The organism is Poseidonocella pacifica, assembly GCF_900111875.1.
Classification (GTDB): Bacteria; Pseudomonadota; Alphaproteobacteria; order Rhodobacterales; family Rhodobacteraceae; genus Poseidonocella; species Poseidonocella pacifica.
Window position 1 is genome coordinate 793,454 of the sequence record NZ_FOJU01000001.1, and the last position, 55,422, is coordinate 848,875.

The 55,422-nt window shown below is 60.4% G+C and carries 55 protein-coding genes and 2 pseudogenes (1 of these 57 running past the window's edge); 18 read left to right on the plus strand and 39 right to left on the minus strand.

Annotation, left to right across the window (positions count from 1 at the left end; genetic code table 11):
• Both BM234_RS03795 and BM234_RS03800 read right to left on the minus strand, forming a co-directional pair.
• Positions 1 to 902, minus strand: the 5' portion of a protein-coding gene (locus tag BM234_RS03795; RefSeq protein WP_092060743.1) for a trimethylamine methyltransferase family protein. Its footprint begins 637 nt before the window's first position; the window shows 902 of its 1,539 coding nt (coding positions 1-902); its start codon is at positions 900 to 902; its stop codon lies beyond the left edge, outside the window.
• 181 nt (positions 903 to 1,083) lie between these two features.
• Positions 1,084 to 1,569, minus strand: coding sequence for a YciE/YciF ferroxidase family protein (locus BM234_RS03800; protein WP_092060745.1), 486 nt, complete (start codon positions 1,567 to 1,569; stop codon positions 1,084 to 1,086).
• A 134-nt stretch (positions 1,570 to 1,703) separates the two neighbouring features.
• Here BM234_RS03800 and guaA point away from each other — a divergent pair, with 134 nt between their 5' ends.
• Entirely contained in the window at positions 1,704 to 3,263 is a 1,560-nt protein-coding gene (gene guaA, locus BM234_RS03805; protein WP_092060747.1) for a glutamine-hydrolyzing GMP synthase, read from the plus strand.
• A gap of 70 nt (positions 3,264 to 3,333) precedes the next feature.
• Here guaA and xylB read toward each other — a convergent pair whose 3' ends face one another.
• From xylB to BM234_RS03845, 8 genes are all read right to left on the minus strand, one after another.
• Positions 3,334 to 4,785, minus strand: coding sequence for a xylulokinase (gene xylB / locus BM234_RS03810; RefSeq protein ID WP_092060749.1), 1,452 nt, complete (start codon positions 4,783 to 4,785; stop codon positions 3,334 to 3,336).
• 176 nt (positions 4,786 to 4,961) lie between these two features.
• Positions 4,962 to 5,660 (minus strand): HAD family hydrolase, encoded by a 699-nt coding sequence (locus tag BM234_RS03815; RefSeq protein ID WP_092060751.1) that lies wholly within the window; start codon positions 5,658 to 5,660, stop codon positions 4,962 to 4,964.
• Positions 5,660 to 6,721, minus strand: coding sequence for an ABC transporter ATP-binding protein (locus tag BM234_RS03820; protein ID WP_092060753.1), 1,062 nt, complete (start codon positions 6,719 to 6,721; stop codon positions 5,660 to 5,662). The genes BM234_RS03815 and BM234_RS03820 overlap by 1 nt, the downstream gene beginning before the upstream one ends.
• 10 nt (positions 6,722 to 6,731) lie before the next feature.
• Positions 6,732 to 7,784 (minus strand): NAD(P)-dependent alcohol dehydrogenase, encoded by a 1,053-nt coding sequence (locus tag BM234_RS03825; protein WP_092060754.1) that lies wholly within the window; start codon positions 7,782 to 7,784, stop codon positions 6,732 to 6,734.
• 3 nt (positions 7,785 to 7,787) lie between these two features.
• Entirely contained in the window at positions 7,788 to 8,039 is a 252-nt protein-coding gene (locus BM234_RS03830; RefSeq protein ID WP_092060756.1) for a DUF2160 family membrane protein, read from the minus strand.
• Between the two features lie 4 nt (positions 8,040 to 8,043).
• On the minus strand, positions 8,044 to 8,880 hold the full coding sequence (locus tag BM234_RS03835) for a carbohydrate ABC transporter permease (protein ID WP_092060758.1): 837 nt from the start codon (positions 8,878 to 8,880) through the stop codon (positions 8,044 to 8,046).
• Positions 8,881 to 8,884: 4 nt separating this feature from the next.
• The gene (locus BM234_RS03840; RefSeq protein ID WP_092060760.1) at positions 8,885 to 9,760 is read right to left on the minus strand and encodes a carbohydrate ABC transporter permease; all 876 of its coding nucleotides are present in this window, start codon (positions 9,758 to 9,760) and stop codon (positions 8,885 to 8,887) included.
• A 137-nt stretch (positions 9,761 to 9,897) separates the two neighbouring features.
• Complete coding sequence (locus BM234_RS03845; protein WP_092060762.1) at positions 9,898 to 11,334, minus strand: extracellular solute-binding protein; 1,437 nt, start codon at positions 11,332 to 11,334, stop codon at positions 9,898 to 9,900.
• A 216-nt stretch (positions 11,335 to 11,550) separates the two neighbouring features.
• Here BM234_RS03845 and BM234_RS03850 point away from each other — a divergent pair, with 216 nt between their 5' ends.
• The 4 genes from BM234_RS03850 (at position 11,551) to BM234_RS03865 (ending at position 15,024) form a co-directional block, all read left to right on the plus strand.
• Entirely contained in the window at positions 11,551 to 12,531 is a 981-nt protein-coding gene (locus BM234_RS03850) for a sugar-binding transcriptional regulator (RefSeq protein WP_092060764.1), read from the plus strand.
• Between the two features lie 138 nt (positions 12,532 to 12,669).
• Entirely contained in the window at positions 12,670 to 13,428 is a 759-nt protein-coding gene (locus BM234_RS03855) for an SDR family NAD(P)-dependent oxidoreductase (RefSeq protein WP_092060766.1), read from the plus strand.
• A 73-nt stretch (positions 13,429 to 13,501) separates the two neighbouring features.
• Positions 13,502 to 14,230, plus strand: coding sequence for an SDR family oxidoreductase (locus BM234_RS03860; RefSeq protein ID WP_092060768.1), 729 nt, complete (start codon positions 13,502 to 13,504; stop codon positions 14,228 to 14,230).
• A 59-nt stretch (positions 14,231 to 14,289) separates the two neighbouring features.
• Positions 14,290 to 15,024 carry a glutamine amidotransferase gene (locus BM234_RS03865; RefSeq protein WP_092060770.1) on the plus strand — a complete coding sequence of 245 codons (735 nt, stop codon included), beginning with the start codon at positions 14,290 to 14,292 and terminating at the stop codon, positions 15,022 to 15,024.
• Here the strand turns inward: BM234_RS03865 and BM234_RS03870 are convergent.
• The 3 genes from BM234_RS03870 to cysS all read right to left on the minus strand — a co-directional run bounded on the left by BM234_RS03870 (position 15,021) and on the right by cysS (position 19,070).
• On the minus strand, positions 15,021 to 15,785 hold the full coding sequence (locus tag BM234_RS03870) for a squalene/phytoene synthase family protein (protein ID WP_092060772.1): 765 nt from the start codon (positions 15,783 to 15,785) through the stop codon (positions 15,021 to 15,023). The two genes, BM234_RS03865 and BM234_RS03870, sit on opposite strands and share 4 nt — an antisense overlap.
• Positions 15,782 to 17,425, minus strand: coding sequence for a citramalate synthase (gene cimA / locus BM234_RS03875; protein WP_092060774.1), 1,644 nt, complete (start codon positions 17,423 to 17,425; stop codon positions 15,782 to 15,784). Before cimA ends, BM234_RS03870 begins: the two co-directional genes overlap by 4 nt.
• A gap of 193 nt (positions 17,426 to 17,618) precedes the next feature.
• Positions 17,619 to 19,070 carry a cysteine--tRNA ligase gene (gene cysS / locus BM234_RS03880; protein ID WP_092061358.1) on the minus strand — a complete coding sequence of 484 codons (1,452 nt, stop codon included), beginning with the start codon at positions 19,068 to 19,070 and terminating at the stop codon, positions 17,619 to 17,621.
• Between the two features lie 224 nt (positions 19,071 to 19,294).
• Between cysS and BM234_RS03885 the strand changes: the two genes are divergently transcribed.
• Positions 19,295 to 20,461, plus strand: a complete 1,167-nt coding sequence (locus tag BM234_RS03885; protein ID WP_245752479.1) for an MFS transporter — start codon at positions 19,295 to 19,297, stop codon at positions 20,459 to 20,461.
• Here the strand turns inward: BM234_RS03885 and BM234_RS03890 are convergent.
• On the minus strand, positions 20,419 to 21,063 hold the full coding sequence (locus BM234_RS03890; protein ID WP_092060776.1) for a sulfotransferase family 2 domain-containing protein: 645 nt from the start codon (positions 21,061 to 21,063) through the stop codon (positions 20,419 to 20,421). The two genes, BM234_RS03885 and BM234_RS03890, sit on opposite strands and share 43 nt — an antisense overlap.
• A gap of 115 nt (positions 21,064 to 21,178) precedes the next feature.
• Positions 21,179 to 22,345, minus strand: a complete 1,167-nt coding sequence (locus BM234_RS03895) for an alpha-hydroxy acid oxidase (RefSeq protein ID WP_092060778.1) — start codon at positions 22,343 to 22,345, stop codon at positions 21,179 to 21,181.
• A gap of 123 nt (positions 22,346 to 22,468) precedes the next feature.
• On the opposite strand from BM234_RS03895, the gene BM234_RS03900 reads away from it, so the two are divergent.
• Positions 22,469 to 24,748, plus strand: a complete 2,280-nt coding sequence (locus tag BM234_RS03900; protein WP_092060780.1) for an NADP-dependent malic enzyme — start codon at positions 22,469 to 22,471, stop codon at positions 24,746 to 24,748.
• A gap of 56 nt (positions 24,749 to 24,804) precedes the next feature.
• On the opposite strand, the gene BM234_RS03905 is transcribed toward BM234_RS03900, so the two are convergent.
• Positions 24,805 to 26,322: a pentapeptide repeat-containing protein gene (locus tag BM234_RS03905; protein ID WP_092060782.1), complete on the minus strand. Its 1,518-nt coding sequence runs from the start codon at positions 26,320 to 26,322 to the stop codon at positions 24,805 to 24,807.
• A 157-nt stretch (positions 26,323 to 26,479) separates the two neighbouring features.
• Here BM234_RS03905 and BM234_RS03910 point away from each other — a divergent pair, with 157 nt between their 5' ends.
• Together BM234_RS03910 and BM234_RS03915 are read left to right on the plus strand one after the other, a co-directional pair.
• The gene (locus BM234_RS03910) at positions 26,480 to 28,378 is read left to right on the plus strand and encodes a propionyl-CoA synthetase (RefSeq protein ID WP_092060784.1); all 1,899 of its coding nucleotides are present in this window, start codon (positions 26,480 to 26,482) and stop codon (positions 28,376 to 28,378) included.
• 114 nt (positions 28,379 to 28,492) lie between these two features.
• Positions 28,493 to 30,334 (plus strand): putative bifunctional diguanylate cyclase/phosphodiesterase, encoded by a 1,842-nt coding sequence (locus tag BM234_RS03915; protein WP_092060786.1) that lies wholly within the window; start codon positions 28,493 to 28,495, stop codon positions 30,332 to 30,334.
• Positions 30,335 to 30,360: 26 nt separating this feature from the next.
• On the opposite strand, the gene BM234_RS03920 is transcribed toward BM234_RS03915, so the two are convergent.
• Positions 30,361 to 31,116 (minus strand): NAD kinase, encoded by a 756-nt coding sequence (locus tag BM234_RS03920; RefSeq protein ID WP_092061362.1) that lies wholly within the window; start codon positions 31,114 to 31,116, stop codon positions 30,361 to 30,363.
• Between the two features lie 172 nt (positions 31,117 to 31,288).
• Here BM234_RS03920 and glyA point away from each other — a divergent pair, with 172 nt between their 5' ends.
• From glyA to BM234_RS03935, 3 genes are all read left to right on the plus strand, one after another.
• Positions 31,289 to 32,584 carry a serine hydroxymethyltransferase gene (gene glyA, locus BM234_RS03925; RefSeq protein ID WP_092060788.1) on the plus strand — a complete coding sequence of 432 codons (1,296 nt, stop codon included), beginning with the start codon at positions 31,289 to 31,291 and terminating at the stop codon, positions 32,582 to 32,584.
• Between the two features lie 171 nt (positions 32,585 to 32,755).
• Positions 32,756 to 33,100, plus strand: a complete 345-nt coding sequence (locus BM234_RS03930; protein WP_092060790.1) for a hypothetical protein — start codon at positions 32,756 to 32,758, stop codon at positions 33,098 to 33,100.
• 58 nt (positions 33,101 to 33,158) lie between these two features.
• Positions 33,159 to 33,908 (plus strand): alpha/beta fold hydrolase, encoded by a 750-nt coding sequence (locus BM234_RS03935; protein ID WP_092060792.1) that lies wholly within the window; start codon positions 33,159 to 33,161, stop codon positions 33,906 to 33,908.
• On the opposite strand, the gene BM234_RS17420 is transcribed toward BM234_RS03935, so the two are convergent.
• Positions 33,898 to 34,041: a hypothetical protein gene (locus BM234_RS17420; protein WP_175501189.1), complete on the minus strand. Its 144-nt coding sequence runs from the start codon at positions 34,039 to 34,041 to the stop codon at positions 33,898 to 33,900. The two genes, BM234_RS03935 and BM234_RS17420, sit on opposite strands and share 11 nt — an antisense overlap.
• A 47-nt stretch (positions 34,042 to 34,088) precedes the next feature.
• On the opposite strand from BM234_RS17420, the gene BM234_RS03940 reads away from it, so the two are divergent.
• On the plus strand, positions 34,089 to 34,961 hold the full coding sequence (locus BM234_RS03940) for a GNAT family N-acetyltransferase (protein ID WP_092060793.1): 873 nt from the start codon (positions 34,089 to 34,091) through the stop codon (positions 34,959 to 34,961).
• Here the strand turns inward: BM234_RS03940 and BM234_RS03945 are convergent.
• From BM234_RS03945 to BM234_RS03955, 3 genes are all read right to left on the minus strand, one after another.
• Positions 34,949 to 35,674, minus strand: a complete 726-nt coding sequence (locus tag BM234_RS03945; RefSeq protein ID WP_092060796.1) for a hypothetical protein — start codon at positions 35,672 to 35,674, stop codon at positions 34,949 to 34,951. The two genes, BM234_RS03940 and BM234_RS03945, sit on opposite strands and share 13 nt — an antisense overlap.
• Positions 35,675 to 35,849: 175 nt before the next feature.
• Positions 35,850 to 36,395 (minus strand): peptidylprolyl isomerase, encoded by a 546-nt coding sequence (locus BM234_RS03950; RefSeq protein WP_092060797.1) that lies wholly within the window; start codon positions 36,393 to 36,395, stop codon positions 35,850 to 35,852.
• Positions 36,388 to 36,894: a peptidylprolyl isomerase gene (locus tag BM234_RS03955; protein ID WP_092060799.1), complete on the minus strand. Its 507-nt coding sequence runs from the start codon at positions 36,892 to 36,894 to the stop codon at positions 36,388 to 36,390. The genes BM234_RS03950 and BM234_RS03955 overlap by 8 nt, the downstream gene beginning before the upstream one ends.
• 122 nt (positions 36,895 to 37,016) lie before the next feature.
• On the opposite strand from BM234_RS03955, the gene BM234_RS03960 reads away from it, so the two are divergent.
• The 3 genes from BM234_RS03960 (at position 37,017) to BM234_RS03970 (ending at position 39,710) form a co-directional block, all read left to right on the plus strand.
• A complete protein-coding gene (locus tag BM234_RS03960) occupies positions 37,017 to 38,207 on the plus strand; it encodes a phosphoglycerate kinase (protein WP_092060801.1) in 1,191 nt (396 codons plus the stop codon).
• A gap of 143 nt (positions 38,208 to 38,350) precedes the next feature.
• Positions 38,351 to 39,280: a class I fructose-bisphosphate aldolase gene (locus BM234_RS03965; protein WP_092060802.1), complete on the plus strand. Its 930-nt coding sequence runs from the start codon at positions 38,351 to 38,353 to the stop codon at positions 39,278 to 39,280.
• A gap of 127 nt (positions 39,281 to 39,407) precedes the next feature.
• Positions 39,408 to 39,710, plus strand: coding sequence for an FtsB family cell division protein (locus BM234_RS03970; RefSeq protein ID WP_425439218.1), 303 nt, complete (start codon positions 39,408 to 39,410; stop codon positions 39,708 to 39,710).
• A gap of 24 nt (positions 39,711 to 39,734) precedes the next feature.
• Here BM234_RS03970 and cysE read toward each other — a convergent pair whose 3' ends face one another.
• On the minus strand, positions 39,735 to 40,547 hold the full coding sequence (gene cysE, locus BM234_RS03975) for a serine O-acetyltransferase (protein WP_092060804.1): 813 nt from the start codon (positions 40,545 to 40,547) through the stop codon (positions 39,735 to 39,737).
• 178 nt (positions 40,548 to 40,725) lie between these two features.
• Positions 40,726 to 40,989 carry a hypothetical protein gene (locus BM234_RS03980; RefSeq protein WP_092060806.1) on the minus strand — a complete coding sequence of 88 codons (264 nt, stop codon included), beginning with the start codon at positions 40,987 to 40,989 and terminating at the stop codon, positions 40,726 to 40,728.
• A gap of 100 nt (positions 40,990 to 41,089) precedes the next feature.
• On the opposite strand from BM234_RS03980, the pseudogene BM234_RS03985 reads away from it, so the two are divergent.
• A pseudogene (locus BM234_RS03985) lies at positions 41,090 to 42,022 on the plus strand (IS5 family transposase).
• Positions 42,023 to 42,077: 55 nt separating this feature from the next.
• On the opposite strand, the pseudogene BM234_RS03990 reads toward BM234_RS03985, so the two are convergent.
• The 14 genes and pseudogenes from BM234_RS03990 to BM234_RS04055 form a co-directional block, all read right to left on the minus strand.
• Positions 42,078 to 42,500, minus strand: a pseudogene (locus BM234_RS03990) (phage distal tail protein, Rcc01695 family); the annotation flags it as partial.
• Between the two features lie 37 nt (positions 42,501 to 42,537).
• Positions 42,538 to 43,200, minus strand: a complete 663-nt coding sequence (locus BM234_RS03995) for a phage tail tape measure protein (protein ID WP_092060810.1) — start codon at positions 43,198 to 43,200, stop codon at positions 42,538 to 42,540.
• Positions 43,193 to 43,396 carry a rcc01693 family protein gene (locus BM234_RS04000; protein ID WP_092060811.1) on the minus strand — a complete coding sequence of 68 codons (204 nt, stop codon included), beginning with the start codon at positions 43,394 to 43,396 and terminating at the stop codon, positions 43,193 to 43,195. The genes BM234_RS03995 and BM234_RS04000 overlap by 8 nt, the downstream gene beginning before the upstream one ends.
• A complete protein-coding gene (locus BM234_RS04005) occupies positions 43,393 to 43,713 on the minus strand; it encodes a gene transfer agent family protein (protein ID WP_092060813.1) in 321 nt (106 codons plus the stop codon). Before BM234_RS04005 ends, BM234_RS04000 begins: the two co-directional genes overlap by 4 nt.
• Complete coding sequence (locus BM234_RS04010) at positions 43,713 to 44,126, minus strand: phage major tail protein, TP901-1 family (RefSeq protein ID WP_092060815.1); 414 nt, start codon at positions 44,124 to 44,126, stop codon at positions 43,713 to 43,715. The genes BM234_RS04005 and BM234_RS04010 overlap by 1 nt, the downstream gene beginning before the upstream one ends.
• Positions 44,127 to 44,150: 24 nt before the next feature.
• Entirely contained in the window at positions 44,151 to 44,561 is a 411-nt protein-coding gene (locus tag BM234_RS04015) for a DUF3168 domain-containing protein (protein WP_092060817.1), read from the minus strand.
• On the minus strand, positions 44,558 to 44,896 hold the full coding sequence (locus BM234_RS04020; protein WP_092060819.1) for a head-tail adaptor protein: 339 nt from the start codon (positions 44,894 to 44,896) through the stop codon (positions 44,558 to 44,560). The genes BM234_RS04015 and BM234_RS04020 overlap by 4 nt, the downstream gene beginning before the upstream one ends.
• Positions 44,893 to 45,495 carry a head-tail connector protein gene (locus tag BM234_RS04025; RefSeq protein ID WP_092060821.1) on the minus strand — a complete coding sequence of 201 codons (603 nt, stop codon included), beginning with the start codon at positions 45,493 to 45,495 and terminating at the stop codon, positions 44,893 to 44,895. The genes BM234_RS04020 and BM234_RS04025 overlap by 4 nt, the downstream gene beginning before the upstream one ends.
• Before the next feature lie 154 nt (positions 45,496 to 45,649).
• Positions 45,650 to 46,816 (minus strand): phage major capsid protein, encoded by a 1,167-nt coding sequence (locus BM234_RS04030; protein ID WP_092060823.1) that lies wholly within the window; start codon positions 46,814 to 46,816, stop codon positions 45,650 to 45,652.
• A 31-nt stretch (positions 46,817 to 46,847) separates the two neighbouring features.
• A complete protein-coding gene (locus tag BM234_RS04035; RefSeq protein WP_092060825.1) occupies positions 46,848 to 47,399 on the minus strand; it encodes an HK97 family phage prohead protease in 552 nt (183 codons plus the stop codon).
• A gap of 17 nt (positions 47,400 to 47,416) precedes the next feature.
• Positions 47,417 to 47,647 carry a GTA head formation protein, RCAP_rcc01685 family gene (locus BM234_RS04040; protein ID WP_092060827.1) on the minus strand — a complete coding sequence of 77 codons (231 nt, stop codon included), beginning with the start codon at positions 47,645 to 47,647 and terminating at the stop codon, positions 47,417 to 47,419.
• Positions 47,637 to 48,824: a phage portal protein gene (locus BM234_RS04045; RefSeq protein WP_092060829.1), complete on the minus strand. Its 1,188-nt coding sequence runs from the start codon at positions 48,822 to 48,824 to the stop codon at positions 47,637 to 47,639. The genes BM234_RS04040 and BM234_RS04045 overlap by 11 nt, the downstream gene beginning before the upstream one ends.
• A 113-nt stretch (positions 48,825 to 48,937) precedes the next feature.
• On the minus strand, positions 48,938 to 50,314 hold the full coding sequence (locus BM234_RS04050; RefSeq protein WP_092060830.1) for a DNA-packaging protein: 1,377 nt from the start codon (positions 50,312 to 50,314) through the stop codon (positions 48,938 to 48,940).
• On the minus strand, positions 50,226 to 50,564 hold the full coding sequence (locus BM234_RS04055) for a hypothetical protein (RefSeq protein WP_092060832.1): 339 nt from the start codon (positions 50,562 to 50,564) through the stop codon (positions 50,226 to 50,228). Before BM234_RS04055 ends, BM234_RS04050 begins: the two co-directional genes overlap by 89 nt.
• Before the next feature lie 639 nt (positions 50,565 to 51,203).
• On the opposite strand from BM234_RS04055, the gene BM234_RS04060 reads away from it, so the two are divergent.
• A complete protein-coding gene (locus BM234_RS04060) occupies positions 51,204 to 51,542 on the plus strand; it encodes a hypothetical protein (protein ID WP_092060834.1) in 339 nt (112 codons plus the stop codon).
• Between the two features lie 75 nt (positions 51,543 to 51,617).
• Here BM234_RS04060 and lon read toward each other — a convergent pair whose 3' ends face one another.
• Both lon and BM234_RS04070 read right to left on the minus strand, forming a co-directional pair.
• On the minus strand, positions 51,618 to 54,026 hold the full coding sequence (gene lon, locus BM234_RS04065) for an endopeptidase La (RefSeq protein WP_092061366.1): 2,409 nt from the start codon (positions 54,024 to 54,026) through the stop codon (positions 51,618 to 51,620).
• A gap of 283 nt (positions 54,027 to 54,309) precedes the next feature.
• Positions 54,310 to 55,404 carry an alkene reductase gene (locus tag BM234_RS04070; protein WP_092060836.1) on the minus strand — a complete coding sequence of 365 codons (1,095 nt, stop codon included), beginning with the start codon at positions 55,402 to 55,404 and terminating at the stop codon, positions 54,310 to 54,312.
• Positions 55,405 to 55,422: the final 18 nt, after the last annotated feature.

Sequence of the window (55,422 nt, forward strand, 5' to 3'; positions counted from 1 at the left end):
ATAACCGGGGCGCCGGGGCGCACGAGTTGGGAATATGCGATTCCTGCCAAAACCTCGGCATAGACTTGTGTCAGCGTGCCCGCGACCGAAACGGGCGCCATGGCCCCGCCCACGATGAACGGCGAGATGATGCAAGCCTGATTGTTTGCGCAATAGACCTCAAGCGCCCCCATCATCACGTCGTCGAAAGTCAGCGGAGAGTTGATGTTGATGAGCGAGGTCATGACCGTATTGGCCTGCACGAACTCCTCACCGAACAGCACCTTGCACATGTCGACGGAGTCCTGCGCCCGCGCCGGGTCGGTGACGGAGCCCATGAAGGGCTTGTCAGACAGGGTCATATGCGCATGCAGCATGTCGATGTGACGCTTGGATACGGGAACGTCGGTCGGTTCGCACAACGTGCCGCCGGAATGGTGAAGCCATTTGGACATATAGCCAAGCTTCACGAAATTTCGGAAATCGTCGATCGTGGCATAGCGGCGACCATTCGCGTCTCTGACAAACGGCGGGCCATAAACCGGGGCCAAGACGAGATTGCGCCCGCCCATCTCGACATTCCGGGCAGGGTTACGGGCATGTTGGGTGAATGTCGCGGGGGCCGTTTCACACAGTTTGCGCGCCAATCCCCGAGGAATCCGCACACGCTCGCCATCTATATCGGCACCGGCGTTGCGCCAGCGATCCAGCGCGCCGGGGTTGTTGACGAAGTTCACGCCGATTTCCGCGAGGATCGTCTCGGCATTGGTTTCAATGATTTCGAGCGCTTCTTCGGAGAGGATATCGAAGTTCGGAATGTTTCGTTCGATATAACGTGCGGTCTCTACGGAAACAGCGGTCCGTTCCGCCCGACGAGCAGCACCACCGCCGCCCCGTGATCGCCTGCGCGCGCCCTCTGTCATGCCCCGAATCCTCATGCTTGCCCGGCGCGTCGGTGCATCGGGATCTCTTGAGATATCTCTATCGGAGGGAATGCGGGGCAGATGCCCAAATCCGGCGCTTGGCGGGGAAAAACGACGCAAAGTCTGTCGCAACAGGGTCGCGAGCCCGCGCGATCTCTAGAACGCGGGCCCGCGAGGTCCGTCAGGCAGCGGCCTTCTGGTTCAGTTTCTCTTCTGCAAGAGAGGTCAACGTCTTGTCAGCATTGTATTCCTGATCAAGGTTGGCCTGTAGAAGCTTGGCAACTTCATCGTATCCCAGCGTCTTCGCCCAGGAGACCATGGTGCCATAGCGCGTGATCTCATAATGCTCGACAGCTTGTGCCGCGGCGATCATCCCGGCATCGAGTGCCTGAGGATCTTTCGCCTCCTCCATGATTTCCTCACCCTCTTCGAGGATGCCATCAATAGCTTCGCAGGTAACGCCGCGCGCCCGCAGGCCAAGCACGTCAAAGGCTTTGTGCAGGTTCTCGATCTGCTCTTCGGTTTCACCCTGATGGTGCTCAAAGGCATCGCGAAGGTCGTCGGAAGAAGCCTTGCGCGCCATCTTGGGCAGGGTCCGCAGGACCTTCTTCTCGGCATAATAGATGTCACGCAGGAAGTGCGTGAAGAGGCTTTCCAGCGTCTGCATCGTGTACTCCTTTCACTTGATAACGGGATGGCTTCTGCCATCTGCACACCCAACACGCATGGGGAGGGAGGAGTTCCTGCTCTCGCGTGTCAAATTCGTTGCGTAGGCGGAGACTTGCGCGTAATCCCCCGGGCATGACTCATGAACGCCTTCTCATCATCGATTTCGGAAGCCAGGTAACGCAGCTGATCGCGCGCCGCCTGCGCGAGCTCAACGTCTACTGCGAGATTCATCCCTATCAGAATGTGACCGACGCATTCCTCAAGGATTTCGCACCCAAGGCTGTGATCTTCTCGGGCGGGCCAGATTCCGTCACCCGTGAGGGCAGCCCCAGACCGCCGCGTTCGGTCTATACGCTCGGCGTGCCGATCCTCGGGATTTGCTATGGCCAACAGGTCATGATGCAGGATCTTGGCGGTCGGGTCGTCGGTGGCGAGGGCACTTCGGAATTCGGCCGCGCCTGGGTTACACCGGATGAACAGCGGATCGACCTTCTCAACGGCTGGTTCATGGACGGCTCAGGCCGGGAACAGGTCTGGATGAGCCACGGAGATCATGTTTCCGACATCGCGCCGGGCTTTGCCGTCTATGCGACGTCCCCTGGGGCGCCCTTTGCCATCACCGCCGATCTGGAGCGGCGTTTCTATGCGGTGCAATTCCATCCCGAAGTGCACCACACGCCCAATGGCAAGACGCTCTATGAAAACTTCGTTCGCGATGCGGGGTTTAACGGCGACTGGACGATGGGCGCCTATCGCGAGGAAGCCATTCGCCTGATCCGGGAGCAGGTCGGGGATCGCAGGGTCATCTGCGGACTTTCAGGCGGGGTCGATAGCTCGGTCGCGGCAGTTCTTATTCATGAGGCGATCGGCGATCAACTCACATGCGTCTTTGTCGATCATGGTTTGCTGCGGCTCAATGAAGCCGAAGAAGTCGTGGCCATGTTCCGCGACAACTACAACATTCCGCTGATCCACGCCGACGAATCAAAGCTGTTCCTAGGCGAGCTCGACGGCGTCTCCGACCCAGAAACCAAGCGCAAGATTATTGGCCGGCTCTTCATCGACGTATTTCAGAAGCACGCGAATGAGATCGACGGCGCCGAATTCCTCGCTCAGGGCACGCTCTATCCGGACGTGATCGAATCGGTTTCCTTCTCCGGGGGGCCGTCCGTCACCATCAAGTCGCACCACAATGTGGGCGGACTGCCGGAAAAGATGGGCCTGAAACTGGTTGAGCCGCTGCGCGAACTCTTCAAGGACGAAGTGCGCGCCTTGGGCCGTGAGCTTGGGCTGCCCGACAGTTTCATCGGCCGGCACCCTTTCCCCGGCCCCGGCCTCGCCATTCGTTGCCCCGGCGAGATCACACGCGAAAAGCTGGAAATCCTGCGCAAGGCCGACGCGGTGTATATCGACCAGATCCGCAAGCACGGTTTGTATGATGAAATCTGGCAAGCGTTTGTCGCCATTCTTCCCGTGCGCACCGTGGGCGTCATGGGTGATGGACGGACCTATGATTTCGCTTGCGCGCTCCGGGCGGTGACATCCGTCGATGGGATGACGGCGGATTACTATCCGTTCAGCCATGATTTCCTCGGTGAAACCGCGACCCGCATCATCAATGAGGTCAAGGGCATCAACCGGGTCACCTATGATGTAACGTCCAAGCCTCCGGGCACGATCGAATGGGAATGATAACGGCGGAGCGTTCCCGCTCCACCTGCTCGTCCCCCAAACCAATCTTTTGGTGCCGGGAAGACAGCCCCTACTGGATCGATTTCAATCCCGGGTACGCTTTGCGGAATGCCTGATAGGCCGCTTCGAAAGCGTCGCGCGCCCCCTCTTCCGGCAGGATCGTATCGCGAATTTCGGGGGGTGCTATGACACTCTCAGGTGCCACGCCGCTCGACGCGATCATGCCGAGCCGGGCCGCCCCGAGCGCGGCGCCGAACTCGCCGGAAGCAGGAAGCTGCAGCGGCACCCCGAGCACGGTCGCGATCAACTTCAGCCAGTAGCGCGAGGCGCTTCCGCCCCCGATGGCGATGAGCGTATCCATCCGGGCATCCGTCGCCGCGAGGGCATCGAAACTGTCCCGAAGGCCAAAGGCCACCCCCTCCAGAACGGCGCGCGTCAGATCCTCCTGACTGACCGCTGCGGAAAGACCTGTGAAGCCTCCTCGAATTTCGGCATCGTTATGCGGGGTACGTTCACCCGACAGATAGGGCAGGAACCGCACCTCACCCGGCGGAAGCAGGACATCCCCAAGCGCTGCGGTCAATTCGGACGGTTTTTTGCCAACAATTCGCGCCAGCCAGTTGAGGCTGTCGGTGGCCGAAAGCATGACCCCCATCTGATACCAGCGGCCGGGTATGGCATGGCAAAAGGTATGGACGGCGGTTTCGGGCGCGGGCTGATAGCCGTCGCGCGCCGCAAGCAAAACGCCGGAGGTTCCCAGCGAAACGAACCCCTGCCCTTCGTCCAACGCACCGATCCCGCAAGCCGCCGCCGCATTGTCCCCCGCGCCGCCGGCAACCGTAACAGAGCCCTGCAAACCCCATTTTTGCGCCAGACTTTCCCGCAGCATTCCCGCCGCATCGGACCCTTCCACAAGGCGCGGCATCTGCTCGCGCCGCATGTGGCCAGCCTCTAGCAGATGATCGGACCAAGAGCGCTCTCCCACGTCGAGCCATGACGTTCCTGCGCTGTCCGACATATCGGCGACGAATTCACCGGTAAGGTAGTAATTCACATAAGCCGCCGGCAGCAACACCTTGGATACCTTTGCGAAAACCTCCGGCTCATGGGTTCGGACCCATTCGAGCTTTGGGGCGGTAAATCCGGGGAAAACGATATTTCCCGACAGCCTGCGCACACCTTCGGTGGCGTCCAACTGTGCGGCCTCAGCATGCGAGCGCGAGTCGTTCCAGAGGATACAGGGACGCAGCACCTCTCCGTTTTCATCCAGAAGCGTTGCCCCGTGCATGTGACCCGCCACGCCAATCCCGCGCAGATCGGCAAAAGCGGGGAATTTTTCCCGCATTTCGGATATCGCCGCTTCGAGCGCGGAAATCCAGTCGGCGGGATCCTGTTCCGACCAACCGGGATGTGGATGGTCGGAGTCGTATTGCCGATCCGTCGCGCCGATTGGCGCCCCTTTTTCGTCCACGAGCAATGCACGCAGGCCCGAGGTGCCGATATCGATGCCGAGATAGGTCATTCAGTTGCCTTTCAGATAGTGGCGGAGCACTGCTTCGACGCCATTCTCATAATTCATTCCGTACATCCCGGATCAAGCCGGTCGCGGCTGTTCGGTCGCGGGACCGGAGCCGGGTACGTTGGGGCTAGCACCGCCGCGGCTGGAGGTACAAGCCGCGCACCAGAGGAGTGTGACCGTCATGTGCCGTGTTCCGACTGGGCGACGATGAAATTCTCCACCTCTGCCAGTGTCGCAAACACCGCGCTTGCCCCGGCCTCGCGCAGGATTGCGGCGTGGGTCTCGCGGCGTCCTTCAAGGTGGCTGCCTCCGACGAAGCCGACGGCGGGGATTCCGGCGGCCAGCGCGCCCTTTACCCCGTGCGGTGAATCCTCCAGCACAAAGCTGTTGGCGGCGGAAACCTGCAAACGGTCTAGTGCCAGCAGGAAGAGATCAGGTTCAGGCTTTCCCTTTGCCACCTCCTCCGCGCTACAGGCGGTCCCGTTGAACCACCCCGAGAGCCCAGCGAGGTCGAGCGTGGTTTTCATGCGCCTCAGAGAGCCCCCGGTGGCGACACCCATCCCGAACCCGTTCTGCTCCAGCCCGTTCAGAAGATCCTCCGCCCCCGGAATTTGACGCAGGTCGCTTTGGTATGTCGCCAGAAGGCTGTCTTCGACGCGGCTCACGAAATCATTCGGTACGGGCGCGCCCAAACGGCCCGCGACATAGTCCGAGATGACCGGCATGGCGACCCCGAGGAATCGACTGCCGATTTCCTCCGCCGTGGCATCCGCAATCCCCAGCGTCCTCATTTCGGAGGCGATGGATTCGAGCGACAACGGCTCACTGTCGACGAGACAACCATCCAGATCAAAGATCACAGCTTTGGAACGCACCATCAAATGCGCTGCTCCGACGCGCGGTCAAAGAGGTGGACATCGGCGGGATTGATCACGAACCCAAGCTTGGAGCCAGGGCGCGCGTTGATCCGTTCCTTGACCAGCGCATCGATGAGATCCTTGCCCGCTTTGGCAAAGATCTGCGTCTCCGATCCGGTCGGCTCAACCACCACCACATCCATTTCCACCCCGCCGGGGCCGATCTGAATATGCTCGGGGCGAATGCCATAGGTAATTTCTTGCCCGTCCCGCGCCGTGGTTTCCGGCAGGGGCAGCTTCAGCCCGCTGTCAGACACGAAAACACGGACCCCCTCCTCGGTCGCGATCTTGCCATGCACAAAGTTCATCGACGGCGATCCGATGAAGCCCGCGACAAAGACGTTGTCGGGATTGTCATAAAGATCCAGCGGGCTTCCGATCTGTTCCACGCGCCCATCACGCATCACGACGATCTTGTCGGCCATGGTCATGGCCTCAATCTGATCGTGGGTCACATAGACGATCGTGGTGCCAAGCCGCTGATGCAACTCCTTGATTTCGATCCGCATCGTCACGCGCAACTTGGCGTCGAGGTTGGACAGCGGCTCGTCAAACAGGAATACCTGTGGATCGCGCACGATGGCACGGCCCATTGCGACCCGTTGGCGCTGCCCACCGGAAAGCTCCTTGGGATACCGCTTGAGGTACTTCGTCAGGTCGAGGATATCTGCCGCCTTGGTGACCTTGTCGTCAATTTCCGACTGCGACCGTTTGGCCATCTTGAGCGGAAATCCGATGTTGTCATAGACCGTTTTGTGCGGATAGAGCGCGTAGCTCTGGAACACCATGGCGATGTCGCGCTCTTTGGGAAGCACATCGTTCACCACGCGGTCACCGATTGAGATGGTCCCGTCGCTGATCTCCTCCAACCCCGCCAACATGCGCAGCAGGGTTGACTTGCCACAGCCCGAAGGCCCGACAAGCACGACGAATTCGCCGTCTTCGATGTCGACGCTGACACCATGCATGACCTGCACGGACCCATAGCGTTTGATCACGTTGTCGATTGTTACGTTGGCCATGTCTGTCCCCTTATTGCGGCAATTCGATCTGCATCTTCACATCCGCCGGAGGGGCGGAGGCGGCGATTTCGAAAGCCTGCACACTGTCTGAAAAGTCGAAGGTTCGCGTGATGAGAGGTTTGACGTTGATCGCGCCGGACGACAGCATTCCCACACAGCGCGGAAAGACGTGGGCATAGCGAAAGATGTTCTCCACCCGCGCCTCGCGGATCATCGCGGCGCCCGCGTCGTATTGGATTGGGTCAGGCTGGCCGCCGATCATGACAACGCAGCCACCGGGGCAAAGGGCCTCGAACACGGTTTTCGCAGCGTGCGGACTCCCCGTGGCTTCAAACACGATATCGACGCCCCAACCGTCCGTGTCGCGCTTCACCACGTCGTTGACGTCCTGCGAGGTCACGTTGACCGGGATGATCGCCGGGCTGAGCGCGCCTGCGATTTCCAGCTTTTTCTCTGCCAGATCTGTGACATAGACCTTGGCGCATCCCGCAGCCAACGCCGAAAGCGCGGTCACGAGGCCAATCGGCCCTGCCCCCATCACCAGCGCGTTGTCGCCCGGCTTGACCCTCGCTTTTGTCGCGGCATGGACGCCTACGGCGAGCGGCTCGACCATGGCCGCTTCGGCAAAGCTGACATTGTCGGGCAGTTTGAAGGTAAAGGCCTCGGGGTGCACGCAGGTCGGGCGCAGGATGCCATGCACCGGCGGCGTCGCCCAGAAGCGTACAGCGGGATCGATATTGTACATGCCAAGCTGCGTCGCGCGGCTGTTGGGATCGGGGATGCCCGGCTCCATGCAGACGCGGTCTCCGACCTTGAGCGTGCGCACTTCCGAACCGGTTTCGATCACCGTGCCGGAGGCCTCATGCCCGAGGATCATCGGCTCATTCACGACGAAGGGTCCGATGCGCCCGTGGGTATAGTAATGCACGTCAGAGCCGCAGATCCCCACGGTATGCAGCTTGATGCGCACATCGCGCGGGCCCAGCGTTTCTTCCTCCCGGTCAATGGCGGGGAAGTCGCGCAGGCTGAGTTCGTCTTTCTTTTCAAGGACAAGGGATTGCATGTCTCAGCCTTTCTTGATGATGACGTATGCCAAGGCGGTGGCGATGGCGTTGGAAATCCAGATGCTCAGCCCGAGCGGTTCGACGAACCGGAACCAGAAGAGCGAAAGCGCGATCCAGATCACGACCGAAATGAACAGACGGTCGAACCAGTTGGTCTCGATGGGCAGAAACCCGGATTTCGTGGCGGGCAAGTGCGGGGCCTCTTCCTCTTCGAGGTGGGTGGCGGCCAGAGGTGCGTCGTGTTGATCTGCCATGGTCCTATCCTTTCACCGCGCCGAAGGTCAGGCCGGCAACGATATGTTTCTGCACGAGACCGAAGACGATGAGCGCCGGGATCAGCGTAAAGACCGAGATCGTCGCCATGACGCCCCATTCGGTTCCCGTGGTGGTCACGTATTCCGACAGCCCCGTGGTCAGGGTGCGCGCGTTGAAGTTGGTCAGCGTTGCGGCCAGCAGGTACTCATTCCATGCGAAAACCCACGTCAGGATGAGGGTGACGGCAAGGCCAGGGCGGCAAAGCGGAAAGACCACCTCGGTGATGACCTTCCACGACGATGCCCCATCGACATAGGCCGCCTCGTCCAGTTCCTTGGGGATCCCATCGAGGGTCGGCCGCAAGGTCCAGATCGCAAAGGGCAGGTTGAAGGTGCAGTAGACAAGGATCATGCCGATCCGCGTGTCGAGCAGGTTCCATTCACCCACCGCATAGACTTGGGTCATCAGAAGGAACAGCGGCAGCAGGAACACGGCAGGCGGCGCCATCCGGTTGGTGATGGTCCAGAAGAAAATGCTTTCCTTTCCGCTCATCTTGAAGCGCGAAAGGGCGTAGCAGGCAAAGAACCCAAGGATCGTGCAGAGCACCGCATTGCCGGTGGAGATGATCACCGAATTAAGCATGTAGCTGCGCAGCAGGCGATCCCCCCAGACCTTGGCATAGTTGCCCCAATAGGGATCGGTGAGGATGAGTTCGGGCGTTGAAAAGAGTTGGACGACAGGTTTGACCGAGATGACGAACAACCAGTAGATCGGGAACAGGGTCAGGAAGCTCACGAGGCTCCAGAACACGATGCCGATGATCGGGTTTTGCTTTTTCATGGCCTCAATCCCTCTTGGTACGCGGTGCAAGCATGGTCACGTAAAGCAGCCAGCAGGACACGATTGTCAGGTAAAGCACGATGACCGAGATGGTCGAACCGTAGCCGTAGTTGGTCTTGGGAAAGACCTCCTTGAAGATGTGCACGCCGACGAACCGCGTCGCCGATCCCGGACCGCCCCCCGTCAGCATCCAGACTTCATCGACGGTGCGAAGCGCGTCCATCAGCCGGATAAAGACCGTCGCGACGACGGCGGGCGCGATCATCGGCAAGGTGATGTGCCAAAAGATTTGCCGCTTGCCGGCTCCGTCGATCTGCGCCTGCTCAAACGGATCGGGCGGCAGGGATACGAGCGCGGCAATCAGCGTCAGCGTGACCAGCGGCGTCCAGTGCCAGACATCCATGAGAACGATCGTGGCGAAGGCCGCGGGCGCAGAGGTGCCGATGTTCATCGTGATGCCGAACCATTCGTCGAGGTAATGCGGGATGATCCCAATCGACGGCGTCGTCATCAACTTCCATACCGACCCGACGATGATCGGCGCCATGATCAGCGGAAGCGTGTGAATGGTGCGAAAGATCGCCTTGCCCGGAAAATCGCGCATGAAGGCCTGCGCAAGGATGTAGCCGAGTATCAACTCCGACACGACGGCGAAAAAGACGAACATCACCGTCACGCCGATGGAATGGAGAAAGGCTGGATCAAAGACGATCTGGCGGAAGTTGTCCGCGCCGTTGAAGACCATCTCCGGATTGACCGCGAACGGGTTCCACGAATGGAACGATACGAACACGACGTAAAAGAATGGCAGGACACCAAAGAAGAACAGGATGACCAGTGTCGGAGCCAGCAGGATCCAGCCAAGTCTTTTGGATTGCATGACGCACCTCCCCGATTGTTCGACACCGCAGGGTGACGAACGGGCATGTTTTTCATAAGAGCTTCGAAGGTTCGGTGTGGGCCGCCGCACGGTGATACCCGCGGCGACCCGATATTTCTAACATCGCTTGCGCGAGATTATTCGCGATATCCGAGTTCGGTCAGGGTCGCTTCGGCGGTGGCCGCCATCTGGTCAAGCCCTTCCTGAACACCGAGATTTCCCGTCAGGATCTGATAGAAGATCGGTGCGGTGGCTTCACGGACCTGCGCATGGAACGGATAGGCAGGCGCACCCGCAAAGAGATAGCCCTTGTCCTTGATCAGGTCATAGTAGCCGCCGAGTTCCTTGTTGAACTCCACAACCTTGGGATCGTCATAGGTCGCGGTGTTGGTCACGCGCGGTGCCGCGACGGCCCAGTCTGGCTGTACCTCGTTCTGGCCGATGTACTGTAGGAAAAGCGCGGTGGCTTCCTTGTTCTTCGACGAATGCGGCAAACCAAATGCGCCGCCATCATAGTAGCCGATATAGCCTTCGCCCGCTTCGACTTCTTCCAGAACACCTTCAGCGAGCGGCGGCAGCGCGACACCCACCTTGCCGACGACGAGCGATTTGCTCTCGTCTGCAGCGATCCAGCCCGCGTTCTCACCATAGACCAGACCCTGAGCCACGCGGCCCGCACCGAATGTGGTACCGACTTCTGTCCATGTAGATGCCGGGCTTTCTGGCGGCGCGATATCGCGCATGCTCAGCCACCACTGCATGGCCTCAACCGCTTCGGGGCCATTCATCTCGCCGCCATTGGCGACCGAAGAGCCATAGTTCTCGTCCGCGTTGATCCCCCAGTTATAGACACCGAAAGTCGGCGCGACGGATTCCCAGTATTCGTACCAGGAGGCGACGTGGCCGGTGTGTGCCTGCGCAGTGGTGCCCCACAGATCCATGTCGTTTTCCTCACCGTAGGCGGTGAAGAACTGCGCGATTTCAGCGTAGTCTGCGTGGTTCGTGGCGGGCTCAAGGTCGCGGCCCGTCTTTTCCTTGAAGGCTTCGCGGATCTCGGGATCTTCGAACAGGTCGGTGCGATAGAGATACACCTTCAGAAAGGCTTCCATGGGCACGCCATAGAGGTGGCCTTCGGAATCCTTGAAGTAATCGGCAAAGGTCGTGAAGTTCGACTCGTCATAGGTCGCGGCCTTGAGGTCCGGATTGTCGGCCAGAAGCTGCGTCAGATCGGTCAGAAAATCGCGTGCGAGATAGGAATAGATGATGTCCTGCTCGATATAGGCCATGTCATAGATGCCGGTGCCGGCCTCCATGTCCTTGATCGCCTTGTCGAACATCTGATCCCAGGAGGTGGTTTCGATATCGACGCGGATACCGGTCAACTCCTCGAACTCGGGCGCAAGCACTTCGCGGATATAAAGAGACGGCGGCGACGATTCCGTCACGCCCCGAATGGTCACGCCCTGATACGGCTCGGCGGCGGATTTCCACCACGCCTCGTCGATCTCGGCAAAGGCCGAACTGGCAGCGACCGTCAATGCAAGCGCGGATGCGCTCAGCTTGAATGTGTTCATCAAAGTCTTCCTCCCATGTGTTGGCAGAGGCCCCTCGGGCGGGAACGACTGCATTCCGCAGTGCGATTCGCGCCACCTCCCCGCCACAGGATGCATTTGTATATCTCGTCATGCAACTGTAATTTTCCAAATGTATGGATTGCAAAGCAATTGTAAAACTGCCAGCTTCACAGTGTTCGGCGCTGGCAAGCGCGCCGGATAAAGGGAGGGGCAAGCTTGGCAAGAGAACCGATCGAAGACAGCGACGCCTTCGTCACGGAGGTCTGCTGGCATTACTATGTGAATGAGATGACCCAAGCGGAAATCGCACGCATGCTCGACGTGACGCGCCTGAGGGTGAATCAGGCGATCCAGCGGGCAAAATCACTTGGCTTCGTGAAGGTACATCTTGAATCGCCCTTCCTGCCCCGTATCGAGATGCAGGAAAACCTGAAGTCCGCCTTGGGTCTGCGCCGTGCCGTGGTCAGCCCATCGAACCAGTCGAGCTATGATTATCACCGCTCTGTCGGGGCGGCTCTGGCCGCGTTGTTGACGGAGCGGTTGGCGACCGGTCAGTGGAAATCCTTTGGCGTGTCCTGGGGCCTGACGCTCGATTCCGCCATTCGTAAATTGTCGCGGCAATCCCATCCGGGGCTAGAGGTCGTCTCGATCCTCGGGGGGACGGCAAAGGGGTCCACGCTCAACTCCTTTGGTATCGCATCGGGGTTCGCCAACGTTCTCGGGGCGGAATACTCCGTTCTGACGGCGCCGATCTATCTGTCCGAGGGCATCGACCGGGCCAAATTCCTTTCACAATATGCGCTCAAGGACCACTTCGAGAAATTCGAAACCCTCGATGCCGTGCTGCTGACCTGTTCCAACGTCTCGGAGAAATCCTTTCTGGTGGAGCATGGCTTGCTGAAGGATTTTACCCCCGCCGACCTCATCGCTGCGGGGGCCATCGGCGACGTGCTGGGCCATTTTCTCGACAAGGACGGTCATTCCGTTTCCGCCGATCTGGACAACCGGACCGTGGGGATGCCGCTCGAACAGGTTCTTGGCGTGCCCGAAAAGATCATGGCAGCCGCTGGCCCCCACAAGGTCGAAATCATCAAGGCCGCCTGTCGGCGCGGCTTGGTCGATACCCTTGTGACCGACGACACCACGGCGCGGCTCCTGCTGGAGGCCGACGCCGCCAGCCCGACAACAGCACACTGAGCGGAGACCGCAGATGCGACACCTCCGCCCTATCCCTTCGCCCGGCCCTCGCGGCCTCAGGTCCGATCCACGCGTCCGCCCGGCTGCGTCGATGGCCCGTTAACCCCACGCCGTCTAATCCCTGAAAGGAGACACTCCATGCCGCTTTCCCAATTTCGCCTCGACGGCAAGATCGCCCTCATTACCGGTGGCAACCGGGGCATCGGCCTCGCCACTGCGCAGCTGTTTGCTCTGGCCGGTGCGCGATGCCTGCTCTCCGCGCGTACCGAAACGGACGAATCCCGCGCCCTGACCGAGAGCGGCAAACATGCCTTCCTTGGCGGTGACATCACCGATCCGGCCACCCCCGACAAACTGGTGGAAGAAACGATCGCACGGTTCGGACGTCTCGATATTCTGGTGAACAACGCAGGTGTCGCCGATGGTGGTGATTTTCACGACTTCGACGACGAGCGGCTTGCCCGGATCATCGATACCAACCTGATCGCCCCATTCCGGGTGGCACGGTCCGCCGTAAAGCCGATGTTGGAACAGGGCTCAGGCAGCATCGTCAACATTGGCTCAATCTCGGGCTATGTCGCCAACAAGCCGCAGCTTCAGGTGGCCTACAATTCGTCCAAGGCCGCGATCCATCAGATGACCAGCGTCATGGCGTTCGAATATGCGGCGCGGGGCATACGCGTCAACGCGCTGGCGCCCGGCTATATCCGAACCCGCATGGCCATCGATGGAATGGAAGATCCGGCGATGAGCAAGGTCTGGGCGGAAAACACCCCGATGGGCCGGTTTGGAACGCCCGAGGAAATGGCCAACTGCATCCTCTTCCTGGCCTCTGACGCCGCGTCTTATGTCACGGGATCGACGCTCGTGGCCGATGGCGGATACATCACGCACTGACGGGGCCGATGGCTCAAAACCGTCCCGGCGGCGTACCGCGCGGCCGGGCCCATACCAACAATCGGAGGCCGGAATGGCTGAGACTCTGAATGGAAAAATCGCGGTCGTCACCGGGGCTGCCTCCGGCATCGGGCTGGCTGCCACCGAAGCGTTGCTGTCCAAAGGCGCGAGCGTCGTGATGGTCGACCGCGACGAAGCGGCGCTGAAGGCATGCACCGAACGACTTGGGGCAAAAGCCATTGCACAGGTCACCAACCTGCTCGATCCCGAAAGCTGCAAGGCCATGGTGCCGGACATCCTCGGCAAGGTGGATCACATCGACATCCTGTATTGCAACGCGGGTACGTATATCGGCGGCGATCTGGATGACACGGACCCCGATACCATTGACCGGATGCTCAACCTCAACATCAACGCGGTGATGAAGAACGTCCACGCCGTGATTCCCCATATGAAACAGCGCGGCACCGGCGACATCTGGGTGACCTGCTCCGTTGCCGGCCATGCCGCGATCCCGTGGGAGCCGGTATATTCAGGTTCAAAATGGGCGATGACCTGCTTTGTACAGACGATGCGCCGTCAGCTGCGCGAACATGGTATTCGCGTGGGGCAGGTCTCTCCGGGACCGGTGGTGTCGGCCCTGCTTGCCGATTGGCCGGCGGATCGCTTGCAAAAGGCCAAGGCCAGCGGATCGATTATCGAGCCGACCGAGGTTTCGGATGCGCTGATCTATGCTTTGACGCGGGGGCGCAACGTGACCATCCGCGACATGATCATCCTTCCCACAGCCTTCGATATCTGAGAAACAGGGCCTGCCTTGTCAGTCATTGCAAGCGCATCGAATGACGGATTGACCGACACGTGGGACCACGACCCTTTCTCATCCTTCAGGCCCGAACCGAGGCCGAAGCCGCTGACAACGAATATGAGGCGTTTCTGTCCCGAGGCGGGCTTTCGGATCGGGACAGCCATCGGGTTTGCCTCGACCGGGAGGCATTGCCCGATGGCATCGACCTTGGTGCCTATGCGGGCGTGATCGTGGGCGGCGGTCCGGGCTGTGTGAGCGATCCCGCGCAGAGCAAGGACCCGGTCGAAGCGCGGATGGAGGCGGCGCTTCTTTCCCTGATGCCGCAAATCACGCAAGGGGATATTCCCTTTCTCGGGTGCTGCTACGGGATCGGCCTGCTGGCGCATCACCTCGGAGCGGAAGTGTCCAAGGCGCGCTATGGCGAAGCGGTTGGCCCCGTTCTGTGCGAACAGACCGGTGAAGACGATCCCTTGCTGGCAGGCTTGCCGCCCCGGTTCGAGGCTTTTGTCGGCCACAAGGAAGCGGTGCAGGAATTGCCCCCCGGCTGTGTGCATCTTCTCAGCTCTGCCCCCTGCCCGTTCCAGATGATCCGGTACAAACGCAACGTCTATGCGACGCAGTTTCACCCGGAGGCTGACGGGGAGGTGTTTGCTCTGCGGGTCGATTTGTATCGCGATCGGGGATATTTCGCCCCTGAAGAAGCGGATGCGCTTATGGCACAATGCCGCGCGTCGGAAACCCAGTATGCCCCGGCCATTTTGCGCGCGTTTGTGGATCGCTTTCGTTAAAACCGGCCGGTCGCGGCCTGCATCATGAGCCGCAGCTTGCGGAAGAACGGACTTGGGACCAAAGCGCCGATCTTGGCCCGCTCCGGGGTTTTTGCCGCCTGTTTCAAGATAGCTCCCGCCAAGTAGCCCGGCAGAAGTGCGGCGCGGGATTCCTTGCCGATCTGTCTGCGCGCGGATCGCGCCCGCTCAAGGGCGGCAAGCCCACGTTTGGCGAAGTCTGCTACGCCGCCGGGGCTACCATCCACCATGGGTATGCGCCCCTGTGCCTCAAGCTCCGGCAGGGCGCAAAGCCAATTGGCGACCCCCGACGCAAAGGCGAAGTCGCGTACCGCACCCTCGTCCGCCGCCCCGAGAAGGCGTGCCGAAGTCGCCATCAACCCACCCGCCGTGGCCGAGATATGTGCATCGAGCGCGGCGTCGTCTGCGAAGGCATCGCGGTAGATGTCCCATCGGCGCGCTTCTACCAGTCGCTGCAAAACCGCCGCGCCCTCCGCGTCGAGCACACCGGCCAGCGGCGTGACGACTTCGTGCCGACGGACCTCGCCGCCCTGCGCAATCTCACCCAAGGCATCGTGCCACCATTGCAGCCGCATCTCGGCGATCATCGCCTCTTGGGTCACCCAAGGGGCGCGGGCAACCTCCACGTTGAACGCGTAGAGGGGAAACAAAACCTCGCGCGCGGGCGGCGGTGCGGCCATTGCGGCGACAAAGCGGTCCGGGTCTCCCCGCTGGACGATTTCGGCGCAGGCGGCGACGCTCATTCCCCGGCGAGCGCCCGCTGCGGAATCTGCACACGGTCACGCAGCAGCTTCCAATTGATCGCATCGAGCAGCGCCTCAAAGCTGGCATCCACGATATTGGGTGACACCCCGACCGTGGACCAGCGCGCGCCCTGTGCGTCCTCGCTATCGATGATGACGCGCGTGACCGCCTCCGTGCCGCCTTGGGTGATGCGCACCTTGAAGTCGACAAGACGCATCTCATCGATGGCGGCCTGGTACGGCCCGAGATCCTTGGCGAGCGCCTTGGCCAGCGCGTTGACCGGCCCCCGGTCAGAGCCGGTTTCATCCATGGATTCGCTAACCGACAGGCGCTTTTCACCGCCGATCTTGACGACGACCACAGCCTCCGAAAGGGAAACCATGCGGTTCTCCTTGTTCTTGCGCCGCTCGACCGTCACCTTATAGCGCTTCACTTCGAAGAAGTCGGGCAGCTGTCCAAGCTCGCGCCGCGCCAGCAACTCAAAGCTCGCCTGCGCGGTGTCATAGGAATAGCCTTCGGTCTCCCGCGCCTTCACCACGTCGAGGATCCGGCCAAGCGCGGGATTGCCTTTTTCGACCTGCACATCCATCTCGCGCAGCCGCTCGCGCAGGTTCGATTGCCCCGCTTGGTTGGACATGGGCACGATGCGCGAATTGCCGACCGCAGAGGGATCAACATGCTCGTATGTGCTCGGGTCCTTGATGATCGCGCTGGCGTGCAGGCCGGCTTTGTGTGCGAAGGCCGAGGCCCCAACATAGGGGCTTTGTTTCTGCGGAACCCGGTTGAGAATATCGTCGAGCAACCGCGCCGTGCGTGTCATGCCCTTGAGGGCCGTCATGGAAACGCCCGTCTCATAAAGGCTCGCATAAGGCTCTTTCAGGAGCAGCGTCGGGATCAGCGCGATGAGGTTCGCATTGCCGCAGCGCTCCCCCAACCCGTTGAGCGTGCCCTGCACCTGCCGCACGCCCGCGTCGATGGCGGCGAGGCTGCCCGCAATGGCGTTGTCGGTGTCGTTATGCGTGTGGATGCCAAGTTGCGCACCGGGGATGCCGGCGGCAATCACCTCGCTGACGATCCGCCCGATTTCGACCGGGAGGGTTCCCCCATTCGTGTCGCACAGCACGCTCCAACGCGCGCCCGCATCATGGGCCGCGCGCAGACATTCGAGCGCATAGGCGGGATTGGCCTTATAGCCGTCGAAAAAATGCTCGGCATCGAAAAGCGCCTCGCGCCCCTGCGCCACGATGTGGGCAACGGACTTGGCGATATTCTCGACATTCTCGGGCAGAGTGATCCCAAGCGCCCGCTCCACGTGGAAATCATGGGTCTTGCCGACAAGGCACACGGCGGAAGTGCCCGCATTGAGCACCGCTGCGAGAACGTCGTCATTCTCCGCGCTCATCCCGGCGCGCTTGGTCATGCCAAAGGCCGTGAAGGTGGCGCGCGTCTCAGGGCGGGCCTCAAAAAAGGCGCTGTCCGTCGGGTTCGCCCCGGGCCAGCCGCCCTCGATGTAATCAACCCCAAGCGCATCCAGCGCCTCGGCGATCTCCATCTTGTCGCCGGTGGAAAACTGCACGCCCTGCGTTTGCTGCCCATCGCGAAGGGTGGTGTCGTAGAGGTAGAGGCGGTCTTTGGTCATGTCATTACCTCTTCCTTGGTGACTTGGTACGGGGCGATCAGCCCCGTGCCGCGCCCGACCCTCCCCGCGGGAGGGCGCATTGGCGAAGTTACTCGCCGCCCAGCCGTCGTCCGATGCCTTTGAGATAAACCGAAGACCTCAGGCGCATCAAAGCGCCCACCCAGGGTCAGGCGCGACACTCTTCTCTGAGCGGTCATTTCAACGCCTCCAGTTTGGAGGGAATGAATTCAGCACCCGGTTCGAGCTCTACTTTATCTTTGTAGGCCTTATACTCTACGCCTGCGCTCTTCAGTTGCTTTTGCAAGAAGTCAACGTCCGAAAAATCGCCGGTTTCAATCGCCTTCTGGCGAAGATTGAAAAGGCGATGACCTGTGGCGAACAAAGCTTCTTGTTGTTCCGAAGGAAGAGAACCCGTCCAGGAGACATGGACGATATAGCCATCTCCTGAAGACTCTATTTGCTCTGAGCAGAAGTGAGAGGGGGGAACATTGTCCTTCCTAAAGCCAAAACCCAAAAGCTCCATCGCGTATCTAAGCTCTTCACGCCGGTTCCGATCGCGAGCTAGCTCATGCATCTTGCTAAGAGCGCCATGTGTATCGAGATCGTTCATCAAGTACGGCAACACAGCCCATCGCCCTTGTGCGTCCGGCTCCGCACCATTGGCCAAGTCATACCATTTCCGCAGCGTCGCCTCCGCCTCCCGCGCCTTCTCTGCCGTCCAGTCCATCGGCTTGCGGTAATGCGTCGAGAGAAACACAAAGCGGATCACCTCACCGGGGATGCCTTGTTCCAGAAGATCCCGCACGGTGAAGAAGTTGCCCAAGGACTTGGACATTTTCTTGCCCTCGACCTGCAGCATTTCATTGTGTAGCCAGACCTGCGCAAAGCCGCCTTCGGGGTTCGCACAGCAGCTTTGGGCGATCTCGTTTTCGTGGTGGGGGAACATCAGGTCGTTGCCGCCGCCGTGGATGTCGAATTTCTCCCCGAGGAGTTCGTAGGACATCGCCGAGCATTCGATATGCCACCCCGGTCGCCCCCGGCCCCATGGGCTTTCCCATCCCGGAAGATCGGGAGTCGAAGGTTTCCAAAGAACAAAATCCATCGGGTTGCGCTTGTAGGGGGCAACCTCCACCCGCGCGCCGGCGATCATGTCATCGACCGTGCGCCCGGAGAGGCGACCGTAGGCGGCATAGCTTTCGACGGCAAAGAGAACGTGGCCCTCGGCCTCATAGGCGTGCCCGCCCGCGATCAGCTTTACGATCATCGCCACCATCTGCGGGATATACTGCGTGGCCCGCGGCATCTCCGTCGGCTCCAGCACGCCAAGCGCGGCCATGTCATCGAGATACCATTGCATCGTCTCGGCCGTGATCTCCCCGATTTCCCGCCCGGATTCCTTGGCCCGCGCGTTGATCTTGTCATCCACGTCCGTGAAGTTGCGGACATAGCGCACGTGATCCGCCCCATAGACATGACGCAGCAGCCGGTAGAGCACGTCGAAGACCACCGCAGGCCGTGCATTGCCCAAGTGGGCCCGGTCATAGACGGTCGGCCCGCAGACATACATCCGCACGTTCATGGGGTCGATCGGCTCAAAGACCTCTTTTTTCCGGGTCATGGTGTTGTGCAACTTGATCGTCGTCATCTTGTCCTCGCGCGCGGGCGTCCGCGGCGGGCTTAGCAACTTCGGATCATCGTGGAAACAGAAGAACGGCCCGCCGGATGGGTTCAGGCAGGAATGCAGCAGCAAATGAGGGGCATTGTTCTCATGTCCACAAGCATACTCCGCCAAAGCGCCGGGCCGCAATCGCTGAATTGACATCTTCCCGGCGCTGACCGAAAGCGGGCGCGACACGGGCCCGGAGTGGAATGATGCGACAGGATTTGGCAACCTCCCGCCCGGTGATGGCGGCCTTTGCGGTGATCGGCCTTTACTGGGGGCCGTTCGCGGCCATGGTGCCCGTGCTCAAGGCCCAGATCGGGGCAAGCGATGGCGTCTTTGGCCTGTGCATGCTGGTGGCGTCGGTTGGAGCCTTGGTCGCGATGTGGCTGGCGCCTTTGGCAGAGCGGCTTCTGGGGCGCCGCGCGATGCCCATTCTGGGGGCCTGCGTCGGGATCTCGTTCCTGCTGCCGGGGCTTGCGCATTCGGTGCCGGTCTTTGCGATCTGCATGCTGCTGGCCAGCATGTCGGCGGGATGCCTTGATGTCGTGATGAACGCGCGCCTCTCGACGCTGGAACGCCGCTCTGGCCGGTCGCTCATGAATCTCAACCACGGGGCCTATTCGCTGGTCTATGCCGCGGCGGCGATGACCACGGGCATCGCGCGGGAGTTGGGGATGCACCCGGTCGCGATTTTCGCCTGCTTCGGGATTGTGACGCTGTGGATGATTTCCGAGATGATCCGCCTGCCGGTCGACGTGGCCCCCACGGACGAGGATTCCGCGGACAAGGCGCCGCTTCCGGCCGGGCCGATCTGGCTCGCCGGGTCCATCATTCTGGTGGCTTTCTTCGGTGAGAACGGAACGGAGGGTTGGTCCGCGCTCTATCTCGAACGCAGCCTTGGAACCGGGGCCGCAGGTGGGGCGCTCGGCCCTGCCCTGCTGGGTCTGACCATGGGATTGGGCCGGATCGCGGGACAACTCGTCAGCGCGCGGATTGACGAATACCGCCTGATCCGCTGGGCCGCGCTCATCGCGGCGTCGGGCGCGCTCATTGCCGCCAGCGCGCCCGTGCCCGTCGTTGCCTATATCGGGTTCGCGGCGCTTGGCCTTGGAATTTCTGTAATCGGACCCACCGTTTATGTCATCGTGGGCCGGGATGTCACCGATGCGGCGCGCACCCATGTCATCGCCCGGATTTCTGCCATCGGCTATCTGGGTTTCTTCATCGCGCCGCCGCTCATGGGGTTCCTGTCCGAATGGTCGGGGCTGTCGGCGGCCTTCGGGATCGTGGCGCTGCTTATCCTCGCGGTGCCGGTTGCGCTTCTGCCTGCCTACCGCCGCTTGCGGGATGGGCTTTCGTCGAGATCAAACTGAAGATACCCGGTGCGCGAGACGGACTCATAAAGCTCAAAATCCGCCGCGCGCGCGGCCCGCACCTCTGCCGCCAGCCCCGGATCGCAGGAGATTTCCATCGACGGGCTGAGGTTGCGCCGCCCGATTTCGACCGGCTCACCAAACCGGGCCTCCAGGAAAGCGTGGACCAGATCGCCGCGGTCCGCCGCAAAGAGGTGATGTACCCGGATCGCACCGTCCGGATCGGTCAGGAAGGTATGCTGCCGCCCGATCTTGGCAAAGGCCGGGGGCCGGTCAAGCAGATGCGCGCGCAAAAACGCGTCAAAGCTGTGCCCCTTGGTAGAGTTGGGGTTGCTGGTCGGCAGGAGCGTTCGGTACCGGTACCAGCTTCCGAGTTGGTCCAGCGGCTCCCGTATCATGGCGAGGCGTTCGGGCACCAACTGGTGCGCTTTCTTCAGGTACGGCGCGAGGGAGCGGTCGAATTTCCGGGTGTTGAGATGCTTCACCGCCGGCTTGTTCCGATAGACGATATCGGCCCGTTTGCGCAGTGCGGATTCGTACGCCGTCGTTCCCGTCTTGGGCACGGCAAAAAACACGAGGTTGGCATCGAAAAAGATCAGCATTTCGCAGGGGCCTTACCCCGTGCCAAGACCCCCTGTCCAGCGTCGCCCGCAGCCTCGGGCAGTCCGACGACGCTTGGAAATGGGTTGAGGACGCCACGCGGGGCGCGCCGCGCGATCACGGCTTCCAGCGGCCTCCGAAATCTTCTGGCACATAGAGCACCGAGCGGTCGAGATCTTGAACCCGCTTTCGCCCGCAAAGCGCCATGGAGGTATCGAGTTCCTTGCGGATCACCTCCAGTGCCGTCGTGACCCCCGCCTGCCCCATCGCGCCCAAACCATAGACATAGGCCCGCCCGAGCATGACGCCCTTGGCCCCGAGCGCGAGCGCCTTGAGCACATCTTGCCCGGAACGAATACCGCCATCCATCAGCACTTCGATTTCTGAGCCGACCTCATCAAGCACCCGTGGCAGCATCGCCACGGAAGAAAGCGCCCCGTCAAGCTGTCGCCCGCCATGGTTCGACACCACGATGGCATCCGCCCCGACCTGCATCGCCATGCGCGCGTCCTCCGGCTCCATGATCCCCTTGAGGATCACCTTGCCGCCCCATTTCTCCTTGATCCGAGCGATCTTTCCCCAATCGAGCGACGGGTCGAATTGCTCTGCGGTCCAGGACGACAACGACGAGGGATCGGACACCCCCTTGGCGTGACCGACGATATTGCCAAAGAAGCGCCGCTTCGTCTGGAGCATTTCCAGCCCCCAGCCCACTTTGGTCATCATGTTGGCGATGGATTTCGGCGTCAGCTTGGGCGGGGCCGAGAGGCCGTTTTTCAGGTCCTTGTGCCGCTGTCCGAGGATTTGCAAATCGACCGTGATGACCAGCGCGGAGCAGTTGGCCGCCCGCGCCCGTTCAATCAGGCGGTCCATGAAATCCTCGTCCTTGAGGGTATAAAGCTGAAACCAAAATGGTTTGCTCGTATGCTCCGCGACGTCCTCGATGGAACAGATCGACATCGTGGACAGCGTATAGGGCACGCCGAATTCCGCGGCTGCCTTCGCGGCCTTGATCTCTCCGTCCGCCTGCTGCATTCCGGTCATCCCCACCGGCGCGAGCGCGACCGGCATGGCGACCTTTTCGCCGATGATCTCGGATTGGGTCGATCGCCCGTCCATATCAACCGCGATCCGCTGTCTCAGGCGCAGCTTTTCAAAGTCGGTCACGTTCTCCCGAAAGGTCTGTTCGGTCCAGCTTCCGGATTCGGTGTAATCATAGAACATCTTGGGCACCCGCCGACGGTAGATGCGTTTGAGGTCTTCGATCTCGGTGATGACGGGCATGACAGACTCCCAATTGGTCAACTCGGATTACCAATTCCACGGGGCCGCATCAAGCACGGGGCCTTTCCCCCGCGGAAAATTTTGCTTAACGCTATTCTCAAAAGAGAAAGTGGGAAGGACCAGATGACCGACCAGAGCAACGACGCCGCCCGTCAGGCCGCGCTCGACTATCATGAATTTCCCCGCCCCGGTAAGCTCGAGATCAGAGCGACCAAGCCCATGGCCAATGGGCGGGACCTGTCGCGCGCCTATAGCCCCGGCGTTGCGGAGGCCTGTCTTGAGATCAAGGCGGACCCGACGAACGCGGCGCGCTTCACCGGTCGCGGAAATCTCGTGGCTGTTGTCTCCAACGGAACGGCCGTTCTGGGCCTTGGCGATATCGGCGGTCTCGCCTCCAAACCGGTGATGGAGGGCAAGGCCGTGCTCTTCAAGAAATTCGCCGGAATCAACTGTTTCGACATCGAGCTTAATGAGCGCGACCCCGAAAAACTCGCCGAGATCGTCTGTGCGCTGGAGCCGACGTTTGGTGCCGTGAACCTTGAGGATATCAAGGCGCCGGATTGCTTTATCGTGGAGAAGATCTGCAAGGAGCGGATGAACATTCCCGTCTTCCACGATGACCAACACGGAACAGCGATCGTCGTAGGGGCCGCGGCCAAGAACGCGCTTCATGTCGCGGGCAAGGCCTTTGAGGATATCAAGATCGTCTCAACAGGTGGCGGCGCGGCGGGAATTGCCTGTCTCGACATGCTGATGAAGATGGGCGTCAAACGCGAGAACATCTGGCTCTGCGACGTGCATGGACTTGTCTATGAGGGCCGCGAGCAGGACATGAACCCGCAAAAGGCCGCCTACGCTCAAAAGACCGACAAGCGCACGCTGGGTGAGGTGATCGACGGAGCGGATCTGTTCCTCGGGCTCTCGGGGCCGAACGTGCTCAAGCCCGAAATGGTCGCCAAGATGACCAAGCAACCGATCATCTTTGCCCTCGCAAATCCCCACCCGGAGATCATGCCCGATGCGGCCCGCGCGGTCGCCCCGGATGCGATCATCGCGACGGGGCGGTCCGATTATCCCAATCAAGTCAACAACGTGCTGTGCTTTCCGTTCATCTTCCGCGGCGCGCTGGATGTTGGCGCGCGGGAGATCAACGATGAGATGAAGCTGGCCTGTATCGATGGGTTGGCGGAACTGGCCCGCGCCACATCAAGTGCAGAGGCGGCAGCGGCTTATCACGGCGAGTCGATGAATTTCGGCCCCGACTATCTCATCCCCAAGGCGTTCGATCCCCGTCTGGTGAGCGTGGTGTCAAGCGCGGTTGCGCTTGCCGCCATGAAGAGCGGCGTGGCGGAGCGCCCGATCGAGGATTTCGAAGGCTACCGCGATCGTCTGAACCAATCGGTGTTCAAATCTGCCCTGCTCATGCGTCCCGTCTTTGAGGCGGCCCGCACGGCCTCCCGGCGCATCGTTTTCGCCGAGGGTGAGGATGAACGCGTGCTTCGGGCCGCGCAGGCGATCCTTGAGGAGACGACGGACAACCCCATCCTCATTGGCCGCCCCGAGGTCATTGAAACGCGCTGCGAACGGCTTGGCCTGACCATCCGTCCAGAGCGTGATGTGGATATCGTCAATCCGGAAAATGATCCCCGTTACCGGGATTACTGGACCACATATCACGAACTCATGGCCCGCAGCGGCGTCACCCCCGATCTGGCGCGCGCGATCATGCGCACGAATACAACTGCCATCGGCGCGGTCATGGTTCATCGCGGGGATGCGGACAGCCTGATCTGCGGCACCTTTGGACAGTATCGCTGGCATCTCAAGTATCTACAGGATGTGCTTGGTCGCGACGGGTTGCGCCCGCAGGGTGCGCTTTCGATGATGATCATGGAAGACGGCCCGCTTTTCATCGCCGATACCCATGTCCGGTCCGAGCCAACGCCGGAGCAACTGGCTGAAACGGCGATCGGCGCGGCGCGGCATGTGCGCCGCTTTGGTGTGACCCCCAACATCGCGCTCTGCGCCCATTCCCAATTCGGCAACCTCGATTGCGATACTGGCACCAAGATGCGTCGCGCGATCGAGATACTGGATCAGAAGGGGGTCGATTTCTGCTATGAAGGCGAGATGAACATCGACTCCGCGCTCGACCCGGCGATCCGGGAGCGGATCCTGCCCGGCAATCGGATGAAGGGCGCGGCAAACACGCTGATCTTTGCCCATGCAGATGCGGCCTCCGGGGTGCGCAACATCCTGAAGATGAAGGCAAACGGGCTGGAAATCGGGCCGATCCTGATGGGGATGGGCAACCGGGCGCATATCGTGACACCGTCGATCACGCCGCGCGGCCTGCTCAACATGGCGGCCATCGCGGGCACGCCAGTGTCGATCTACGGCTGATGTCTTATGGTACAGGGCGGCTGGCGTGCCCTGTACCACCCCACCCCCTCAAACCATCAGCACCGCCCACCGGTATGCATCGAGAACCTCCGATGCGCATTCTTGGGGCGCTCTGCATCCTGCGCCGGGTCGATGCCATCGCACCCGTCCGGAACGTTTTCGGCCCCGAAGCGGCAGAGATAGGTTCGGTCCTCCGCCGTCAGCCCCGTTGCCCCCGCAAAATTCGCGCCCCGAACGATCGGGCCAAACTCCCAGGCATTCTCTTCAATCCCCGAAGGATCAAAGGCGTTGCCCCCCACCGGATAGGGCCACGCCTCTGGAATCTGCTCTTTGGCCCGTCCGAACTGCGCACCGGTGAAATCCGCATTGCTCAGGTCGGACCCGTAAAAGATCGTGGTGTTGAGCGTTGCTCCGGCAAAGGAAGCCTCAGCCAACGAAACCGTGTCGAAGGCCACGTAATTCAGCGCCGTAGGCGCGGACGAAACCCTCTGATCGAAGAACTTGCCGAGCGTCGAGGAACTCGACGATCCAATTTCGTCATCGAAGCGGGTGTTCCGCATATTGGTGCCGAGGAAGCGCACGTTTACTAATCGTGCATGGCGGAAATCGGCCGCGGTTGCGGTGCCGTCGATTAGCGAGATGTCGCGCAAATCGCTATACGACAGATCGGCCAGCGCAATATCGCCACGACAGGCACTTAGCGTCTCAAGTGTGATACCCGAGAGCTTGGCCTTGGTCGTGTCCTGATATGAAAAATCGATACCAGTGATTGTGATACCGTCGAGGATCACCGGTTTCTCCAAGAAGGGCCCGGTGGCATAACTCCAGAGAGCGGGGCTGGTGAGTTGCCGGATTGTGGCGGGATCGGCGCCATGGGCCGGGTCCGCCGCGCCGCGGTTGAGCCAGACCAGCTCGCGAATTCCATTGCCGCCGGGGGCAAGGGCAAGCGCATTGACCAAGGCAGAGACGAATTGCCCGGATTCTCGCCGCGCGATGTCCAGACGAACAAGATCCTCGCCCTCTTTCTCAGACACAAGAAGCGCGCTCTTTGCCGGATCATCAAACCCGAGTATGGTGAGTGAATCCCGATCAAGGACCTGACGGAGGGAGAGCAGGTCCGTCTCAGGCGTGATCGATCCTTCCAAGTTTTCCAATGAATTGCGCAGTGTGGTGAGGGCCCGCTGCTCAACCCGTATAGCTTCCTTCAGGTGCGCGGTGAGAAGCGGCACGGATTCCTGCGCCTGTAGCGTGCCGATTGCCAGAGCGGCAGAGGTGCGTCTTTCAGGGTCGGACAGCGCCGGAGCGAATGTCGCAATCGTCTCTCGCAGGTTTTGTTCCAACTCGGTCCGCGCCAGACGGGTTTTCTCATGTTCGGTCAGCAGGAAAGTTATCACCGCGCCGAATAAACCGCCGACTGTCACCACGACGCCGATCATTTTGGTCGCCCGGTCAATATTGAGCCGCGCCCAGAATCCTTTCTTGGGCGTCGGAGCAAGCGAGCGGCGCTTTTCCTCTGCCAACTGGTCAAGCCAGTCTCCGAGGCTCTGCGCAAGGCGGTCTGGAATCTCCGGCATCTTGGGGCACCTGCATGAGGCTCAGATCACTATTCCCCACATCTGACCTTACGGCAAGAAGCGGCGCGACATGGTGGCGCCAACAGTCGTGCGAAACATTCTTGCTCCCGCGCACCCCAATGCGTATTCAAGTTGCAAGACGACAGGGAGAATGCACATGCGCTACGCCGAAGTCTATGAGAGTTGGCAACAGGACCCGGAACGGTTCTGGCTCACTGCGGCGCAGTCAATCGATTGGGATCACGCGCCTAGCCGTACTCTCGATGCCACCCGGGCCCCGCTCTATGACTGGTTCGCGGATGGGCAGGTCAACGGATGTTGGAATGCGGTCGATCGCCATGTCGCGGCAGGTCACGGTGAGCGTGTTGCCATCATCCACGACAGTCCGATCACCGGAACAGTCACCAAGATCACCTACGCGGAATTGCAGCATAAGGTGACCAGACTGGCCGGCGCTCTCTCTGCGCGCGGTGTGGTGAAGGGAGACCGCGTGGTGATCTATATGCCCATGGTGCCGGAGGCGCTTGTGGGTATGCTTGCCTGCGCACGGATCGGGGCCGTGCATTCGGTTGTGTTCGGTGGGTTCGCGGCGCACGAATTGGCCGTGCGTATAGATGACGCGCGACCCAAAGCGGTTCTGGCCGCGAGTTGCGGGATAGAGCCGGGTCGGGTCGTACACTACAAACCGCTCCTCGACTCCGCGATTGAACAAGCCACCCACAAACCTGACATCTGCTTGATCTTTCAGCGAGAGCAGGAGCGTGCGCCGCTGATCCCTGGCCGAGATGAAGATTGGGAAGAGGCCTCAGCCGCAGCGGAGCCGGTTGACTGCCTGCCCGTTGAAGGAAACCATCCGGCCTATATCCTTTATACCTCTGGCACGACCGGCGCTCCGAAGGGGGTCGTGAGGCCCACTGGCGGGCACCTCGTGGCGCTGGACTGGACGATGACCAACATTTACGACGTGGCGCCGGGAGATGTGTTCTGGGCCGCGTCGGATGTCGGCTGGGTCGTGGGGCATTCCTATATCTGTTACGCACCGCTCATTCATGGCTGCACCACGGTGGTCTTTGAGGGCAAGCCCGTGGGAACGCCCGATCCCGGCACCTTCTGGCGGGTTATCGCGGACCATGGCGTCAAGGTGCTGTTCACCGCGCCCACGGCGTTTCGCGCGATCAAGAGAGAAGATCCCGCCGGTGAGTATCTGAAGGCGCACGATATTTCGTCGCTCAAGACACTTTTCCTCGCCGGGGAGCGGGCCGACCCCGACACCGTCCGCTGGGCCGAGACCCTTTTGCAGGTGCCGGTGATAGATCATTGGTGGCAAACCGAGACAGGCTATACCATCGTGGGCAACCCGATGGGGATAGAGCCCCTGCCGGTCAAGACCGGCTCCCCCACGGTTCCGATGCCCGGCTATGAGGTGCACATCCTCGACGACGGAGGGCACGAAGTTCCGGCAGGAACGCTTGGAGCGGTCGCGATCAAGCTCCCCCTGCCCCCGGGCACCGTATCGACGCTCTGGAACGCAGAGGACCGGTTCGTCAAAAGTTACCTGAGCACCTTCCCCGGCTATTACGAGACGGGCGATGCTGGCATGATGGATGAGGATGGATACCTCTATATCATGGCGCGCACCGATGATGTCATAAATGTCGCGGGGCACCGGCTTTCGACGGGAGGCATGGAGGAGGTTCTGGCCGATCATCCCGATGTCGCGGAATGTGCGGTGATCGGCGCGGCGGATGCCCTCAAGGGGCAGGTTCCGGTCGGTTTTGTCTGTCTCACCAAGGGTGTAGACCGACCCCATGACGATATTACCCGCGAATGCGTGGCGCGCGTACGTGACCAGATCGGCCCTGTTGCCGCGTTCAAATGCTGTGTTGTGGTCGACCGTTTGCCCAAAACCCGGTCGGGCAAGATCCTGCGGGCAACCATGGCGCGGCTGGCCGATGGGGAAGGGTTCAAGATGCCCGCGACAATCGACGATCCGGCCATTTTGGATGAGATCAAGACCGCGCTTCAGACACTTGGGCTGGCCGCCGCGAAATCCTAGCCGCCTATCAAACGTGCTTTGCTGAAAACTTCGCCCAAGATCACACGCCGATGAAAGGTTCTGTTAACTTAATCAGCCTTAAGTTGAGGTGAAGCTTAAGGAATTGCGTTGGAAATGGGCTATCCCGTCCCACTGTCTGAGTATGCACGCTTGAAGGTGGTCGAACGCCTTCGTGTCGAGGAAGCCGAGGTCGATCAGGATATTGAGCGGCTTGTCGCACTCGCGGCGCAGGTCGCTGGCCTGCCGATCGGCTTGTTGTCGATCATGCATGCGGACGAACAGCAATTCATCGTGAATCACGGGCTGCCTGAACTGTCCGGCACGCCGCGCGAACATGCATTTTGCAGCTATCCTATCGGAGAGGGCCGCACGCTTCATGTGCCCGATGCCCATGACGATGCCCGCTTTGCGCAGAACCCCCTTGTTGTCGGCGCGCCGCACCTGCGCAGCTATGTCGGCGTTCCGCTTGAGGTTGAGGAGGGTATCCACGCCGGAACGCTGTGCCTTCTTGGTCATGAGGCACATGATGTCGACACTGTGACCCTGGACCGGATCATTACCATCGGTACCGCGATTACCCGCCTGCTGTGCAGTCAACGGGATCGCCGCGAATTGGATGAGGCACACGCCAAACTGGATTTCGAACGGCGCGTGGTTGAGCGGGCGTCCCGCACCTGCGGTCTTACTGGCCTTCTCAACATGACCGCCTTCCGCGAGGAAGGCACGAACATCATCGACGACAGGCAGGAGTCCATGCAACTGGCCCTTGTCGATATCGACGAATTCCGCACGATCAACGAACGGTTCGGGGCCTTCATCGGGGATGAGTTCCTCGCCGCTCTTTCGGAATCTATCCATTCTCTTGGGGCGCGCAATTGCACCGCCGGTCGCGTTGGTGATGACAAATTCGCGCTCTTGCTGAGAACAGTCGATAGCACCGCCGAAGAGATCATCGAACGTCTGCGCGCCAAGTTCTATGAAAGCACGCGGCCTTTGGGCCTGATCGAAATGGGCCGGCTCAGCGTCGGTCTGGCGGGCAGCGAAAACGGAGCGCCCAGTTGGCGGACTCTGCTGTCCAATGCCGAAGTCGCCCTTCATGCGGCAAAATCTCTGGGCCGGGACCGCACCGTTCGGCACGATGAGGCCATCGACCGCGTCTATAATATCAAAGCCTTCCAGAGCGCGTTTACCGAAGCGATCCTGAAGGGGGAAATCGTCCCCTATTTTCAACCGATCATCGGCTTGGAAACACGGCGGATCGAAGGCCTGGAAGTTCTGGTGCGCTGGCATCAGGACGATGGACAGGTGCGCCCCCCCGCGCAGTTCTACAAGGCGTTCAGCGATCGGTTGCTCGCCCCACTATTGACGCGGCGCATCGCTGATGCCGTATGTGATATCCTCCCGGAATGGCGCAGACTGGGGCTCAATCCCGGCAAGATTTGCTTGAACGCTACCGCCGAGGATGTGGCGCATCCCGACCAACTCATGGATATCATGCACGAGCTGGCAGCCGCCGGCCTCAGTCCGTCAGATCTCACTATAGAGGTCACGGAAACCATCGTTATGGACGATCCCGAAGGCGGCATGCGACGCACGCTGCAATCCCTCCGGGACAAGGGCGTCCGTGTCGCGCTGGACGATTTCGGCACAGGTTTCGGCAGCCTGACCCACCTCAGTTCCTGGCCCGTCGATATCCTCAAGATCGACCGACAATTCGTTCGCCGCCTGCCCCGCAGCGAAAAGGACCGCCATATCGTTCGGAGCCTCGTCGATCTCGCTGGACGGTTGGGGCTGGAGACGGTCGCGGAAGGCATCGAGACAGACTGGCAGCGTGATTTCGTGACCGAAACGGGATGCGATTACGGCCAAGGGTTTTTCTATTCGCCCGCGGTTTCAGCCGAGGAAATCAAAGATCTGCTGCTGCGCGAACGCGCCCACGGCCGTCATACCGGCTAAGCCCATCTTCCGGGGATGTCCGGTCGTTAGACGAATTGTTCCTGAATAAGACGTTCTTCCAGCCCGTGGCCCGGATCAAAGAGAATCCGGTGCCGGATCGACGGCTCTGAATGTATTTCGACCGTCTGCACATTCCGTACCGACCGACCATCTGCATCTGCCATAACCGGCCGCTTGTCGGCTTCGTTCACGTCAAAACGCACCGTCGCAGTTTTGGGCAGCAATGCGCCGCGCCACCGCCGCGGACGAAACGCGGCGACAGCCGTAAGCGCCAGCACATCCGCCCCGATCGGCAAGATCGGACCATGGGCGGAGTAGTTGTAGGCTGTTGAACCTGCTGGCGTTGCGAGCAGCGCGCCATCGCAGACCAACTCATCCATCCGAAGGCGTCCATCGACCGTGATCCGGAGCTTGGCAGCTTGAGGGCCTTGCCGCAGCAGCGAGACCTCGTTGATGGCCAGTTCCTCGCGGATCACACCGTCGCGCTGTGTCGCGCGCATCATCAGCGGATTGACGACCTCTTGCTCCGCCATGCTGAGCCGCTCCAGAAGCCCGTCTTCAAGATACTCGTTCATCATGAAACCGACCGTGCCACGGTTCATCCCGTATACCGGGGCATCGATTTCCTGCGTGGCGTGCAACGTCTGGAGCATGAAACCATCGCCGCCAAGGGCGACAATAACGTCCGCCTCATAGACGGGGGCATCGCCATAGCGATCCGCAAGGACATCACGCGATTGCTGCGCGATCTCTACGCTACTGGCCACAAAGGAAATTTTCATCCCGAAATTCGTGCCTTTCCGATCCGCATCAATCCGTTCCGACAGAAACACAAGTTTCCCCCCGGGGCCAGCACTGCGCGCGTCTTTCGGTCGCCTTTTGCTTTCCACGCTTTTCGCTCGCCGGGTCATGCGCTAGGAAATTTCAACAATCACATGGACAGAGGATGCCCCGATGGACGCCCCCACCCGCGACACCGGCTTTTTCACTGAAAGCCTTGAGAGCAGAGACCCCGAGATTTTCGGCGCAATCGAACAGGAGCTGGGCCGCCAGCGCGACGAGATCGAACTGATCGCGAGCGAGAACATCGTCTCGGCGGCGGTGATGGCGGCACAAGGCTCTGTCATGACGAACAAATATGCCGAAGGCTATCCCGGGCGGCGGTATTATGGCGGTTGCCAGTATGTCGATATCGCGGAAAACCTTGCCATCGAGCGGGCGTGCAAGCTGTTCGACTGCGGCTTTGCCAACGTACAGCCCAACTCCGGCAGTCAGGCAAACCAGGGCGTCTTTACCGCACTGTTGCAACCGGGGGACACGATCCTCGGGATGAGCCTCGACGCGGGCGGCCACCTGACCCACGGGGCGCGCCCCAACCAGTCGGGCAAATGGTTCAACGCGGTGCAATATGGTGTGCGGCGGCAGGATAACCTGCTGGATTACGATGAGGTCCAGCGCCTCGCCACCGAGCATCAGCCCAAGCTCATCATCGCGGGCGGCTCGGCGATCCCGCGCCAGATCGACTTTGCCAAGATGCGGGAAATCGCGGATTCCGTGGGGGCCTATCTTCATGTGGACATGGCGCATTTCGCGGGCCTGGTTGCGGCGGGCGAGCATCCTTCGCCCTTCCCCCACGCGCATGTGGCAACCACTACGACCCACAAAACCCTGCGCGGCCCGCGCGGCGGCATGATCCTGACGAACGACGAGGCACTAGCCAAGAAGTTCAACTCGGCGATCTTCCCCGGCATTCAGGGCGGTCCGCTCATGCACGTCATCGCGGCCAAGGCCGTGGCCTTTGGCGAAGCGCTTCGGCCGGAGTTCAAGGATTACATCCGGGCGGTCATCGCCAATGCGCAGGCCCTTTCTGACCAGCTCATCAAAGGCGGTCTCGACACGGTCACACATGGCACCGATACCCATGTGCTGCTGGTCGATCTGCGGCCCAAAGGTGTGAAGGGCAATGCCACCGAAAAGGCGCTTGGCCGCGCGCATATCACCTGCAACAAGAACGGCGTTCCGTTCGATCCCGAAAAGCCCACCGTCACATCCGGCATCCGGCTCGGATCGCCCGCGGGCACGACGCGGGGCTTCGGTGAGGCCGAGTTCCGTCAGATCGCGGATTGGATCGTGGAAGTCGTCGATGGGCTCGCCGCGAATGGCGAAGATGGCAACGCGGAGGTCGAGGAAAAGGTCAAAGCCGAAGTCGCGACGCTGTGTGCCCGTTTCCCGATCTATGGGGATCTGTGATGCTGCATATGCAAGCATCCGTTCGGTGCACGAAGGTATACGATTAACCGTATGAAATAGCTTGCATATCTGCCATGCAGCGAGAGGGGTTTCGCTGCATGGCCTTCCTGTTTATGCTGCAATGCAGAAACACACGGGCTTTGCCCGACGTACGCAATTGCAGGAATCTCCATGATGAAACTCGCCGTTACAGCCGCCCTTCTTTCCCTCGCCACAGCCGCGCAGGCAGAAGACATCCAACTCAACACGCCCATGGCCGCCACAACCATGATCGACGGCCCCGTCGACATGACCGTCTACTTCATGGAGGCGGACGCCGGATTCGATGTGACGGCGCATTACCTTGCGCGCCATGATTCCGCCGAAACCAATCGCCTTCAAATGACCCTCGCCGACGGGGACAGCGTGCACTTCGGTCTGCCCGGACATGCCGGCACGCTCTACACCTTTGCCCGCGACGGCGAGACGGTGAAAGTCAGCCACGCGCGCACGTGGCAGCAGCTTGCACGCAACTGAGTGAACGCAAGGCGCGGGACCTCTGGATTTTCGCGCCGCGCGACGCTACGGCTTGGTCATGCTGAACACGATCCGACATGGCCAGGCCACCGATCTTCCACCACTTGTCATCCTCCACGGGCTGTTCGGGTCCGCACGTAACTGGGGGGTGATAGCCAAACGTCTCTCCGATCAACGTGAGGTGATTGCCGTCGATCTGCGCAATCATGGACAGAGCCCTTGGCGCGATACGCACAGCTATCCCGAAATGGCGGAGGATCTGGCCGAGACCCTTCCGGATGGTCCGGTTGATCTTATCGGTCATTCGATGGGCGGCAAGGCCGCGATGGTCTTTGCCCTACAGCACCCCGACCGCGTCAATCGGTTGCTTGTCGCCGATATCGCACCGGTCTCCTACTCCCACAGCCAGATGCAATTCGTCGATGCGATGCGGGCTGTTGACCTTTCCAAGGTGGAGCGTCGTTCGGATGCGGCCGCGCAATTGGGGGATCTTGGAGTTGAGCCAGCCCTGCAGAGCTTCTTCACGCAATCACTCGATGTGAAGGCGCGTCGATGGTTGCTCAATCTCGACGTTCTTGCCGCAGAGATGCCAAAGGTTCTCGGATTTCCCGAAATTAAAGCACAGTTTGAGCGGCCTGCGTTGTTTCTCTCCGGCGGAATGTCAGACTATGTTCGCCCAGAGCACCGGGAGACGATCCGGGCCCTGTTTCCAGCCGCGCGATTTGCGAAATTGCCCAAGGCCGGGCATTGGCTGCATGCCGAAGAGCCGCGCGCTTTTGAGAAATCCGTCCGGGTTTTCATGGGCTGAACGCCCAGACGATCCCCTGCACCACCAGATAGGCCGGGACCGACAGAAGCAGCGCAACCAGCAGCGCCGCCTGCCATGTCGGGCGCGGTGTGGGCGCAATCTCGCCGAAAATGGGATCAGAGGACCGATTCATCGCGCCTATTAAGGCCGCGTTAAGGTGAAGGTCCGGTTAATCTCGGCATGAAAATCACGCACGCGCCCGCCCCTTCGGCTTCCTTGCTGCCTTTACAGCAACACCCGGCCTATGCGCGCGCGCTGCGTGCCGGGGGGCGCTGCGTCGAAGAGCTTTGCCTGACGAGCGGGACGGCCTCTGGCAGCGCGCTTGCTTTGCGGCGGTCATTCGCCGGTTTCCCTGTGTCTCTTGTGTCGCGCGGTCCGATCCTAGATCGCGGCGCGGAGCAGGCGGACGCGATCGGATCCGTGCGGGGTCATTTGCGTGGCGCTGTCATCTTTTCCCCCGATCACCCCCCCGCCATGCGCGGGCTCGTCCCGTTGATGACGGCGGCACATGTGGCGGAATGGCGGCTTCACTCCAACGCGGCCGATCTGCGCGCGGCGCTGCGCGTGAAATGGCGAAATCGTCTCACCCGCGCAGAGGCCGAGGATACGGAGGTGCGCGTATCACCGATGCCGGCAGATCCATCACACTGGCTGTTCGCGCGGGAAGCGGCTTTGCGGCGCAGGCGGAAATACCGCGCCCTGCCCGCTTGGCTCGCTGTGGCCTATGCCGCGACCTCGCCGGATCTTGCCTGGCTGTTCGAGGCTCGGAAGAATGGAGAGACGGTTGCGGGAATGCTGTTTCTGCGCCACGGCGGGGCCGCCACCTATCACATGGGATGGTCCGGCGACGAAGGGCGGCGCGTCTCTGCCCATACGCTCCTGCTATGGCGCGCGGCCACGTTTTTCGCGCAGCGCGGAGTGGAGCGGATCGATCTGGGAACCGTGGATACCGAAAGCTCGCCGGGGCTTGCACGGTTCAAGCTCGGAACGGGCGCAAAGCTGCGCCCGCTTGGCGGAACCTGGTTGGCCCCGCCCTGGCTTCAGGCCTGCTGACGGCGGCGCAAAAACCCGAAGGCGAACAGCGGCGCAAGCAGCATCAGGAATGCCGGCGGCAGCGGTACGGGGGATGGCACAAGTTCCTCACCAGGTTCAGGCGCCGTTCCCGGATCCGTCCCAATAGGAATGAAAAACCCGGAGCCATCGCCGATGCGGCGGTTGCGAAGCTCTTCGAGCCAGCGCCTCGCGCTTTCACGGTCGAACCTCGGGCCGTCGTGATCTCCGTAAACAAAGTCGACGATCCGATTTCCACCGCCGTGGCCCGATGTCTCATAGCTTCGGGTGAGTGTTGACGGAGAGCTCGACGACGTACGTGATCTGTTGTCGTCCTCATCGGATCGACCCCGCGCTTCGGAGACGTCGAAATCATCGAACCGGGTATCTCTGTCCGAGCCACGAGAGCTATCCCCAGAGACGGCGCTCGTCTCACCATAGCGCTTGGTGCTCTGCTGGTCGCGCTCATCGGTTCGCCGGTCTGCTGGCTGATCGCGGCTACCGCGCGAGCCCATCCATGAGTTTGTTTCATAAAATGCCAATTGGATCTCATCGCGCGGCGACGAAACGAACCCATAAGACGGGTGATGACAAGGCTGCACGCTGGCCCCACCGAGCGGAGAACGCTCAAGCACTCCGCAGGTTGGCGCCTGAGCGGCGTTTACAAGTCCAACGCTCAGAAAGAGCAAAAGGATGACGACAGAGGATCGTAGCATTCCACTACCCCACAAATTCAATTTCCCTGTGCCGAAGCACACGCATGACATGATTGGGGGTAATTGAGGCGAAACCATGACCGGTCAACAAGTGACGCTAGGTCATATTCGCCCGCTATACTTTTGCTCCGGGGATTATACCCCGGAGCAGAAACAATTAACCAAAATCAGATGGTTAATCGGTGACGTTAACCGTCTTCATCTGGTCTGGCTGGCCGATGACCGCGCCATTCGGCCCGGCTCCACGCTTGATCGAATCAACCACATCCATGCCGTCCGTGACTTCTCCGACCACAGTGTATTGACTGTTCAGGAAGGGACCCGGCTCGAACATGATGAAGAACTGGGAGTTGGCGCTGTCCGGGCTCTGAGAACGCGCCATGCCGACCACACCGCGCTCAAATGGCAGGTCGGAGAATTCCGCCGGAAGGTCGGGCCGATCGGAACCGCCGCGGCCGGCCATCGCCATATCGCCGCCAGATTTTCCGAATTGAACATCGCCCGTCTGGGCCATGAAACCGTCGATCACGCGGTGAAAGACGACGCCGTCATAGGCACCCTCTTCGGCAAGGGCCGTGATCTGGGCGACATGCTGGGGCGCGACATCTTCGAACAGATCGATGGTGATGGTCCCATTCGCTTCACCCGTGACGTCAATCTGGAGTCCCGTGGCGAGGGCCGGACTTGCGGCAAGGCTCAAGGCAAAGGCAAGCTTATGCATCGGCAGCAACCTTCACCGAGATCATCCGGTCGGGGCTTGCAGGCGGCTCGCCGCGTGTCAGCGCGTCGACATGCTCCATCCCCTCGATCACGCGGCCATAGACCGTGTACTGACCGTTGAGGAAATGATTGTCCTTGAAGTTGATGAAGAACTGGGAATTGGCGGAGTTCGGATTCTGGCTGCGCGCAGCGCCGAGTGTGCCACGATCATGCGGAATGCGCGAAAACTCAGCGGGCAGATCGGGAAGTTTGGACCCACCGGTGCCGGCCCGGCCAAGGTTGAAGTCGTCTTCCATGTCGCCATGTTCCACGTCGCCCGTCTGGGCCATGAAACCGTCGATCACCCGGTGGAACGCGACGTTGTCGTATTCACCTGCGCGCGCCAATTCCTTCATGCGTTCAGCATGTTTCGGCGCGATGTCGGTCAGAAGCTCGATCGTGACCGTGCCATTGCTCAGCTCGATCAGGATAGTGTTCTCAGGGTCCTTGATGTCGGCCATTGGGCTCTCCTTTTCTGTCGGCCCCACACCTATGCGTACACCAAGGACTTCTCAAGCGGCCATTGACCCCGGAAGGGTGTTGAGGGAAGAACAGCATGAGGGACAAGGATCAGGGGGCAACTATGGCCTGGAAGACGCTCGACGACATGGATCTGGCGGGGAAGCGGGTGCTTGCTCGTGTGGATATCAACGTACCGCTGGAGGGGGGTGTCGTGACCGATGCGACCCGCATAGAGCGGATCTCGCCAACGGTTCAGGACATTCTTTCCAAGGGAGGCAAGCCCATCCTGCTGGCGCATTTCGGTCGCCCGAAGGGAGTGCGCGTGCCTGATCTCAGCCTGCAACAACTTGTGCCCGCGCTGGAAGCCGCGTTCGGAGCGCATGTTGTCTTTGCCGCCGATTGCATCGGACCGGGCGCGGTTGCGGCGGCTGATGCCCTCAAGGAGGGTCAGGTTCTGCTGCTGGAGAATACGCGCTTTCACGCCGAAGAGGAGCAGAACGATCCGGAGTTTGCGAAGAAGCTTGCCGAAGTCGGCGATGTCTTCTGCAACGATGCCTTCTCTGCCGCGCATCGCGCGCACGCGTCGACGACCGGTGTGGCGGAATTGCTGCCCTCCTGCGCCGGACGCCTCATGCAGGCGGAACTCTCCGCGCTTGAGGCTGCACTTGGAGAACCCGAGCGGCCCGTCGTCGCCGTTGTTGGCGGCGCAAAAGTGTCCACCAAGCTCGAATTGCTGGGCAATCTGGTGGAGAAGGTCGATCAGCTTGTGATCGGCGGGGGCATGGCCAACACCTTCCTCGCAGCGCTAGGGAAACCCGTCGGGTCATCTCTGTGTGAGCATGAGATGGCCGATACAGCGCGCGAAATCTTGGGCAAGGCCGAGGCCGCCGGGTGCGAGATCATTCTGCCGGAGGACATCGTCGTCGCGCGGGAATTCAAGGCGAATGCGGAGAATGAAACTTTGCGCGCCGATGCTTGCCCGGAGGATGCGATGATCCTCGATGCAGGACCGGAAACAGTCAGCCGGATCAAGGTTGCTCTCAAAAGTGCCAAGACGCTGATCTGGAATGGTCCGCTTGGTGCCTTTGAGATTGAACCGTTCGATGCGGCTACTGTCGCCGCTGCGAAATACGCAGCAAAACGAACCATTGAGGGAAAGCTGACCTCCGTGGCCGGCGGCGGGGATACGGTCTCCGCTCTCAATCGAGCCGGCGCAGCCGAAGATTTTTCCTATGTTTCGACAGCAGGCGGCGCGTTTCTCGAATGGATGGAGGGCAAGACCCTCCCCGGTGTGGCTGCCTTGGGCGGCTGATATCGGAGCATCTTGTCGTTTGATCGGCAACAATCCCCCATGGTGGCGCAAACAGCGCCGCCGTTAGCGCCACCACATTTGCAAGGCGCGCGTCGGCGTCCTATCCATCGCCGAAGAGATATTTCAACAAGAGGACTTGCCCCATGAAATCCACCCGCGTCGTCCAGAAGATCCTGGCCAATTATGAGGGCGAGACGCCCGGCGTGAAGGCCAATCTCAATCGGATGCTGATGACGGGCAAGCTCGGCGGCACTGGCAAGATGATCATTCTGCCCGTCGATCAAGGCTTTGAGCACGGCCCGGCGCGAAGCTTCGCGCCCAACCCTGCGGCCTATGACCCTCACTACCACTATCAGTTGGCAATTGACGCAGGGCTGAATGCCTATGCCGCGCCGCTCGGGATGATTGAGGCGGGCGCCGACACCTTTGCCGGGCAGATCCCGACGATCCTCAAGGTCAATTCCGCAAATTCGCTGATGTCTGATACCGCAGGAAAAAATCAGGCGATCACCGCCTCGGTGGATGATGCGCTGCGCCTCGGCTGCTCGGCCATCGGATTTACCATCTACCCTGGTTCGGACAATGCTCTCGACATGTTTGAGGAAATTTCGGCCATGCGTGAAGAGGCCGCCGCCAAGGGGATTGCCTCCGTGGTTTGGTCGTATCCGCGCGGTGAGGCGATCGACAAGGACGGAGAAACGGCGATCGACGTGGCTGCCTACGCGGCCCAAATCGCGGCTCTGCTTGGCGCGCATGTCATCAAGATCAAGCTTTCGACCGATCACCTGATGCTGGGCGCGGCAAAGACTGTCTACGAAGAGCAGAAGATCGACATCGCTTCTCAGGCCGCCCGCGTGAAGCACTGTATGGACAGCGCTTTTGGCGGTCGCCGTATCGTGATCTTCTCCGGTGGCGCCAAGAAGGGTACGGACAGCGTCTATGATGATGCCCGTGCGATCCGCGATGGTGGCGGGAACGGGTCGATCATTGGCCGAAACACCTTTCAGCGCGAACGTTCCGATGCCCTAGAAATGCTCGGCAAGCTGATCGACATCTATAAGGGCAAGGCCTGAACCAAATTCAGTGTGGGGGCGATGCAACGCCCCTACATTCCCCGATTGCGGGGGATAGGCAAAGTATACCCTACATGACAAACTCGTCTCAACGTCCGGTACAAGACGAAAGAACGAGGCAGTTTTAATGGTGAACAAGCGCCCCCGCGCCTCCTTGGGCAGTCTGGCCTTCTTTGCTTTGGCATTGGTACTTGGGGGATACTTCACCTTCTCCGCGGTCCAAGGGCCCTACGGGCTTTTCCGCCGCGCGGTGATTGAAGCCGAAGCGGAAGGGCTTCGCGCTGAACTGACCTTGATCGAAGCCGACGTTCAAAAGATGGAAAATCTCACTCGCCGTCTTTCCGACGACTACCTTGATCTGGACCTGCTCGATGAACAGGCCCGCGAGGTCCTCGGTTTGATCCGCGCGGATGAGATCGTCATTCGCTAGAGCAACCTCAAGCAAGATCGCTGTTCAGCTGTTTCCGCGCCGAAGCAGGTGATCCATGCTCATTGCAGGCTGATCGCATCCCGCTTCACCGACGATCTTCGCAGGCACGCCCGCCACCGTCTTGCAGGGCGGAACTTCGTGTAGCACGACAGATCCCGCAGCGATCCTGCTGCAATTTCCGACGCGGATATTGCCCAAAACCTTCGCACCTGCGCCGATCAACACACCATTGCCGATCTTGGGGTGACGATCCTCTTTTTCCTTTCCGGTACCGCCCAGCGTTACGGAATGGAGCATCGACACATTGTCGCCGACAACGGCCGTTTCGCCGATCACGATGGAATGGGCGTGATCAATCATGATCCCCTTTCCGATCCGAGCGGCGGGGTGAATGTCGACACCGAATACCTCAGAGACGCGCATCTGGATCAGATACGCGAGATCCCGACGTCCAGAGTGCCAGAGCCAATGCCCGACCCGATAGGCTTGAATGGCTTGGAATCCCTTGAAAAAGATTAACGGTTGCAAGAACCGATGGCACGCAGGATCGCGCTCATAGACCGCCGCAATGTCGGCCCGGGCCGCGAGGGCGATCTCCGGATCGGTGGCGTGAGCTTCGTCCGCAATCTCTCGAAGCAATTGTTCCTGCATCTCCGCGGATGCAAGTTTCATGGCGAACCGGTAGGCTAACGCTTGCTCCAGCGTACGATGGTGAAGCACACAGGCATGCATCATCCCACCGAGAAATGGCTCTTCCTGGAGAGCTTGGGTGGCCTCCCTCCTGATCCGTTCCCAGACCGGGTCGAGCGGCGCGAGATGCGTCTTCGTCTTTGCCATCGGTCAATTCCTGTCGCTTCGATAAATATCGACCATAGCAAATAGGGTACTTGGGGAACAACGCAAAGCTGCGTTTTGAGATAACCCAAGCAACGGGATCACACCCCCCTTACCTGCTGCCTCTACAGCAAGCTTGCTCTATCAATCGCGCGGGTTGTCGAAAGTCACAACAATCGCCTCAAAGCACGATGTCTTTCAGAGCCGCTGGCCCCGGACCGAACCTGGCAGAAACCTGCGCGACGGCAAACGTCACGGGGCCAGGGCCATCCGCCTCTACTGCGTCAGTTTCATAGCTCCAGTACGGTAGATCGACAAAATTCTCTCGCAAAACCCGCCCATCACGGAGCACCTGCACCAGATACTGTTCGCGCTCTTCTCCAAGCGGCACTTCGGGAATATCCCAGTTATCGCCCTCAATGCGCGTGCGCCTGATCCAACTCAAATGTAAGCCATTAGGAGTTCCGTTAACCCTCACAGGCCTTGTTGCACAACTCTGACTATGGACGATTCACAACGTGAATCTATGCGGTTAGAGGGTCTTTGTGAGCAAGCCACCTCCCGCCCGCTACCGCACGACGACCTGGTCCAGCTACAACGCGGCGCTGCGCAGGCGCGGCTCGATGTTGATCTGGGTGGACCCAGACATGGCTTGGCTGGCACCGCACGAAGGCCGCCCCGGCCGTCCACCCGTCTTCTCGGATGCCGCCATCCAGTTCTGCCTTTCGGTTAAGGTCCTTTTTAAGCTCCCGTTGCGACAGACCGCGGGGATGGTGGCCAGCCTACTGCGGCTGGCGGGGCTGAATTGGTCCGTTCCTGACTTCAGCATCCTGTGCCGTAGACAGAGAACGTTGACCGTTCAGATCCCGTATCGCCGCGTCGATGGACCGCTCAACCTGCTCGTGGATAGAACAGGCATCAAGTTCCTCGGCGATGGAGAGTGACAAGCCCGCAAGCACGGCGTTCAGGGCCGCCGCCAGTGGCGCAAGGTGCATCTGGCCATGGAGACGGCCACCTCAGACATCCGGGCGGTCGAGTTCACTCCCAGCAGCGACGGTGACAGCCCAATCCTGCCTGAGCTACTCGGCCAGAGTCCCAAAGATGAACAGATCGGCACGGTGACAGCTGATGGTGCCTACGATACGCGCCGCTGCCACAAGGCCATCACCGAACGACGGGCGATCCCAATCATTCCAATCCGGAAGAACGGACGCGCCTGGAAGGAAGACTGCCCGGCAGCGAAGGCTCGGAATGAGACGCTGCGCGCCACGAAGCACTACGGCCGGGCATTCTGGAAGCATTGGACCGGATACCACGCTCGAAGCCGGGTCGAGGCCAAGATGCGATGTCTCAAGGCATTCGGTGAACGCATCGCCGCGAGAGACCCAGACCGCCAAACCGCCGAGATCCACGTCCGCAGTGCATTAATGAACCGCTTCAATGCCCTCGGCTCTACCGAGATCATTCGCGGGGCATAACGCCAGCGGGGTAAGGGTAAGTCGCGCCTCACGCGTGAGTTCTGCAACAATGCCATTCAGTACTCTCTTCGTCGTCCAAACCCACACGAACGGTGCCCGAGACGGGCTTCAGGATCGGACGGGAATAGCTTTGTTCGCCCGAAACATAGGTTTTGGACAAGGCCCAAATCCGTTGTTGCCCATCACCGATCCCAATCAATTGGTCCCGGTAGGATATATCAGCAGAGGCAGCGCAGGATTTGTAATCCGACCAATCTTTCCACCGGAACGCGTGGAGCTGCCCCCGTCGCGCTTCGAAGAACGCCACCAGTTTCTCGATATCATCAAGCGATCGCAGCCCGATGCCCGCGTCATAGCGTCGACGAGAGTGTTTCCATGGTGTATTTCGCTCTTCAAAGCCATTGGCGAGCGTGACGACATCTGTCCGCCGCTCGGGTCCGCCCAGGGAACCAAAGCTTAAGTTTGCTGGAAATCGCACATCGTGAAAGCTCGTGCTCTTGTCCGTCGATCATAATTTAGCGATTGCGTTGGCCCTGCTGGAGCGCTCTGCTCATCTGTGCGGCAATTTGACTGCGGCAGCGTTGAAAGCTTGCCGCATCAGGGGTCTGAATGTTCATGACAACGGTAACCCCGCCACCACCGCCTTGCGATTTGACCCCCAACTTCCCGTCGAGACCTCGCGACAGCGGCATGATCGCCTCTGGTCCGGCTTCCCCCATCAGGCCCGTACCGCCCCGTATAGGAAAAGAGGTAGGCGAGGATACGACACCTCCAACGGCGAAAGGCGTCACCCGCCCTTGGGTGAAAGTGCCTCCTTTTGCGAAGGGCATCACTCCATTGATAAGCCCGCCTACCCCATGCGCCATCAGCCCGCCGAAATGATCCGTTACGGGCGTTGACGCTGCGCGGAAGGCTGTAGCTACGATCGAGTTAGCGACAGTCCGAAGAGCGTCAGACGCTTTGAGCCCATCGAATACAACGCCGTCGAGTGCTTTCCTCAACCCTCCAGTCATCCCTCGTTCCAAGGCTTTGACATCATTTCCGGCGCTTGAAATTGTCGAAGCCATCCGTTTGATTTCGGCATCAAATGCAGCGGTGATTGCAGCGGTATTTGAAATGCTCTCCCGGAGTGTGTCCGTCTGGTCGTGGAGTTCGTCAAACTCGTCCGAGCTATCCATCACTCGCTCCTCCATTGGTATCGGGATAGGATTCAGAAAGAGACTGAAGCCGCGCACGGGACAGTGGCGCATCCGTTCCGCCCTGCCCCAGCATGAACATCAACTCCGCAGGTGTGAGCGCCCAGAATTCTGCGGGGCGAAGTCCAAGATCACGAATGCCGGCACGCATAAGGCCCGACCAATCGAACTTACTCATGCCCCCTCGGGCAGGGTGAAGGCGCGGACCAGCAACTCCGCCGCGGCGCGAGTTGCCGCAACCGGGCCACCTTCAATATCCGCGGAGAGAAGGTCAGAGCGGCATACACTCCAACCCCCTCCCCGGAGCCCTGCGATGATTAGGGCCAGGACATCGCTCGTAGTGAAGCCTCCAGCTTCGAACCGCTCGACCATATCGATCAAGGTTCCGGCGTTTAATGATGCTTCCAACTCCGCGAGTGCCCCCAGCGTCAATTTCATGACCCGAGGCTTGCCATCAACGACGAGTTCCACCTCGCCTGCATACGGGTTTGCCATTATAGTGCCGAAAAGCTGAGTTGACCCGCGGACGCCATCGACATTTCGTATGTCGCTTCACCATCGTAGCTTCCAGAATACTCGATGGAAGAAATCATGAAGGGTCCCTCAATCACTCCAAAATCAGGGATGATCACCTGGAACGGGGGTGTTTCCCCATCGAAGAATACTTGGCGGGTACGCTCGTCCGTCGAAGCGTCTTTAAAGACACCCGATCCGGAAATACCGGCGCTCTTTACTCCCGCGCCGCTAAGCAACTCACGCCACCCACCGGCGCTTTCCATGGACGTGACATCAATAGTCTCCGCGTTGAAACTTAGCCGTGTCGCCCGGAGCCCCGCGATCGTTTCGAAGTCTCCACCACCCGTCAAATCCACTTTGATCAAAAGGTCTCTACCGTTCTGAGCGCCCATCTGGTCACCTCTCATTGTAAGAAATCAGTCATCCTCGACACGAGCGCGGAACGTCAGGTCGATGCGCCTCTCCGCACCCTTGTCCTGTCGTCGCGCCTGTGCTCGGACGAAGTGCATCCCGATGAGCCGGCCTCGGTCGAGGTTCAACTCAACGCGATGCAACGCGTCGGAAATGGCTCCCGCAACCGACTTGGCCCGGCGGAACCCTGCAGTATCCGTGACCACCGAGATAACGAAACGATGCTCTGCGCCGTTGCTGGTATTGTCCGAACGGTCACGCACATCTTCGGGGCCAAGCGCGATATAGGTTGATGGCGGTATGCCGGAGGGGATCGCATCATAGATCGCCGTTCCGACCTCCGCTCGTACAGCGTCATTCTCGGCCAAATGCTGATAGACAGCCTTCTGCAGGGCGGCCGATAGGGCATAGGTCATGAGACGGTTTCCTCCTCGGTGAAACACGTCAGGTAGCGTCTGCCAGGATCGTCATCCGCTACTGCCAGAATCGGAAAAATCCGGGTCGTGTCGCGAAAGCGTTGTCCCGCCCTCGGCCTTGATGAGTATCCCACAGGCGTCGCGCGGACGGTGACGACGTAAGGCACGGTGGCGCGCGGCATCGTCGTTCCCGAAGTCTCTCGACCCGAACGCGCGCGAACCTCTGCCCAGAGCGTTCCGAGTGCCCGCCACTCTTCGGTGAACCCACCGGCGCCATCCTCACTTCGTTCGAGCGTTTCCAATATCAGTGGCCGATTGAGGCTGATGCCACTCATGCAACGCCTCCACCGACAAAAAGACGTACTGTTCGATAGCGTTCGATCAGGGAGGCGACACCGAAAGGCATGCAGCCACCCGAAAGCGCGCGTTCTTCACGATATTCGTAGTAGTGCGAGGCCAGCAACATAACCGCCTGCCCCAAATCCGCGGGAATCGTCGACCATTCCACACCATACCCGGCCGTAAAGACGATCTCCGCAGAGCCCCCCGGAGGGATTGAGGGCAGGACCGCCCCGGTGGGACGGACCCGCGGCCGTTGGATATCGCGCTCAAGCCAGTACCGGTCCGCCTCGATCACAACCACCTCGCCAAGACGGTCATGTATGATGAATTCGGTGATTGCCGATACTGGGGCCACCGGCAATGCTTGCGCGCCCGCATCACGCCACGCAGAGAGACTCCAAGAGAAGTCCCTTTCGATCAGCACCTTCCCGGTACGTGCTTCGATCGCGGCAATCGCGGCGCGAAGGAAGCTCTCCAAGACCGGATCCTGGACTGCGTCTTCAGCAAATCCGGTCCCAAGCCGCAGGTGGTTCTTGAAGGCTTCGACCGGAAGGGCTTCGGCCGGGATGGTCGTTTCTTCCACTAACATCATGGAACTTCTCCGATCAAACAAATCCCCCGGAAGTAAATGGGCGCGCGACCGGCAGGCATTGCTCGGACGGAGGGGGTAGCAGCTGGAAAACACCTGCATGGAATTGGGCGCGCGCCCTGGTTCAGGCGGGAAACCGTCCCGCCCTATCGCCGCCTCAGGAGACGGAGAATTTCAGAAGTTTGATCGCCGAGAAATCGGTCACGTCGCCGCCAACCCGCTTGGTGGCAAAGAAAAGAACGTTGGGTTTCGCAGAGAAGGGATCACGCAGAATGCGCAAGTCAGGGCGTTCGGCGACGGTGTAACCCGCAGAGAAGTCGCCAAATGCGATGGGAGTGGCCCCAGTGGCGATGTCGGGCATGTCTTCGGCGATGAGAACGGGATATCCCATCAGGCGCGCAGGCTCCGCCGCGGCAAGACCATCGGACCAGAGGAAGCGGCCGTTAGCATCCTTGAGCTGACGAATGGAACCTGCAGTTTTGGAGTTGAGCACGAAGGACGCATTCGCCCGATACTGCGCGCCAAGCGAATAGACCAGTTCCACGATCGCATCCGCGCCACCAAGGTCGCCATCGACACCGGTCGCAACGTAGCCGAGGTTGCCCCAAGTCCAGGATCCGGCATCAACGGCTGGATGCGCAAGAAACCCCTTTGGTTTGTCGATACCGTCGCCGGAAACAAATGCCGCGGCTTCAGCGCGTGAGAATTTCTCTGCGATCCGCTTGGCGAGCCAGCCCTCTACGTCAAAAGCGCTGTCGTCAAGAAGGCGCTGCGACGCTTTGGGCAAAGCCGATAGCTCGTGAAGCGGAATTGAGATCCGATCGATCTGTGGAGTGTCGGTTTCGGTAACCGACGCAGACTCGGTCGCCCAGCCGTGGCCGAGTTCCGAATGGTCAACCAGCACGTCATAGGTGGTCGCTTCAACATTGACGACGTTTGCAACAGCCCGAATGGATGCCGTTGACGACAGGACTGATTGTACGCTTGCCGAGGTCACCGGATCGACGAGGTAGCCGCCATCTGCTGCGATCGCGGTGCTCAAGGCCTTGCCTTCGAGTTCAATGCCGCGCAGCCCATCATCGTCACCGCTGCGCAGATACGCCGAAAAGGCCTTCTTGTGAGGAACCTCGACCTCAGTGGAATTACTCAGGATTGGGCGAGCCGGCGCGAAATTTTTGCGTTCGATCATGTTCAGTTTCTCTTCCTGCTTGTTGAATTTGGTCTCGATTTCGGCCTTGAAGCCCTTAAGATCGCTTACAAAACCGGTAACGGCCTGCGCGACCTCGGATACGCCCATGGCGCTCCGATCAGACAAGTCTGTCATAAGGATCTTTCTCTGTTTGGGGCGACTGATCCTAGTCAGCCAACTCTCGGCGCGCCTGTCTGAACAGTTGCGCCAATTCAAAAGTGGGATCGCCGTCACGCTCATCGCTTTTGGCGCCCACGCGGGCACTGGGAAGCATGGGGAAGGTCACGAGAGAGACCTCCCAAAGCTCCAGTTCGGTCAGGAGCCGCTGGCCCCTGTCGTTCTTCGCAGAGCGCACCGTGCGATAGCCGATCGACAACCCGTCGATCGCCCCTGCATCAATGAGTGCCTTGGCCTCACGGCCCTTTTCCACTGCTTCGAGAATTCGCCCCTTGACATAGAGGCCCCGAGCGTCCTCGTGCACTTCGTCCCAAATGCCGATGGGTTGCGCCGGGTCATGCTGCCAAAGCATTTTGACACTGCGTCCATCGCGTAGGATGCGCTCGAGGGAGGTCTTGTAGGCACCTTGCTGCACAACATCGTTGCCGTGATCGCACTGGCCGAAATAGCTGGCATAGCCTTCAATTTCCGTACCATCAGTAACGGTAAGATCTTGGTCAAAGCGGCAGAATTTGCGCTCTAGGCCGAAGTCATCCTTCATACCTTGTCCTTTTCTGTTCATCCTGGAACTGCCGCGATAAGTGACTGGAAAGCCTGCCCGATTATGGCCGCAGCCACGCCATAGACAGTCAGCCACAGGCGTTTCTCGAGCCGCTCGATTGTTCCTTCGTGTTTCTCAATGCGCTCTTGCAAAGTCTTGAATTGCAGCGCCGCCAAGCGCTCATATGCTTCGAGCCGCAGGCCCGGAGCGCATTCAAAAGACTCAAAGCCGCCGCGATCATCCGGCATCCGTTTCTCCTTCCGGCAACCCGGGCAGCCCTAGGAGAGAACGCTTTTCCGCGAGAGTGAGGAAACTTGCGTCAGCAACCCGCCGCCATTGTTGGTCGCGCTCCTGAGCAAGCGCCGCAACCTGATCGAGGTCCGGTTTGATCTCCACCTGCTCGCCGGTAAAGCCTGACAACCAATGACCAATTGCCGCCGTGACCCGGGTGGCGAGTGGCAATACCGTCAGGCGATAAAACGCCCTGTTGGCCTCCTGATAGTTCGCGTAGGTCGCATCACCCGGGATCCCGAGCAGCATTGGCGGGATACCAAACGCAATTGCGATCTCCCGGCCTGCGGATTCCTTTGTTTTCTGGAATTCCATGTCCGATGGTGAAAAGCCCATCGGCTTCCAATCCAATCCACCTTCCAACAACATCGGGCGGCCCGCGTTCCGAGCGCCCTGATAGTTCGCCTCCATCTCCACCACGAGTCGGTCATATTGATCCGGAGAAAGGCCACCAGTTCCGTCTACTCCCTTATAAATGATCGCCCCGGATGGTCGCGCGGCATTGTCGAGCAATCCCTTCGACCAACGTGATGCGCTGTTGTGAACATCGATCGCGGAAGCCGCCGCTTGCATTGGGGAGAGACCATAGTGGTCGTCCTGCGGATGAAAGCTCTTGATCTGACAGACGGGCGAAGCCCCTTCCCCAAGGTGAAAACGATGTGTGCGCCCGCCCACCGAATACTCATAGGCAATTGGCCATCCGTCCGCGCCGGGGACAACGCTCATCCGGTCCGAGCGGAGCACGTGCAACTCAAAGGGCACGCTCTCATCCCCGCCGACCGCCTCGACGTATCCGTTCCCCGTCAGCAGGATCTGACCATAGAGTGCTTCGAATAGCTCCGCCCTTCCTTGCGCTAGGTTGGGCCGGCCGATGAGGTCCAGGACCGGGTGCACGTCGTAGCGCCGCTCCTTGTCCTGCAGAACCAAGGGAAGCGCCGCGGCTGCCTCTGCGATCAGCTTTACAGCACGGAAGCAGATCGGATTTCCCGAAAAGCCGGTCCGGGTGAGCGAGGCCGTATCTCTTGGGCTCCAAGCGACCCGCCCGGATGTGCCGAAGGCAACCACTGGCCCTGTCGCGCTCGCCTTGCGCTCCGGAACCGGGGGCTCATTACGCTTGAGAAAGTCAAAAACCATTCGGTTCTCCTCGCATTACACTGCGGCCGACGCCCACACGGGCATCGACGATCGGGGCGATCTGGCCCCGGCGAAATCGTTAATTGATAGATGTCTCCTTCGAGACAGGTGGCTCAGGCGCCCAAGGCCCGCATCCGCGGCCGCTGAAACTTTCCGGCTGGCACGATCATCAATTCAGACAATGCCCAGACAAGCGCATCCACCCTGTCGGGGCTGCCTTTGCCTTCAAAGCCTTGCGTCGTCATCTGGCACATCTGGTCCTCCAGCGAGGCCAGACCGCGAACGTGAAAGACCCGGCCCTGTTCGTAAAGGGCCGCGACCGGCTCCGCCCGGGCCGATTTGCCGCGCGTCGCACGCACTTGCGTGAACGGAACCATCGGATCAATCTGCCGGACAACGGTCTCGATGAGATCGCCGCCCTGGTTGACTTCGGCGACCAGTCTTGATGCCCCGAATTCCGCCATGGCCTCGATTGCTGCGCGCGCCCATCCCGTCGGGCCCGTGCCTTGTACGGTGCGGTCGGCCAACACATAGGCCTTCCAGTCTTTTGGCGCGCCGCTCGTCACTGTGCCCGCCACGATAATCCCGCATTCATCCGACCCGGCATGACCCGTAACCGGAGGATCAATCGCAACGATCACGCGGTCGAGTTTCGGAATATTCTCGACCCGGCTTTGCTCCAGCGCGGCCGAATTCCACAATGCTCCTTCTGCGTCGTCCAGCAATACGCCGTCCAGTTCCTGTCGTCCCAGACGCGTCCCTTCATAGCGGCGGCGTACCTCCTCCAGAAAGCTTTCGGCGAGGTATGCCGCATTGGCCTCTGTCGGTGCATGCGTGACCACGGTGCTATCGCGCTTCAGCAGGTCTTTCAGCACCCCCACGTTGCGCGGGGTCGTCGTCACGCAGACCTGAGGGTGATCCCCAAGCCGAAGCCCGAATTGGAGCATGTCCCAGGTGTCTTCCGCGCGCTTCCATTTCGCGAGTTCGTCGACCCACGCGGCATCAAACTGGGGCCCCCTCAGGGCTTCCGGATCATGCGCTGAGAAAACCTGTGCTATGGCCCCATTGGGCCACACCAATCGTTTCCGGCTTGCTTCCCAAACCGGCTTTCTGTCCGGCGGAGAGCAGGCAAGGATCCCGCTCTCCCCAAAGATCATCACTTCGCGGGTTTGATCGATCGTTTCGCCGATAATTGCCACCCGTCTGGCGCGACCATTGTCGAGGGGCCTGTCTCCCTCGACGATGGACCGCACCCATTCGGACCCGGCGCGCGTTTTCCCTGCGCCGCGGCCCCCCATGATCACCCATGTCTTCCACATCCCGTCGGGAGGAAGCTGATGGGGCAATGCCCAGAAATCAAAAAGGAAAGGGAGAGCCAGAAGCTCTCCCTCGGTCAGTTCGTCAAGAAACTCGCTTGCAGCACTTTCGGACACGGAGGCGATTAAGTCGGCACCCGATCGAAGATCGTGCGGCCCCGAGGTCGAGTGCATATCCGCCTTCAAGTCCGGCCTTCCGTTTCCGTTCTGCATCAATACGTTGCTCCAGCTCAATCGCCTTGAGGTAAGCCGTCCGGACCTCACTCAGGGTCTTGTTGGTTTCTTTGGTGACTTCGAAGTCTTTGTCCTTGAGAAACGACTGCGCGATCTTGAGCGTGTCCGCGAGATCGGTAATCGTTTCCATCAGTTCCTCGATGCGCTTCGCTTCAATCGTGGAACCTGTTTCTGCGGTAATGAGTGCCATCTGCTCGTATCCTCTTTTGGGATTTGTTTTATGGCCTCCAGTTCGAGCGAAACGAAAAAACGACCGCGGAGATCTCTCTCCGGGTCGCTTGCCCACTTCTTCCAGCTTGTCACAAGTTGTACTTTGGAGAGTGCGGTGGGTCAAGCCAAATCCGCCCGCCAAAATCGGCTAACCGTCCGCACCTATTAACAAAAACCTAATCTCTGCCACCAGAAGTATATAGTGTATGACCTCGGAAATCGCCGGATTTCACCACATGCGGGGGGTAGGAGTTTATCAACCACACCGCGCTCCATTACCAAAGGATTACCCCCGGCTCGAAAATCTACGTGGATGACGTCCGGCCGAAGCCACTTTGTCGGAGTTTGAAACCGGTCGAAGGCAACCAACTGCCGAATCGCGGCGCATTTTTGCGAATCACGCGTCCCAGCGATTCGAATCAAAAGACCCTCGGTTCAACTCGGCATCACCCCGGGGTGCTTCCATTGCGCATCCGCGGAAAGCTCGTCCAACGCTCTGACCCAACCATAGTGCCCGACACAGGCCGGTTCGTGATTTGCAAGCCTCGCGCGCAGTTGGCATAGTTCGCCCAGAGCAACAGGCCGCCACGAAAGCGCGCCGTACCATCGAGGCAGTGTGATGAAATATGTGATAGCAAGTGTCGCGGTTTTGGGCCTAGCCGCCTGTGGCGGTGGCCGCAGTTCAGCCCCGCAAGGCGGTACGCTGAGGGCGGAATCCGGCCCCGTCAGCCAGGCCTGCATGGCCTCTGACCGCAAGGCGCGCAGCGCGGGCCTGTGTGGGTGTATCCAAGCGGCGGCAAACCGTACTCTGAGCGCGGGCGATCAGCGCCGCGCCATCAGCTTCTACAAAGACCCCCATGAGGCGCAGGAAGTCCGCCAGTCGGACCGTTCAGGCGACCGAAGTTTCTGGCAGCGTTATTCGGACTACGCCGAGATGGCGACCGCCTTCTGCGGCTGAGATCCGCGCGGAAATGAAAAAACCCGGCGCCATCACAGCGCCGGGTTTTCCATTTATATAGGACTGGCCCAAGGCTCAGTGAGCGGTTGCCGCAGCCTTCTCGCTCGCTTTCGCAGCCGCTTGTGCCGCCGCGGCTTCCTCGGCCGCCTCATCCCACTCCACCGGCTCCGGCTTGCGTGTCAGCGCATGGGCCAGCACCTCGGAGACGTGGCTCACAGGGATCAGCTCCAGACCCTGCTTCACGTTGTCGGGGATCTCGGCGAGGTCCTTCTCGTTTTCCTGCGGGATCAGTACCGTCTTGATACCGCCGCGCAGAGCCGCGAGAAGTTTCTCCTTCAACCCGCCGATCGGCAGAGCGTTTCCGCGCAGCGTCACCTCACCGGTCATCGCAATGTCGCGCCGAACCGGAATACCAGTCAGGACCGAAACGATGGAGGTCACCATCGCCAACCCGGCAGAGGGGCCATCCTTAGGCGTCGCGCCCTCGGGCACGTGCACGTGGATGTCCCAGCCTTCGAAGCGGGGCGGCTTGACGCCAATTTCCGGCGCAATCGAACGGACATAGGAAGAGGCCGCGTCGATGGACTCCTTCATCACGTCGCCCAGCTTGCCGGTTGTCTTCATCCGGCCCTTGCCCGGAAGGCGCAGCGCTTCGATGTTGAGCAATTCGCCCCCGACCGAGGTATAGGCAAGCCCGGTGACGACACCGACCTGATCCTCATCCTCGGCAAGACCGAACTTGTGCTTCCGCACCCCGAGGTAATCCCCCAGATTGTCTGAATCGACCTTCAGCGTCACGGCCTCTTTCTTGACGATCTTGGTGACCGCCTTGCGCGCGATCTTGGCGATCTCACGCTCCAGATTCCGCACACCGGCTTCCCGCGTGTAATAGTGGATCACGTCGGTCAGCGCTTCATCGGTGATCTCAAGCTCCTTGGGCCGCAACCCGTGGTTCTTGAGCTGCTTGGCGATCAGGTGACGCCGCGCAATCTCACGCTTTTCGTCCTCGGTGTAGCCGGCCAGCGGGATGATCTCCATCCGGTCCAGAAGCGGCCCGGGCATGTTGTAGGAGTTCGCCGTGGTCAGGAACATCACGTTGCTCAGGTCGTATTCCACCTCGAGATAGTGGTCCACGAAGCTTCCGTTCTGTTCCGGGTCGAGCACCTCAAGCATCGCGGAGGCCGGATCCCCACGGAAATCCTGACCCATCTTGTCGATCTCGTCGAGCAGGATGAGCGGGTTCGTAGTCTTGGCCTTTTTCAGCGCCTGAATGATCTTGCCCGGCATGGAGCCGATATAGGTCCGCCGGTGTCCGCGGATCTCGCTCTCGTCGCGCACGCCGCCGAGAGAGATGCGGATAAACTCGCGCCCCGTGGCCCGTGCAACCGACTTCCCGAGGGAGGTCTTGCCCACGCCCGGAGGCCCCACGAGGCACATGATCGGCCCCTTGAGTTTCTTTGAGCGCTGCTGCACCGCGAGATACTCCACGATGCGTTCCTTGACCTTGTCCAGACCATAGTGATCCGCATCAAGCACGGCCTGCGCCTTGCCCAGATCCTTTTTCACGCGGGACTTGGTGTTCCACGGGATCGACAGCATCCAGTCGAGATAGTTCCGCACCACGGTGGCTTCGGCGCTCATCGGGCTCATGTTGCGCAGCTTCTTGAGTTCGGCATCCGCCTTCTCGCGGGCCTCCTTCGACAGCTTCGCCGCCTCGATCTTGTCTTCGAGTTCCGCGAGTTCGCCCTCGCCCTCTTCGCCGTCGCCAAGCTCCTTCTGAATGGCCTTCATCTGCTCATTCAGATAATACTCGCGCTGCGTCCGCTCCATCTGGGTCTTCACGCGCGTCTTGATCTTCTTCTCGACCTGCAGAACGGACATTTCCCCCTGCATCAGGCCATAGACCTTCTCAAGGCGTTCGCTCACGCTCAGCGTCTCCAGAAGCTCCTGCTTCTGATCGACCTCGATCCCAAGGTGTCCGGCAACAAGGTCGGCGAGCTTTGCGGGCTCATGGCTTTCGGCCACGGCGGCAAGCGCTTCCTCGGGGACATTCTTCTTGATCTTGGCATAGCGCTCGAATTCGTCCGCGACGGTGCGCACCAGCGCCTCGATCGTGGCCTGATCACCGGGCATCTCGCTCAGCGGCTCACACGCGGCCTCGAAAAAGGCCTCGTTCTCGACGAAATCGGTAATCAATACGCGCCGTTGCCCCTCGACCAGCACCTTCACAGTGCCATCGGGAAGTTTCAGCAATTGCAGGACATTGGCGAGCACGCCGGTGCGATAGATCCCGTCGATATCGGGATCGTCAACGGCGGCATCCGTCTGGCTCGACAACAAGATTTCCTTGTTGTCCTGCATGACCTCTTCCAGCGCCCGCACGGATTTGTCGCGCCCCACGAAAAGTGGCACGATCATGTGCGGGAATACGACGATGTCCCGCAGCGGAAGGACCGGATAGGTTTGGTTCACATGCTCTTGCATCACGTTTCCTTTATTGGGCGAAGCGCCACATCCCGCACCTGCGGCAATGTCGGCACCTCCCTTTCGGAGATCAAAGGTGGGACCGGGAAGGGACTTTTTCAACCCGGGGCGCTGCGCCATCCGCGTCCGAGAATGCCTCTCCTGTCTTCGAGGAGCAAGCGGCTTTCGCCCCAGCGACCGTCCGTTCTGGCGCGATACCCTCGGGGTGATCCTACGAGGGCGAAAGTTTAGGAAGGGTCAAGGCGCGCCCGAGCAGTGACGCGCCCTGAAGCGGCAAAGCCGTTTATTCGGCGGCTTCAGCCAGTTTCGGATAATCAGTGAACCCTTCGGCGCCACCGCCGTAGAAGGTGCTCTGATCCGCCTCGTTGAGCGGCGCGTTGCGCTTCAGGCGCTCCACCAGATCGGGGTTGGAGATGAAGGGCCGACCAAAGGCGACCACATCGACCTTGCCGCTCTCTGCCGCATCAATCGCCATGTCGCGGTCATAGCCATTGTTGCCCATCCACGGGCCGGAATAGATCTTGCGCAGCGCATCAAGGCTTTCGCCCTCGGACAGATCACGCGGACCGCCCGTCGCGCCTTCGATCACGTGCAGATATGAAAGACCGTAGCCGTTGAGCCGCTCGACCACATATTCGAAGTCCGCTTGCGGGTCTTCGTCAGTAATCCCGTTCGCCGGCGAGAATGGCGAGAGCCGCAGCCCGGTGCGCCCGGCCCCGATTTCCTTGGTGACAACGTCCAGCACCTCAAAGAGGAACCGCGCGCGGTTCTCAAGGCTCCCGCCCCAATCGTCGGTCCGCTGGTTTGCGCCGGTCTTGAGAAACTGGTCGATCAGATAGCCGTTCGCGCCATGGACTTCGACGCCGTCGAACCCGGCCTTGATGGCGAAGGCAGCGGCCTTGCGATAATCCTCAATCGTGTCGCGGATCTCATCCTCGGTCATGGCGTGGGGCGTGGACGTGTCCACGAACCCGTCATGGGTAAAGGTCTGGACCCCTGCGTTAATGGCGGATGGCGCGGCGGGGCTACCACCGCCGGGTTGCAGGTCCGTGTGGCTGATCCGGCCGACGTGCCAAAGCTGCACCACGATCTTGCCGCCACGGGCATGAACTTCATCCGTGACCTTCTTCCACGCCGCAGCCTGCGCTTCGGTATGGATACCGGGGGTCTGGATATAGCCCTTGCCGACGGGATTGATCTGCGTCGCCTCGGTCACGATAAGCCCGGCGGAGGCGCGCTGTGCGTAGTACTCAACATGCAGGTCATTCACCTCACCGGTGACATCATCGGCGCGGTTGCGGGTCAGCGGGGCCATCGCGATACGGTTTGCGAGCGCAATGTCGCCAAGCTCGATGGGGGTAAAGAGTTTCTCTGTCATGGTGTCTCCTGTTCGCGT

What these genes read in the sequence shown, in the direction of transcription:
- BM234_RS03800 (WP_092060745.1), bottom strand. Translation starts at nt 1,569, where the DNA reads ATGCAGACGCTGGAAAGCCTCTTCACGCACTTCCTGCGTGACATCTAT.
- guaA (WP_092060747.1), top strand. Translation starts at nt 1,704, where the DNA reads ATGACTCATGAACGCCTTCTCATCATCGATTTCGGAAGCCAGGTAACG.
- xylB (WP_092060749.1), bottom strand. Translation starts at nt 4,785, where the DNA reads ATGACCTATCTCGGCATCGATATCGGCACCTCGGGCCTGCGTGCATTG.
- BM234_RS03815 (WP_092060751.1), bottom strand. Translation starts at nt 5,660, where the DNA reads ATGGTGCGTTCCAAAGCTGTGATCTTTGATCTGGATGGTTGTCTCGTC.
- BM234_RS03820 (WP_092060753.1), bottom strand. Translation starts at nt 6,721, where the DNA reads ATGGCCAACGTAACAATCGACAACGTGATCAAACGCTATGGGTCCGTG.
- BM234_RS03825 (WP_092060754.1), bottom strand. Translation starts at nt 7,784, where the DNA reads ATGCAATCCCTTGTCCTTGAAAAGAAAGACGAACTCAGCCTGCGCGAC.
- BM234_RS03830 (WP_092060756.1), bottom strand. Translation starts at nt 8,039, where the DNA reads ATGGCAGATCAACACGACGCACCTCTGGCCGCCACCCACCTCGAAGAG.
- BM234_RS03835 (WP_092060758.1), bottom strand. Translation starts at nt 8,880, where the DNA reads ATGAAAAAGCAAAACCCGATCATCGGCATCGTGTTCTGGAGCCTCGTG.
- BM234_RS03840 (WP_092060760.1), bottom strand. Translation starts at nt 9,760, where the DNA reads ATGCAATCCAAAAGACTTGGCTGGATCCTGCTGGCTCCGACACTGGTC.
- BM234_RS03845 (WP_092060762.1), bottom strand. Translation starts at nt 11,334, where the DNA reads ATGAACACATTCAAGCTGAGCGCATCCGCGCTTGCATTGACGGTCGCT.
- BM234_RS03855 (WP_092060766.1), top strand. Translation starts at nt 12,670, where the DNA reads ATGCCGCTTTCCCAATTTCGCCTCGACGGCAAGATCGCCCTCATTACC.
- BM234_RS03860 (WP_092060768.1), top strand. Translation starts at nt 13,502, where the DNA reads ATGGCTGAGACTCTGAATGGAAAAATCGCGGTCGTCACCGGGGCTGCC.
- BM234_RS03870 (WP_092060772.1), bottom strand. Translation starts at nt 15,785, where the DNA reads ATGAGCGTCGCCGCCTGCGCCGAAATCGTCCAGCGGGGAGACCCGGAC.
- cimA (WP_092060774.1), bottom strand. Translation starts at nt 17,425, where the DNA reads ATGACCAAAGACCGCCTCTACCTCTACGACACCACCCTTCGCGATGGG.
- cysS (WP_092061358.1), bottom strand. Translation starts at nt 19,070, where the DNA reads ATGACGACGATCAAGTTGCACAACACCATGACCCGGAAAAAAGAGGTC.
- BM234_RS03885 (WP_245752479.1), top strand. Translation starts at nt 19,295, where the DNA reads ATGATGCGACAGGATTTGGCAACCTCCCGCCCGGTGATGGCGGCCTTT.
- BM234_RS03890 (WP_092060776.1), bottom strand. Translation starts at nt 21,063, where the DNA reads ATGCTGATCTTTTTCGATGCCAACCTCGTGTTTTTTGCCGTGCCCAAG.
- BM234_RS03895 (WP_092060778.1), bottom strand. Translation starts at nt 22,345, where the DNA reads ATGCCCGTCATCACCGAGATCGAAGACCTCAAACGCATCTACCGTCGG.
- BM234_RS03900 (WP_092060780.1), top strand. Translation starts at nt 22,469, where the DNA reads ATGACCGACCAGAGCAACGACGCCGCCCGTCAGGCCGCGCTCGACTAT.
- BM234_RS03905 (WP_092060782.1), bottom strand. Translation starts at nt 26,322, where the DNA reads ATGCCGGAGATTCCAGACCGCCTTGCGCAGAGCCTCGGAGACTGGCTT.
- BM234_RS03910 (WP_092060784.1), top strand. Translation starts at nt 26,480, where the DNA reads ATGCGCTACGCCGAAGTCTATGAGAGTTGGCAACAGGACCCGGAACGG.
- BM234_RS03915 (WP_092060786.1), top strand. Translation starts at nt 28,493, where the DNA reads ATGGGCTATCCCGTCCCACTGTCTGAGTATGCACGCTTGAAGGTGGTC.
- BM234_RS03920 (WP_092061362.1), bottom strand. Translation starts at nt 31,116, where the DNA reads ATGAAAATTTCCTTTGTGGCCAGTAGCGTAGAGATCGCGCAGCAATCG.
- glyA (WP_092060788.1), top strand. Translation starts at nt 31,289, where the DNA reads ATGGACGCCCCCACCCGCGACACCGGCTTTTTCACTGAAAGCCTTGAG.
- BM234_RS03930 (WP_092060790.1), top strand. Translation starts at nt 32,756, where the DNA reads ATGATGAAACTCGCCGTTACAGCCGCCCTTCTTTCCCTCGCCACAGCC.
- BM234_RS03935 (WP_092060792.1), top strand. Translation starts at nt 33,159, where the DNA reads ATGCTGAACACGATCCGACATGGCCAGGCCACCGATCTTCCACCACTT.
- BM234_RS17420 (WP_175501189.1), bottom strand. Translation starts at nt 34,041, where the DNA reads ATGAATCGGTCCTCTGATCCCATTTTCGGCGAGATTGCGCCCACACCG.
- BM234_RS03940 (WP_092060793.1), top strand. Translation starts at nt 34,089, where the DNA reads ATGAAAATCACGCACGCGCCCGCCCCTTCGGCTTCCTTGCTGCCTTTA.
- BM234_RS03945 (WP_092060796.1), bottom strand. Translation starts at nt 35,674, where the DNA reads ATGCTACGATCCTCTGTCGTCATCCTTTTGCTCTTTCTGAGCGTTGGA.
- BM234_RS03950 (WP_092060797.1), bottom strand. Translation starts at nt 36,395, where the DNA reads ATGCATAAGCTTGCCTTTGCCTTGAGCCTTGCCGCAAGTCCGGCCCTC.
- BM234_RS03955 (WP_092060799.1), bottom strand. Translation starts at nt 36,894, where the DNA reads ATGGCCGACATCAAGGACCCTGAGAACACTATCCTGATCGAGCTGAGC.
- BM234_RS03960 (WP_092060801.1), top strand. Translation starts at nt 37,017, where the DNA reads ATGGCCTGGAAGACGCTCGACGACATGGATCTGGCGGGGAAGCGGGTG.
- BM234_RS03965 (WP_092060802.1), top strand. Translation starts at nt 38,351, where the DNA reads ATGAAATCCACCCGCGTCGTCCAGAAGATCCTGGCCAATTATGAGGGC.
- BM234_RS03970 (WP_425439218.1), top strand. Translation starts at nt 39,408, where the DNA reads ATGGTGAACAAGCGCCCCCGCGCCTCCTTGGGCAGTCTGGCCTTCTTT.
- cysE (WP_092060804.1), bottom strand. Translation starts at nt 40,547, where the DNA reads ATGGCAAAGACGAAGACGCATCTCGCGCCGCTCGACCCGGTCTGGGAA.
- BM234_RS03995 (WP_092060810.1), bottom strand. Translation starts at nt 43,200, where the DNA reads ATGGATAGCTCGGACGAGTTTGACGAACTCCACGACCAGACGGACACA.
- BM234_RS04000 (WP_092060811.1), bottom strand. Translation starts at nt 43,396, where the DNA reads ATGAGTAAGTTCGATTGGTCGGGCCTTATGCGTGCCGGCATTCGTGAT.
- BM234_RS04005 (WP_092060813.1), bottom strand. Translation starts at nt 43,713, where the DNA reads ATGGCAAACCCGTATGCAGGCGAGGTGGAACTCGTCGTTGATGGCAAG.
- BM234_RS04010 (WP_092060815.1), bottom strand. Translation starts at nt 44,126, where the DNA reads ATGGGCGCTCAGAACGGTAGAGACCTTTTGATCAAAGTGGATTTGACG.
- BM234_RS04015 (WP_092060817.1), bottom strand. Translation starts at nt 44,561, where the DNA reads ATGACCTATGCCCTATCGGCCGCCCTGCAGAAGGCTGTCTATCAGCAT.
- BM234_RS04020 (WP_092060819.1), bottom strand. Translation starts at nt 44,896, where the DNA reads ATGAGTGGCATCAGCCTCAATCGGCCACTGATATTGGAAACGCTCGAA.
- BM234_RS04025 (WP_092060821.1), bottom strand. Translation starts at nt 45,495, where the DNA reads ATGATGTTAGTGGAAGAAACGACCATCCCGGCCGAAGCCCTTCCGGTC.
- BM234_RS04030 (WP_092060823.1), bottom strand. Translation starts at nt 46,816, where the DNA reads ATGACAGACTTGTCTGATCGGAGCGCCATGGGCGTATCCGAGGTCGCG.
- BM234_RS04035 (WP_092060825.1), bottom strand. Translation starts at nt 47,399, where the DNA reads ATGAAGGATGACTTCGGCCTAGAGCGCAAATTCTGCCGCTTTGACCAA.
- BM234_RS04040 (WP_092060827.1), bottom strand. Translation starts at nt 47,647, where the DNA reads ATGCCGGATGATCGCGGCGGCTTTGAGTCTTTTGAATGCGCTCCGGGC.
- BM234_RS04045 (WP_092060829.1), bottom strand. Translation starts at nt 48,824, where the DNA reads ATGGTTTTTGACTTTCTCAAGCGTAATGAGCCCCCGGTTCCGGAGCGC.
- BM234_RS04050 (WP_092060830.1), bottom strand. Translation starts at nt 50,314, where the DNA reads ATGCACTCGACCTCGGGGCCGCACGATCTTCGATCGGGTGCCGACTTA.
- BM234_RS04055 (WP_092060832.1), bottom strand. Translation starts at nt 50,564, where the DNA reads ATGGCACTCATTACCGCAGAAACAGGTTCCACGATTGAAGCGAAGCGC.
- BM234_RS04060 (WP_092060834.1), top strand. Translation starts at nt 51,204, where the DNA reads ATGAAATATGTGATAGCAAGTGTCGCGGTTTTGGGCCTAGCCGCCTGT.
- lon (WP_092061366.1), bottom strand. Translation starts at nt 54,026, where the DNA reads ATGCAAGAGCATGTGAACCAAACCTATCCGGTCCTTCCGCTGCGGGAC.
- BM234_RS04070 (WP_092060836.1), bottom strand. Translation starts at nt 55,404, where the DNA reads ATGACAGAGAAACTCTTTACCCCCATCGAGCTTGGCGACATTGCGCTC.